The 57,671-nt window shown below is 57.1% G+C and carries 48 protein-coding genes, 2 tRNA genes and 1 pseudogene (2 of these 51 cut by a window edge); 19 read left to right on the top strand and 32 right to left on the bottom strand.

Annotated elements, in window-relative coordinates; genetic code table 11:
- Positions 1 to 566 carry the 5' portion of a PP2C family protein-serine/threonine phosphatase gene (locus GSQ81_RS01670; protein WP_158909007.1) on the bottom strand. The gene continues 556 nt to the left of window position 1, outside the view, so only the first 566 of its 1,122 coding nucleotides appear in the window; it begins with the start codon at positions 564 to 566; its stop codon lies beyond the left edge, outside the window.
- Between the two features lie 328 nt (positions 567 to 894).
- Positions 895 to 972: transfer RNA gene (locus GSQ81_RS01665), tRNA-Glu, on the bottom strand.
- A 278-nt stretch (positions 973 to 1,250) separates the two neighbouring features.
- Here GSQ81_RS01665 and GSQ81_RS01660 point away from each other — a divergent pair.
- The 3 genes from GSQ81_RS01660 (at position 1,251) to GSQ81_RS01650 (ending at position 6,689) form a co-directional block, all read left to right on the top strand.
- On the top strand, positions 1,251 to 2,345 hold the full coding sequence (locus GSQ81_RS01660; RefSeq protein ID WP_158909006.1) for an efflux RND transporter periplasmic adaptor subunit: 1,095 nt from the start codon (positions 1,251 to 1,253) through the stop codon (positions 2,343 to 2,345).
- A 95-nt stretch (positions 2,346 to 2,440) separates the two neighbouring features.
- Entirely contained in the window at positions 2,441 to 5,632 is a 3,192-nt protein-coding gene (locus tag GSQ81_RS01655; protein WP_158909005.1) for an efflux RND transporter permease subunit, read from the top strand.
- Between the two features lie 172 nt (positions 5,633 to 5,804).
- Positions 5,805 to 6,689 (top strand): dimethylarginine dimethylaminohydrolase family protein, encoded by an 885-nt coding sequence (locus GSQ81_RS01650; RefSeq protein ID WP_158909004.1) that lies wholly within the window; start codon positions 5,805 to 5,807, stop codon positions 6,687 to 6,689.
- Here the strand turns inward: GSQ81_RS01650 and ligD are convergent.
- The 4 genes from ligD to GSQ81_RS01630 form a co-directional block, all read right to left on the bottom strand.
- Positions 6,686 to 9,541 (bottom strand): DNA ligase D, encoded by a 2,856-nt coding sequence (ligD, locus tag GSQ81_RS01645; protein ID WP_158909003.1) that lies wholly within the window; start codon positions 9,539 to 9,541, stop codon positions 6,686 to 6,688. The genes GSQ81_RS01650 and ligD overlap by 4 nt on opposite strands.
- A 26-nt stretch (positions 9,542 to 9,567) precedes the next feature.
- Positions 9,568 to 10,509, bottom strand: a complete 942-nt coding sequence (locus tag GSQ81_RS01640; RefSeq protein WP_158909002.1) for a Ku protein — start codon at positions 10,507 to 10,509, stop codon at positions 9,568 to 9,570.
- 85 nt (positions 10,510 to 10,594) lie between these two features.
- Positions 10,595 to 11,350 (bottom strand): 2-keto-4-pentenoate hydratase, encoded by a 756-nt coding sequence (locus GSQ81_RS01635; RefSeq protein WP_254059929.1) that lies wholly within the window; start codon positions 11,348 to 11,350, stop codon positions 10,595 to 10,597.
- Positions 11,351 to 11,437: 87 nt separating this feature from the next.
- A complete protein-coding gene (locus GSQ81_RS01630) occupies positions 11,438 to 14,212 on the bottom strand; it encodes a PIG-L family deacetylase (RefSeq protein ID WP_158909001.1) in 2,775 nt (924 codons plus the stop codon).
- Between the two features lie 143 nt (positions 14,213 to 14,355).
- Here GSQ81_RS01630 and msrP point away from each other — a divergent pair, with 143 nt between their 5' ends.
- Positions 14,356 to 15,345 carry a protein-methionine-sulfoxide reductase catalytic subunit MsrP gene (gene msrP / locus GSQ81_RS01625; RefSeq protein WP_158909000.1) on the top strand — a complete coding sequence of 330 codons (990 nt, stop codon included), beginning with the start codon at positions 14,356 to 14,358 and terminating at the stop codon, positions 15,343 to 15,345.
- Positions 15,346 to 15,543: 198 nt separating this feature from the next.
- Positions 15,544 to 16,263, top strand: coding sequence for a sulfite oxidase heme-binding subunit YedZ (locus GSQ81_RS01620; RefSeq protein WP_158908999.1), 720 nt, complete (start codon positions 15,544 to 15,546; stop codon positions 16,261 to 16,263).
- 26 nt (positions 16,264 to 16,289) lie between these two features.
- Here GSQ81_RS01620 and GSQ81_RS01615 read toward each other — a convergent pair whose 3' ends face one another.
- The 3 genes from GSQ81_RS01615 to GSQ81_RS01605 form a co-directional block, all read right to left on the bottom strand.
- Positions 16,290 to 18,887, bottom strand: coding sequence for a transglycosylase domain-containing protein (locus GSQ81_RS01615; RefSeq protein ID WP_158908998.1), 2,598 nt, complete (start codon positions 18,885 to 18,887; stop codon positions 16,290 to 16,292).
- Between the two features lie 24 nt (positions 18,888 to 18,911).
- Positions 18,912 to 20,795 carry a proline--tRNA ligase gene (locus GSQ81_RS01610; protein ID WP_158909847.1) on the bottom strand — a complete coding sequence of 628 codons (1,884 nt, stop codon included), beginning with the start codon at positions 20,793 to 20,795 and terminating at the stop codon, positions 18,912 to 18,914.
- A gap of 315 nt (positions 20,796 to 21,110) precedes the next feature.
- Positions 21,111 to 22,112, bottom strand: coding sequence for an SIS domain-containing protein (locus tag GSQ81_RS01605; RefSeq protein ID WP_158908997.1), 1,002 nt, complete (start codon positions 22,110 to 22,112; stop codon positions 21,111 to 21,113).
- A gap of 106 nt (positions 22,113 to 22,218) precedes the next feature.
- Here GSQ81_RS01605 and GSQ81_RS01600 point away from each other — a divergent pair, with 106 nt between their 5' ends.
- The 3 genes from GSQ81_RS01600 to alaC all read left to right on the top strand — a co-directional run bounded on the left by GSQ81_RS01600 (position 22,219) and on the right by alaC (position 24,659).
- Entirely contained in the window at positions 22,219 to 22,869 is a 651-nt protein-coding gene (locus GSQ81_RS01600; protein WP_254059928.1) for a TlpA disulfide reductase family protein, read from the top strand.
- Positions 22,870 to 23,370, top strand: a complete 501-nt coding sequence (locus GSQ81_RS01595; RefSeq protein WP_158908996.1) for a protein-disulfide reductase DsbD domain-containing protein — start codon at positions 22,870 to 22,872, stop codon at positions 23,368 to 23,370.
- Positions 23,371 to 23,477: 107 nt separating this feature from the next.
- Entirely contained in the window at positions 23,478 to 24,659 is a 1,182-nt protein-coding gene (gene alaC / locus GSQ81_RS01590) for an alanine transaminase (RefSeq protein ID WP_158908995.1), read from the top strand.
- Positions 24,660 to 24,773: 114 nt separating this feature from the next.
- Here the strand turns inward: alaC and GSQ81_RS01585 are convergent, their stop codons facing one another.
- The 5 genes from GSQ81_RS01585 to GSQ81_RS01565 all read right to left on the bottom strand — a co-directional run bounded on the left by GSQ81_RS01585 (position 24,774) and on the right by GSQ81_RS01565 (position 28,576).
- Positions 24,774 to 25,460 (bottom strand): M48 family peptidase, encoded by a 687-nt coding sequence (locus GSQ81_RS01585; RefSeq protein ID WP_158908994.1) that lies wholly within the window; start codon positions 25,458 to 25,460, stop codon positions 24,774 to 24,776.
- Between the two features lie 77 nt (positions 25,461 to 25,537).
- On the bottom strand, positions 25,538 to 26,074 hold the full coding sequence (locus GSQ81_RS01580; protein WP_158908993.1) for a hypothetical protein: 537 nt from the start codon (positions 26,072 to 26,074) through the stop codon (positions 25,538 to 25,540).
- A gap of 31 nt (positions 26,075 to 26,105) precedes the next feature.
- Positions 26,106 to 26,573: a hypothetical protein gene (locus GSQ81_RS01575; protein ID WP_158908992.1), complete on the bottom strand. Its 468-nt coding sequence runs from the start codon at positions 26,571 to 26,573 to the stop codon at positions 26,106 to 26,108.
- A 32-nt stretch (positions 26,574 to 26,605) separates the two neighbouring features.
- On the bottom strand, positions 26,606 to 27,988 hold the full coding sequence (locus GSQ81_RS01570; RefSeq protein ID WP_158908991.1) for a lipopolysaccharide assembly protein LapB: 1,383 nt from the start codon (positions 27,986 to 27,988) through the stop codon (positions 26,606 to 26,608).
- Between the two features lie 174 nt (positions 27,989 to 28,162).
- Positions 28,163 to 28,576, bottom strand: a complete 414-nt coding sequence (locus tag GSQ81_RS01565) for a metalloregulator ArsR/SmtB family transcription factor (RefSeq protein ID WP_158908990.1) — start codon at positions 28,574 to 28,576, stop codon at positions 28,163 to 28,165.
- 76 nt (positions 28,577 to 28,652) lie between these two features.
- Here GSQ81_RS01565 and arsM point away from each other — a divergent pair, with 76 nt between their 5' ends.
- From arsM to GSQ81_RS01550, 3 genes are read left to right on the top strand one after another with little or no spacing between them, the layout of a single operon-like run.
- Positions 28,653 to 29,537 carry an arsenite methyltransferase gene (gene arsM / locus GSQ81_RS01560; RefSeq protein ID WP_158908989.1) on the top strand — a complete coding sequence of 295 codons (885 nt, stop codon included), beginning with the start codon at positions 28,653 to 28,655 and terminating at the stop codon, positions 29,535 to 29,537.
- Between the two features lie 8 nt (positions 29,538 to 29,545).
- Positions 29,546 to 29,962 carry an arsenate reductase ArsC gene (locus GSQ81_RS01555; RefSeq protein WP_158908988.1) on the top strand — a complete coding sequence of 139 codons (417 nt, stop codon included), beginning with the start codon at positions 29,546 to 29,548 and terminating at the stop codon, positions 29,960 to 29,962.
- A 39-nt stretch (positions 29,963 to 30,001) separates the two neighbouring features.
- On the top strand, positions 30,002 to 31,297 hold the full coding sequence (locus GSQ81_RS01550; RefSeq protein WP_158908987.1) for an MFS transporter: 1,296 nt from the start codon (positions 30,002 to 30,004) through the stop codon (positions 31,295 to 31,297).
- A gap of 209 nt (positions 31,298 to 31,506) precedes the next feature.
- Here GSQ81_RS01550 and uvrA read toward each other — a convergent pair whose 3' ends face one another.
- The 3 genes from uvrA to GSQ81_RS01535 all read right to left on the bottom strand — a co-directional run bounded on the left by uvrA (position 31,507) and on the right by GSQ81_RS01535 (position 36,794).
- Complete coding sequence (gene uvrA, locus GSQ81_RS01545) at positions 31,507 to 34,518, bottom strand: excinuclease ABC subunit UvrA (RefSeq protein ID WP_158908986.1); 3,012 nt, start codon at positions 34,516 to 34,518, stop codon at positions 31,507 to 31,509.
- A gap of 156 nt (positions 34,519 to 34,674) precedes the next feature.
- Complete coding sequence (locus tag GSQ81_RS20210; protein ID WP_256369649.1) at positions 34,675 to 36,063, bottom strand: ATP-binding protein; 1,389 nt, start codon at positions 36,061 to 36,063, stop codon at positions 34,675 to 34,677.
- A gap of 2 nt (positions 36,064 to 36,065) precedes the next feature.
- Positions 36,066 to 36,794, bottom strand: a complete 729-nt coding sequence (locus GSQ81_RS01535; protein WP_158908984.1) for a response regulator transcription factor — start codon at positions 36,792 to 36,794, stop codon at positions 36,066 to 36,068.
- 209 nt (positions 36,795 to 37,003) lie between these two features.
- On the opposite strand from GSQ81_RS01535, the gene GSQ81_RS01530 reads away from it, so the two are divergent.
- From GSQ81_RS01530 to GSQ81_RS01515, 4 genes are all read left to right on the top strand, one after another.
- Positions 37,004 to 39,880 (top strand): TonB-dependent receptor, encoded by a 2,877-nt coding sequence (locus GSQ81_RS01530; RefSeq protein WP_158908983.1) that lies wholly within the window; start codon positions 37,004 to 37,006, stop codon positions 39,878 to 39,880.
- Between the two features lie 256 nt (positions 39,881 to 40,136).
- On the top strand, positions 40,137 to 40,421 hold the full coding sequence (locus tag GSQ81_RS01525; RefSeq protein WP_158908982.1) for a hypothetical protein: 285 nt from the start codon (positions 40,137 to 40,139) through the stop codon (positions 40,419 to 40,421).
- 73 nt (positions 40,422 to 40,494) lie between these two features.
- The gene (locus GSQ81_RS01520) at positions 40,495 to 41,379 is read left to right on the top strand and encodes a DUF692 domain-containing protein (RefSeq protein WP_158908981.1); all 885 of its coding nucleotides are present in this window, start codon (positions 40,495 to 40,497) and stop codon (positions 41,377 to 41,379) included.
- Positions 41,376 to 42,272, top strand: coding sequence for a DNA-binding domain-containing protein (locus GSQ81_RS01515; protein WP_158908980.1), 897 nt, complete (start codon positions 41,376 to 41,378; stop codon positions 42,270 to 42,272). Before GSQ81_RS01520 ends, GSQ81_RS01515 begins: the two co-directional genes overlap by 4 nt.
- Here the strand turns inward: GSQ81_RS01515 and GSQ81_RS01510 are convergent.
- The 5 genes from GSQ81_RS01510 to GSQ81_RS01490 all read right to left on the bottom strand — a co-directional run bounded on the left by GSQ81_RS01510 (position 42,267) and on the right by GSQ81_RS01490 (position 44,901).
- Complete coding sequence (locus GSQ81_RS01510; RefSeq protein ID WP_158908979.1) at positions 42,267 to 42,731, bottom strand: hypothetical protein; 465 nt, start codon at positions 42,729 to 42,731, stop codon at positions 42,267 to 42,269. The two genes, GSQ81_RS01515 and GSQ81_RS01510, sit on opposite strands and share 6 nt — an antisense overlap.
- Positions 42,732 to 42,849: 118 nt before the next feature.
- The gene (locus GSQ81_RS01505) at positions 42,850 to 43,113 is read right to left on the bottom strand and encodes an anti-sigma factor (RefSeq protein WP_158909845.1); all 264 of its coding nucleotides are present in this window, start codon (positions 43,111 to 43,113) and stop codon (positions 42,850 to 42,852) included.
- The gene (locus GSQ81_RS01500) at positions 43,104 to 43,727 is read right to left on the bottom strand and encodes a sigma-70 family RNA polymerase sigma factor (RefSeq protein ID WP_158908978.1); all 624 of its coding nucleotides are present in this window, start codon (positions 43,725 to 43,727) and stop codon (positions 43,104 to 43,106) included. The genes GSQ81_RS01505 and GSQ81_RS01500 overlap by 10 nt, the downstream gene beginning before the upstream one ends.
- The gene (locus GSQ81_RS01495; protein ID WP_158908977.1) at positions 43,724 to 44,197 is read right to left on the bottom strand and encodes a DoxX family protein; all 474 of its coding nucleotides are present in this window, start codon (positions 44,195 to 44,197) and stop codon (positions 43,724 to 43,726) included. The genes GSQ81_RS01500 and GSQ81_RS01495 overlap by 4 nt, the downstream gene beginning before the upstream one ends.
- A 377-nt stretch (positions 44,198 to 44,574) precedes the next feature.
- A complete protein-coding gene (locus GSQ81_RS01490) occupies positions 44,575 to 44,901 on the bottom strand; it encodes a hypothetical protein (RefSeq protein ID WP_158908976.1) in 327 nt (108 codons plus the stop codon).
- Here GSQ81_RS01490 and GSQ81_RS01485 point away from each other — a divergent pair.
- A complete protein-coding gene (locus GSQ81_RS01485) occupies positions 44,900 to 45,163 on the top strand; it encodes a hypothetical protein (RefSeq protein ID WP_158908975.1) in 264 nt (87 codons plus the stop codon). The genes GSQ81_RS01490 and GSQ81_RS01485 overlap by 2 nt on opposite strands.
- A 6-nt stretch (positions 45,164 to 45,169) precedes the next feature.
- Here GSQ81_RS01485 and GSQ81_RS01480 read toward each other — a convergent pair whose 3' ends face one another.
- Both GSQ81_RS01480 and GSQ81_RS01475 read right to left on the bottom strand, forming a co-directional pair.
- A complete protein-coding gene (locus GSQ81_RS01480) occupies positions 45,170 to 46,426 on the bottom strand; it encodes an ABC transporter permease (RefSeq protein WP_158908974.1) in 1,257 nt (418 codons plus the stop codon).
- Between the two features lie 2 nt (positions 46,427 to 46,428).
- The gene (locus tag GSQ81_RS01475) at positions 46,429 to 47,682 is read right to left on the bottom strand and encodes an ABC transporter permease (RefSeq protein ID WP_158908973.1); all 1,254 of its coding nucleotides are present in this window, start codon (positions 47,680 to 47,682) and stop codon (positions 46,429 to 46,431) included.
- Between the two features lie 130 nt (positions 47,683 to 47,812).
- Here GSQ81_RS01475 and GSQ81_RS01470 point away from each other — a divergent pair.
- Positions 47,813 to 47,901 (top strand) — tRNA-Leu (locus tag GSQ81_RS01470).
- Positions 47,902 to 48,223: 322 nt separating this feature from the next.
- On the opposite strand, the pseudogene GSQ81_RS19930 reads toward GSQ81_RS01470, so the two are convergent.
- Both GSQ81_RS19930 and gltX read right to left on the bottom strand, forming a co-directional pair.
- Positions 48,224 to 48,360, bottom strand: a pseudogene (locus GSQ81_RS19930) (IS481 family transposase); the annotation flags it as partial.
- A gap of 64 nt (positions 48,361 to 48,424) precedes the next feature.
- Positions 48,425 to 49,921: a glutamate--tRNA ligase gene (gene gltX, locus GSQ81_RS01465; RefSeq protein ID WP_158908972.1), complete on the bottom strand. Its 1,497-nt coding sequence runs from the start codon at positions 49,919 to 49,921 to the stop codon at positions 48,425 to 48,427.
- An 84-nt stretch (positions 49,922 to 50,005) separates the two neighbouring features.
- Here gltX and GSQ81_RS01460 point away from each other — a divergent pair, with 84 nt between their 5' ends.
- Complete coding sequence (locus GSQ81_RS01460; protein WP_158908971.1) at positions 50,006 to 50,389, top strand: DUF309 domain-containing protein; 384 nt, start codon at positions 50,006 to 50,008, stop codon at positions 50,387 to 50,389.
- Between the two features lie 46 nt (positions 50,390 to 50,435).
- Here the strand turns inward: GSQ81_RS01460 and GSQ81_RS01455 are convergent, their stop codons facing one another.
- The 6 genes from GSQ81_RS01455 to GSQ81_RS01430 are packed head-to-tail and all read right to left on the bottom strand — an operon-like array spanning position 50,436 to position 54,945.
- The gene (locus GSQ81_RS01455; RefSeq protein ID WP_216846352.1) at positions 50,436 to 51,182 is read right to left on the bottom strand and encodes a DUF169 domain-containing protein; all 747 of its coding nucleotides are present in this window, start codon (positions 51,180 to 51,182) and stop codon (positions 50,436 to 50,438) included.
- Positions 51,183 to 51,232: 50 nt separating this feature from the next.
- Complete coding sequence (locus GSQ81_RS01450; protein ID WP_158908969.1) at positions 51,233 to 51,535, bottom strand: heavy-metal-associated domain-containing protein; 303 nt, start codon at positions 51,533 to 51,535, stop codon at positions 51,233 to 51,235.
- A gap of 23 nt (positions 51,536 to 51,558) precedes the next feature.
- Positions 51,559 to 52,617 carry an ABC transporter substrate-binding protein gene (locus tag GSQ81_RS01445; RefSeq protein WP_158908968.1) on the bottom strand — a complete coding sequence of 353 codons (1,059 nt, stop codon included), beginning with the start codon at positions 52,615 to 52,617 and terminating at the stop codon, positions 51,559 to 51,561.
- Entirely contained in the window at positions 52,607 to 53,389 is a 783-nt protein-coding gene (locus tag GSQ81_RS01440) for an ABC transporter permease (protein WP_158908967.1), read from the bottom strand. Before GSQ81_RS01440 ends, GSQ81_RS01445 begins: the two co-directional genes overlap by 11 nt.
- Positions 53,386 to 54,171: an ABC transporter ATP-binding protein gene (locus GSQ81_RS01435; protein ID WP_158908966.1), complete on the bottom strand. Its 786-nt coding sequence runs from the start codon at positions 54,169 to 54,171 to the stop codon at positions 53,386 to 53,388. Before GSQ81_RS01435 ends, GSQ81_RS01440 begins: the two co-directional genes overlap by 4 nt.
- 15 nt (positions 54,172 to 54,186) lie before the next feature.
- On the bottom strand, positions 54,187 to 54,945 hold the full coding sequence (locus GSQ81_RS01430) for an ABC transporter permease (protein WP_158908965.1): 759 nt from the start codon (positions 54,943 to 54,945) through the stop codon (positions 54,187 to 54,189).
- 373 nt (positions 54,946 to 55,318) lie between these two features.
- On the opposite strand from GSQ81_RS01430, the gene GSQ81_RS01425 reads away from it, so the two are divergent.
- A protein-coding gene (locus tag GSQ81_RS01425) for a CRTAC1 family protein (protein WP_158908964.1) crosses the window boundary here: on the top strand, positions 55,319 to 57,671 show its 5' portion. 1,175 nt of this gene lie beyond the right edge of the window; only the first 2,353 of its 3,528 coding nucleotides appear in the window; the start codon lies at positions 55,319 to 55,321; its stop codon lies beyond the right edge, outside the window.

The following is a 57,671-nucleotide window of genomic DNA, read 5'->3' as shown; positions in this document are numbered from 1 at the left end:
ACGACATCGACAATATCGTCGGAGATCTGAAAGAAGTCGTAGTAATCGCCGCCCAGCAGCCTCGCGGCATGCATGGTACCGGCGAGTTCGAGGCACGAAAGGGTGAGCGGCGGGGGTAGCACTTGTTGTTGAACCTGGGCGGCGAGTACAAGATCGCTCTCATATTCATCACGCTGCTGGCGCACTTCGTCGATCAAACGACTGCGTTGACGTGCGATGAGCCAGACCAGATAGCCAGTGATGAGAAAGACGCCGAGCATGATTGCGTCATGGACGGCCCGCAGGGAAAGCGTATCGCTGGGAGGGCCGAAGATGTCCTGTAGAAAGGTACACACACCAGCGAGCGAGACGGTGAGCAACAGGGGATTGACCAGAGCGCTCAGTGCGAGGGAGAGGATGTAGAGATAACCCAGCGAAATATTGGCGACGACGACCCAGTCGGTATAAGCAACAGCGGCAATGGAAAGTAAAACGACAAAGTTAAGCAGCCCGAAGATGCGGGTTTCTTCGACATGCTCATAGCGCTTAAGAGCGTCGCCATCCTTTTTTGATCTGAAAAACGCCATTGCCGATCGTCCTTGTGTCTGACGTAGCCATAGTACAAGCCCTTCGCTTGTCCTACGCTCAAATCTTTGAGGAGAGTGCGCTGGCCGTTCGAACGGTCATTCTTGATTGCGGCGCGATTGGGGATTACTATGCGGGGCACAAAATTTAGAAGCCATTGCCCGGTATCGCCAATTTTGGCTGTATTCTTGTCTGACGCGGGCGATTTGCTGGATAAGGGCGTTCGAAGGCCGAAGCAAAGAAGGCAACGCCCAAAAAGCGGCATCGTTTGGTGCAAAGTTCCGCTGATTCAATCAGGAAATAATCCATTCAGTAAGTATTGAGCTGATTTGGCGTCCCCGACAAGATTCGAACTTGTGTCTTCGCCATGAATGGGCGGTGTCCTGGGCCGGGCTAGACGACAGGGACGCTGAGGAACGACAGCCCGCGCTACAGGCCCTCATCGCTTTCAACGCTATCAATATAGATAGTTTGTGTCAAAAAACAGGTGCGAACCCAGAACTGAGTTGCTGCTCTTCCAAGAATCCTTAAATATTGAGAACCTTCCCAGAGGACGGCATCATCTAAAATTGAAACTCTAGTGCTCTTGCGGAATCAGACACTTACTCTATCTGCGTTCGTTCGGCGCAGGTGTCACCAGGGCAGGCCGTTGCAATTGACGTTTTTGAATCTGAAGGAGAAATACTGTGTCCTTGACTCTGAATCCCCGCCGCATTCTGCCGCTCGCCGTCTGCGCGACCGTGTGCCTCTTCGCAGGTTGCAAGTCTGCTCCGCCGCCGGTTGCTGCGGCACCCCAGGCGATGCCCGTCAAGGTGTCTCCGGTGACCCTTTCGCCGGTTGCTAACGGCGACACTTATGTGGCCACCATCAAGAGCCGCCGCTCGGCCACGATGCAGCCTCAGGTCGATGGCAACCTTACCCGCATCTTTGTGAAGTCGGGCGATGCCGTCAAGGCGGGACAGCTCCTGATGCAGATCGACCCGCTCAAGCAGGTCGCTACCGTGCAGCAGCAGCAGGGAACCGAGGCACAGAAGAAGGCTGTCTACCAGTACAACCAGGCCGACGTGGAGCGCCAGCGCAAGCTCTATGAGGCGGGTGTCACCTCCAAGCAGGCTTACGACCAGGCAGTGCAGGCCTATCAAAACTCCAAGGGAGATTTTGACTCCTCCACGGCGCAGACCGATACGGCGAAGCAGCAGTTGGCTTATTACCAGATTCGCGCACCGTTCGCCGGCATCGTCGGCGATATTCCCGTACATCTTGGCGACTATGTTTCAGCGACCACGATGCTCACCACCGTGGATGAGAACGCAGATCTTGAAGCTTATATCTATATTCCTACTGAGCGGTCATCCCAGGTGAAGCTTGGCCTTCCGGTCGATATCCTCGACAATGACGGAAATACGATCGTAAAGTCCAAAGTTAGTTTCCTCTCGCCGCAGGTTGATAACGGGCTGCAAAGCATCCTCGTTAAGGCTGAGATTCCACGCACAGCGCAGCGTCTCCGCAATCAGCAACTGGTCAAGGCGCGCATCACATGGAATACCACTCCAGCGCCTGTAATTCCGGTTCTCGCGGTCTCTCTGGTCGGCGGTCAGACTTTCGTCTTCATCGCCGAGCCGAAGGGCGATGGCTATATCGCGCATCAGATCCCGGTTACTGTTGGTGAGACCGTAGACAATACCTATCCAGTGATCTCCGGCCTCAAGCCTGGCGACAAAGTGATCCTCTCCGGTCTGCAGTTCTTGCAGGAAGGTGCTCCCGTCAAGCCTTTGGGTTAGGCAGCACCGCGTAGCCACGTCTGCGGAGCTGCACGCCAGCTCCGCACCTTCTTTCGTTTACCGCCAGGGCTAAGCCCGCTGGCTAGAGGTCCACCTTGGTAGATTTTTTCATTCGTCGCCCAATCTTCGCCACGGTCTGCGCGCTGCTCATCGTCCTCGGTGGCGCCGTCTGCATTCCGACTCTGCCGATCTCCCTTTATCCGGAGCTTGCACCGCCTCAGGTCATCGTCAGCGCCAACTACATCGGTGCAAGCTCGAAGGACGTTGAATCAGCGGTCACGACCATCCTCGAGCAGTCCATCAACGGCGTCGAAGGCATGCGTTACATGAGCTCGACGAGCTCCAACGACGGTACCTCTTCTATTACCGTCACCTTCAATACCGGTTACGACCTCAACATTGCTGCCGTCGACGTCCAGAACCGCGTCGCTTCCGTGCAGGGACGTCTGCCTGCCGTCGTCAACAACACCGGCATCACCATCACCAAGGCCAATTCGAACTTCGTCCTTGCCGCAGGTTTCGTCTCTCCTGATCACTCGCTCTCACCGGCCTTCATCTCGAATTACCTCGATGTCTACGTCAGCGACGCGCTCAAGCGCGTTCCCGGAGTGGGCGCGGTCGTCATCTTCGGCGAGCGCAAATACGCCATGCGCATCTGGCTCGACCCGAGCCGTCTCGCCGCGCGTGGGCTCACCGCACTTGACGTTACCAATGCGCTCGCCGAGCAGAACGTAGAGATCCCGGCAGGCCAACTTGGCCAGCAGCCCTCCGATCCGAAGCAGAACTTCCAGATGGCGGTTCGCGTCAGTGGCCGCCTCTCCGATCCAAGGCAGTTTGAAAACATCGTCATTAAAAACAGCTCCACGGGCAGTGGAATTGTCCTGCTTAAGGACGTAGGTCGCGCTGAGATTGGTGCAGAGAACTATGACACCGCCCTCAGGTTTCAGGGTGGTGGAGTCGTCGGCGGAGATGCCGTTGGTATCGGTATTCAGCAACTCTCCAACGCCAACGCTCTTGACGTCGACAAGCGCTGCCGCGCAGTTCTGGCAGAACTTGCAAAGTCCTATCCTCCGGGAATGAAGGGCATTATCGCCGTCGATACGACGACCGTTATCGGCGATTCTATTCGCGAGGTGGTTGAGACCATTGGCGAAGCCGTCATCATCGTCATCATCGTCATCTTTCTCTTCTTGCAGGACTGGCGCGCGACGATTATCCCTTCCGTCACCATCCCTGTCTCGCTGATAGGCACATTCGCCTTCATCAAGATCTTTGGCTTCTCAATTAATTCACTCACACTCTTTGGCATCACCCTCGCTACAGGACTAGTCGTTGACGACGCCATCGTCGTCATCGAAAACGTCCAGCGGCACATTGAGAAAGAACATTGCGACAGCCATAAGGCAACCTCCGAAGCAATGGCCGAGGTCACCAGCGCCGTCATCGCTACCTCGCTGGTGCTTATCTCTGTGTTCGTTCCCGTAAGCTTCTTCCCTGGAACGACCGGCATCCTCTATAAGCAGTTCTCGCTAACGATTGCCTTCTCGATTGCCATCTCAGCATTCAACGCCCTTACGCTCTCACCTGCGCTTGCTGCCATTCTGCTGCGCGGAGAGCAAAAGCATACCGGCATCATGGGCTTGATCCTCAACCCCATTGAAAGCTTCATCCAATGGATGATCCGGGTCTACGCCAAGATGGTCACATTCGTTGTGCGTATGCGCTACGCGATGCTGGTGCTCTTCTTTGCGGGCCTTGGCGCTACCGCTTTTATGTACAACCATGTCCCCACTGCATTCGTTCCTCAGGAGGACCAGTCCTACTTCCTCATCATCGTTCAAACGCCTCCCGGAGCTTCGCTCAGTTACACCAGCGAGTTTGCCGACCGTGTCTCCGCGCTCGTGCGTAAGAACGACGGCGTCTTCGGCACCTTCTCGGTCATGGGTTTCTCACTCGCCGGGGGAAGCTCACCAAACTCGGGACTCATCTTTGCTCCGTTGAAGCCGATCAATGACCGTGCCAAGATGGGCCCGCAGTTCAGCGCGAAGGCCATCGTTCAGGAGGTTGGGCCGAAACTCTTCGGTGTCCCGGGCGGTATCGCCTTTGCCGCAGAACCGCCCGCCATCGCAGGTATTGGTACGGTCGGTGGATTCCAGTTCATCCTTCAGGATGGCGGACGCAACACCTTCGGAGACATCGATCGCGTCGCCCACACCATCGTCGCTCAGTCCCGCGCTCCAGGCTCCGGACTCATCGGTATGAACACCACCTTTACCTCCAACGATCCCCAGCTTCACGTGAGCATCGATCGTGAGAAGGCCAAGACCATGGGTGTTCCTCTCAACCAGATCACTTCCGCGCTGGGCACCTTCATGGGGTCGAGCTATGTCAACGACTTCGACTTCAACAACCGTTCCTACCGTGTCTACGTGCAGGCTGATGAGCAGTTCCGCCGTAATGCTCAGGACATTCGCCAATACTACGTCCGTTCTGACTCCGGTCAGATGATTCCGCTCGACAATCTCATCACGGTAGAGGAGACCTCCGGACCGCAGGTCATCAACCACTACAATCTCTTCCGCTCCGCAGAAATCGACGGATCACCGGCCCCCGGCCTCAGCTCCGGCCAGGGGCTGGAAGCCATGCAGCGCCTCTTCGACAAGAACAAGATTCAGGGCATGACCTCCTCCTGGACAGGACTCGCGCTCGAAGAAGTTGAGTCTGCGGGCAAGGCCATCATCATCTTCGGCCTTGGCCTTCTGGTCGTCTACCTTACCCTCTCCGCGCAGTATGAGAGCTTTGCACTTCCGTTCATCATTCTTCTCGCTGTTCCCATGGCCGTCCTCGGTGCTCTTGGGCTTGTCGCCGCGCGAGGCCTGGTCGATGACGTGTACGTCCAAATAGGACTCGTCATGCTCATCGGGCTCTCTGCGAAAAACTCCATCCTCATTGTGGAGTTTGCCGAGCAGCAGTTGGAGCTGGGTAAGTCGATCATCGATGCCGCGATCATTGCGGCTGAGCTTCGTCTTCGTCCCATCCTCATGACCTCAATTGCCTTCATCCTCGGCGTGATGCCTCTTTACTTCGCCACCGGAGCAGGCGCTTATGGCCGTCACTCTGTCGGTACTGCAATCGTAGGAGGCATGGCCCTCTCCACCGTTCTCAACCTCTTCTTTATCCCGGTTCTCTATGTCATCCTCAAGACACTTCTTGGCATGTTCAAGAAGGATCCAAAGGCCAGAAATCCGTGTGATGACGAGCTGCCTCCGCCGGAGCCGGCTCACTAATTCCATCACTCAAGGTTCCGGTGTGCGCCGCATTAGGGGCGCATACCGGAGCTTCGTTTCAGGGGATGGACAGGCGCTGGCGAAATGCATCTATATTCGCTAAAACCCGCATAAACATTCATGTTGACGAAGGTTGACGAATCCTGCAAAGCTCATCATCAGAGGCCTTTCGATGAGTATAAGCATAACGTCTCCCGGTAACTTCACCACCCCTGTTCCTGTCTCGGGCCTTACTCCGGTCCCGGCTACGTTTTTGATGTGCCCTCCGAAACTCTACGATGTGAACTATGTTATCAACCCATGGATGGCTGGCCACGTCCATGACTCTTCACGAGCCGTTGCCGCAGAGCAGTGGCAGCATCTTTACAACGCAGTGACCGAGATAGCCGAGGTTGTTCTGGTAGAGCCACAACCGGGTTCGCCTGACATGGTTTTCACAGCCAACGCAGGATTAGAGCGCGACGGAATCGTTGTGCTTAGCAGCTTCTTCCACAAAGAAAGACAGGGCGAAGAACAACACTTTCGCCGTTGGCTCGGTGAAGCCGGATACACCGTCCTCAGTGTTCCCCACGAGACCCCATTCGAGGGCGAAGGTGATGCGCTCTTTGCCATCGACGGCTCGCGACTATTGGCAGGCTATGGTCCGCGAACACTTCAATCCAGCCATCGCTACCTGAGCGACGCATGGAAGATTGAAGTAGTTCCTCTTCATCTCATTGATCCGCGTTTCTATCATCTCGACACTTGCTTCGCTCCACTCGAAGACGGCTCGGTGATGTACTACCCACCGGCCTTCGACAAGGCTTCAGTCGAAAGGATCGAAGATTATTACGCCGTAGACAAACGTATTATCGGCACCGAAGCGGACGCTCTGCGCTTCGCCTGCAATGTCATCAATGTAAATCGCACTGTTATTCTCAACAAGGTCAGCGAAGCACTGAGCGGACAACTTCAATCAAAAGGCTTCCATGTAGTTGAGGTCGAGTTGAGCGAATTCCTCAAAGCGGGTGGTGCGGCAAAATGTCTGGTGATGAAACTAAGGGGCGCGACTTGTTAGGCTGACTGCTTCATCTCAACGCTGGCCAACGCCTCGCTTGTGATGCGTTGTTTCATCGTTGTCATCTTCTTCCACGGATCTGTCTTTAGGCGCGCCTTCCATTCGCCGAATGTTGCCACAGAAAATACTGGCCGCTCTGCCAACTTCAAATCCGACCACTTCAGCGGCAATGAAACAGGGCTACCCGCCCGCGCGCGTGGAGAAAATGGAGCTACCGAAGTTGCTCCACGTTCATTCCGCAGATAATCCAAATAGATCTTTCCCTTGCGGGCAGCCTTGGTCATCTTCGTGAGATACAGCGAGGGGTTCGCTTTCTCCATCGCGTTTACAAATCCATGCGCGAACTCTTTGGCCGCTGACCACTCCAGCTTTGGCGCAATGGGCACAACGACGTGCAGCCCTTTGCCTCCCGTGGTCTTCAGAAAGCTCTCCAGCCCAATCGCCTTCAGGCGTCTCCGCACCTCGGCCGCGGCCTCGGTCAGCACCTTCCATCCAAGCGCTTCATCAGGGTCGAGATCGAAGATCAGCCGATCGGGATGTTCGAGGTCCTCGTTTCGCGATCCCCAGGGATGCACCTCGAGCACTCCCATCTGGGCCAATCCTGTTAGCGCCTCTGCGGTCGAAAGCGTAATGTACGGCTCAATCTTTCCGTTCTTATCGGCGACGTCTACGCTGCCAACACCATCAGGGAGCGCGTGGCTTGCGTGCTTTTGATAGAAGCACGGCTTGTCGGCGCCATCAGGACATCGCACCAGGCTCAACGGCCTGTTCGCAATATGCGGCAGCATCTCTTCCGCGACAGCCCAGTAATAATCCGCAAGCATCTGCTTGGTCATTCCCGATTTTTCATCCAGTATCTTTTCCGGATGAGTCAGACGAACTGGGGCATGCTCCATCGTTGCGGTTTCTTTCGCAGCCACACGCCCTTTCACTTTATGCGTAGCTGCCGTCTTCGCCGAAGTCCTCGGTTCGACAGGCTTCCTGCCTGTTCCTTTCGGACGCGGCGCAACACTAGCTTCTTCTCGTACAACCTCTTCTGCGCTCTTGTCCTCGCGCACTCCAAGAAACGCTGCCTGACGCACGAGATTGTCGGCGGTCCATGTAGCAAAGCGCACCTGAACCACAAGCTCCGGCTTGACCCACCTCACTCCTCGCCTGGCCTCAGGCGGCACTTGTTCAAACGGCACCGCAGCTTGAATTGAATCATTCAATCTTCCTCGAATTGCTTTGTGCGTCTTCTGGGTAAAGCCAGTCCCGGTGCGTCCTGCATAGATCAACTTGCCATCGCGATAGTACCCGAGGAGCAATGCTCCGACGCCGTTGATCCCGTTCGACGGCAGCGTAAATCCGCCGACGACAAACTCTTGCTCGTGCAGGCACTTCATCTTCAACCAATCGCCGCCGCGTCCTGAAGAGTATCGGCCGGCAGCTTTCTTTGAAACGATGCCCTCGGCATGAAGTTCACAAGCCTTGCGAAAGATCCCTTCGCCATCTGTTTCCAGATGTTCGCTCACTCGCAACAAGTCTGCATTTGCACTATTGAGAACGCCCCCCAGAATCTCCTTGCGTTGCTTCAGCGGAAGCTCCCGTATATTTCGTCCATCCATATGCAACAGATCGAAGCAGAAATAAGTCAACAGATTCTTCGTTCCGTCCTGAAACGAAGCCTGCAGATCCGCAAAGCTTGTAGTGCCGTCCTCCGCAAGCACTACGACCTCTCCATCCAGCGTTACCGTATCCACCGCCAGCTTGGCTACTTCGTTAGCGACTGCGCGCACGCGGTGTGTCCAGTCCAGTCCCTTGCGTGTCAGCATCTGCACCCCAGAGCCATCCTTGCGCGCCTGCATCCTGTACCCGTCAAGCTTCAACTCATGCAGCCATCCCTCGCCAGACGGTGGAGATATCGCCTGAAGCGCAAGCTGCGGAGCAATGAAGCCCGGCTGATTTTCTTTCGGTAACTTGCTCAAACTTTTTTTGAAGTCGCTAACCGTCATCGTTCGTTTTTTCTCGAAGACGGAACTCTTACGATCTTCGAACGGCAGGGAAGCACCACTCTCATCGCCAGTATTTTCGCCGCGGCCAATCTGCCGATACCACGCTTTCCCTTTGGCGGTGTCCTTTGAATTCCACACATGGTCTTCGTTGTGCGCGATCTGTTTTATGGTGCGTCCCGTCACGACACTGTCGGGTTCTTCCACCGTCACGCATGGATCGTCTTTTCCTCGCTCGAAATCGTCATGCTCCTTGATCAGAATCCAATTCGGCTTACGCTCATTCGCGGCCTTCCCACCCATGCGGATCAGCGCCCACTTGCCTCTGATCTTTGTACCGTGCATCACGAATTTGAGACTGCCATCTCGCAATCCTTTGTCAACGTCTTCGTTACCGGTTTGCGGCTCCCATGTTCCCTGATCCCAAAGCATCACAGTGCCGCCGCCATACTGGCCCGCAGGAATGATGCCTTCGAAGCCTCCGTATTCCATGGGGTGATCTTCGACCTGCACGGCCAATCGTTTGTCGCCAGTGAAATAGCTCGGGCCTTTTGCGACCGCCCAACTCTTCAGCACACCATTCCACCCCAGCCGGAAGTCGTAGTGCAGATGCGATGCCGCGTGTTTCTGAATGCAGAAGGGAAGCCGCTCTGCACGATCTCCGCTCTTACCAGTTCCACTGGGTTCTGCTGTGATATGAAAATCGCGCATCGAGCGGTATCGCGCCAGTTGCTCATCCACAGCATCTGCCGCGCGATTAGGCTTCTTAGCCTTCACTTTTGCTGGCGAGGATCGCGTAGATTTCTTCGCCGCGGCCTTTTTCTCCACGGCTTTCTTTACTGATTTCTTAGCGCTCGCCATCCTGTCCTCCACCCAATCCAGTCAGGCTAAGCCGACTTCCGTTTCCTGCCGCTTGCAGTTGCCGATTTTGCCGAAGACTTAATCAGGGACAGGCCAGCATTGCGACCACTCTTCGTCGCAGGCTTCTTCTTTGTCTCCCAAGATTCTTTAGATTCTCCGCCGCTGACGCTTTTGCGCAAAGCGTCCATCAGGTTGATCACATTGCCGCGCTTCGGAGCAGAGGCTTCGTCCTTGGGTATCGGAGCGTGTTTAACCTTTGCCTCTACCAACTCCTTCAGCGCAGCTTCATATCCATCGATAAACTTCGCTGGATCAAATTTCGCTGCCTTCTTCTTGATGAGCGTCTCCGCCAGCTCGAGCGAGTCTTCATTGACGGCAACTTTTTTGATGTCCCGGAAATACTCCTCCGCATCGCGCAACTCTTCCTGATAGCGCATGGTGTACGCCATCATGCCCGCAAGCTTGTCGTCGTCGGGTGCGGTGATGGCGATCACATGTTCGCGTCCACCAAATGCGATCTTGCCCAGCGCAGCCTTCTTCGTCTTGCGCAGCGCCTTTCGCACGACTGCGAATGCCTCTGCCTGAACATCATCTTCCGGAACCACGAAGTAAGGCTTCTCCAGATACTCCGGCTCAATCTCGTCCATTCCCACAAACTGCGTCACTTCAATCGTGTGCTTCGAGGGCACGCGCAGTTGCTCAATCTCGCTGGGCTCAATGGCGATGTACTCGCCTTTGCGATATTCATACCCTTTGACGATCTCGTCTTTCTCCACCGGGGCGGCGGCCTCATCCGGGGCCTCCTCCAGCGTCGAAGCCAGCACCTTCTGGTGGCGCACCCGCTCACCCGTCTTGCGGCTTATCTGATGAAAACGTATCTCGCCTTTGGCTTCAGTGGCGACAAACAATTTGACGCCAAAAGAGACGAGCGATATCTGAATCTGCCCAGACCAATAAGGACGTGCCACAGGGAACCTCGCAGGACGGAGAACTCCGTCTCAATTTAGGATTCCCAGCTCCCGCTCAAAGATGCCCACCCATCAATCTGATAGCTCAATCCGGCAGCGCAGAACCCTCTGCCCCGAACCTCAGATTCACCTTACCCGCCGTCGAGAACCTCACATCCGCCACCGAGCCGGCCGAACCCAGCGTGCACCCGGTCCAGCTTCCGGTTGTGACCCAGTCGCCGCGCCTCAGGCCGCCCGTACGCTCCGCTCCCTCATTGGCCAGGAAGGGAAGCAGCCGCAACAGGTCTCCCGAGGTGTTCGACCCAGTCCGTTCGACGCGCACAGCTCCATCGACGGTCATGGTCACATGCTCTTGCGAAAAATCGATGCGCTGCCAATCCGGGATAGCCTCCCCATAGACAAAGCCGCCGTGTATCTGCAAATCGGCGATCATCGACAGCTTTGCTACCTGCATCGGATCGATGAATGCCGTCTCCAGAACCTCAATCGCCGGATGACAGCTCGCAACCGCGGCTAAAACTTCCTCGCGCGTGTAGGGAGTCTCTCTCGGAGGCAGATCCTCACCCATCAGAAAGGAGATCTCAGCTTCGAGGCCTCGATACCGGTGTGTTCTGCCGCGCATCTCGCATCCGCTGCATGACATCCACGCCGCAGGCATCGGCGCAAACATGGGAGTGGCATCGGCGGTCGAAGCGCCGATCTTCCATCCGCCAATCGCCTCATAGGCCCACGACAGCTTGTCTTGGATGAAGTAAGCCTCCTCCAGCGTCTGCGGCCGTACATCCACCGGAAGGTCCTCGATGGGCTTGTTGGTCCTGCGTGCGTCGAGCAGGAGGTCCACCGCATTTATCATCTGCCGTTGCTGAGCGCCATTTATCATGCAGAACAGTTTGCACCAATTTGCCTCATTCTGTCTCGCGCAACCAGCCTACTTTACATTTTTTCCAACGCTCAGAAGGTTGGCAAACAAGCGGTAAGCTCCGGGGACGCCCTCCGGCAACTGCCGGTAAAGAGCGTAGGCAACATAGACGTACGCCCCTTTGCCTGTCCGCGCATAGACCAGCCCACCCTTCTGCGGATCCTGGTCGGGGTCATGTGTCTCCAGCAGCGCTTCATAGCGCGGGTCCCAGCTTTCGAGAAACCCATGCCCGCGTTCTTCGACCCATCCATCAAAATCGTGAGTTGTAATCTTGTTCGGCCAGTTAAGCAAAGGACTCGAAGGCACGATCAGCCGCACCGCATCGGTCTCATTGACGACCTTCTCCGCGCTGCCCAGCGACAGCGGATAGGGACCGTCGTCGTCATACTCTGCGGTGTTGTACTGCACAATCACCACGCCGCCATTCTTCGCATAGCTCAAAAGCTGCCCATTCGCAGCCGCAAGGTCGGGATGCGCCGAATAAGCCCGAACCCCCAGTACCACCGCGTCATATCCCGAGAGCCGGCCTTCTGCGATATCGGTCATCGTCAAGGTAGTGGCGTGTACTCCGATATTTTCAAGCGACTTCTGCACATCATCTCCCGTGCCCGGTAGATAACCCACCTTCAGATGCGGCGCTACCTTCACATCCACGCCGCGCGTCCGATAAGTCGCAGGAGAGTACAGGTTCGACAGCGTCAGCCCTGCGTACCCCACCGCGCGGTAGCCCTCCGCGTACGTCCGATTCGTCACCGAAGAGGTTGCCTCCGCCGTCAGGGTGTACGCCTTTTCGCCCAACGTTCCCGGCGTCACAACAAACTCGACTGACTGCTCCTCGCCTGCGGTCCTGGTCGCGAACTTTGCCGAATCCGGCTGCGATCGCCATCCCGCAGGCATCTGCAGCCGCACCGTTCCGCGTGCCCCCAGCGGCTCAGCGCTGCGCACATGAACGGTCAACGGAAAGCTCTGTTCGTTCAAAGGAATGATGCCCGCCGAAGGCTGCATCGACACGCTCAAGCCGGGCTCAAACGTCAGCGGCTGCGACACGACTCCACTTCGCGTCGACTCCGCAGCGAGGGCAACCTGCCCCAGCCGAACATCCACGCCGTCATATTTTGCGGTGACCCACACCGTCTCCGCAGGCAGCGGCAGCGGAGACAACCTCATCGCCGCAGCCTGAACGTCATAGTACGGCTGCTCCAGACTCTTTTGCGTGAAGTAAGGCCGCGTCGCCGCATTACCGTCGGCCTTTTCGCTGACCTTGAACTCGCAATCGGTCGTCGCTCCCGCATTCAAGAGTCCATCACCGGGGACCGCACTCGAACCCTCCGTCCATCGGCTGCCATCCAGCGAGCGGTCATCCCGCACAACGACGCGAACGCTATCCTTGCCGCTGTTCGTCATTTTTACCTTCACATCCACCGAAGACCCCGGCACCACCGCGCTACCCGGCGCAACTCTGGCCTCCACCTGCAAGCCCAGAGACTCCACCAACGCATCGTTAAACTGCGCCTCTTTCACGCGCAGTTCGTGGAGCACATCGTATCTCTCCCGCGCCGTCAGATCCTTTGCCGTCTCCACCTTGGCGATCAAAGCCCGAGTCTCCGCCAACCCCGTCTTAAGCAGGGGAGCAATCTTCTCGGGAGCGTCCGCCGAAAAACGAGTCTGAGCCTCAGCTATTACTTTAGAAATCTGCTGCAAATCACTTCTCAGAAAGCTCTTCTCGTTGGGAGCAAGATCGGCAATTCCCACCAGTGAAACATCCACGCCATCGAAGAAGCTCTTCTCCGACTCCGCCCCTCCAACCCGCGAGCCATACCGCGTATATCCAACATCGAACTTTCCCGCCGGAGCAGAACGCCCCCCCGGTCCCATCTGCGATCGCTGCAGCGACAGGCCGTGCCGCGCAAACTGCACATAATTCATTCCCAGCACGTCGCTGTGATCTCCCTCTGGCACCTCCACATTCGTCACAGGAGATTCGCTCGACCACGTCTTCGTCACATAGTTATAAAACCGCGCCGGAGCATACTTTCCGGTCGCATAGTCATACATGCCCTTCTCCGTCACCCGCGAGAACGGCACCCGTGCATACACCTTCGCCGGAGCCCACGGCTCCAATCCCATCTCAGGAAACACCTTCGGATCGGCGGCAGCAGTAAAGACCTCCTGCGCAATCTCTCCGCTCACCTGATGCTGTCCATGCCCATCCGTCACGCCGCCCACAAACACGCTGGTGACTACCAGTGGCCGATACAAACGCACCGCCCGCACTGCGTCATACAACACCCGCTCGTGCGTCCACTTCGCAAACGACTCTTCCTTCGTCTTCGAAAACCCGAAGTCCACCTCGGTCCCAAACATCTGGTCGATGCCCATGTAGCGATCTGCGGCCAGCAGCTCCTGCGTGCGCAGCAGCGCCAAGGCGCCGTCGAAGTCCCCCGACATCGCATTCTGCCCACCTTCGCCCCGGGTCAGCGTCAGCATGCCCACCCGCGCTCCCTGCCCACGCGACTCGTAGGTCAGCATCCCTCCATCCTCATCGTCGGGATGGGCCACAATCATCAGCAGGCTGGCCCTGGTCGAGAGCTTCTTCAGGTTCTGCTCCAGCGCCGCCGTACCCCGGTTCGCGGGCAATGCATCCGCTACCACCGATGCCTTGACCTGCTCTCCGCCAAGGTTTGCCGGATCATGCGCCGTCTGTCCCCACGCAGCTACGCCCGGCAGCACCAAAGCAATCGTCGCAAAGACTCCAAACCCTGAAAAAGTCCGTCTAATCATCATTTAGCTTTAATCTCTCATATCTGATGCCCGAAAAGGTGCATCCGACCCGCGCTCCGAAACGTAATCTAAATAGCAGCAACACCTTGCCCTGTAACCAAATAGCTTCTCATTTCGTCTCAGAGGCAAGGAAAGGGAACAGCACCATGCTTTTACGCAAGTCCGACAGCCTCGGCCCCCATATCCCGTCCTCCGAGATCACGCCGAAGCAGGTCTTCGAGCAGCCCCGCCCGACCCGTCGCCATTTCCTCTCCGGAGCGGCAGTCCTGGGAGCGGCAGCAGTCGCCGCCACCCGCATTCCCGGCCTCCTCCATCCCGACGAAGAAGTCCATGCCGCAACCCAGCTTCAGACCGTCCCCAGCAAATACACCGTTCCCGACGCACAGACGCCCTTCAACAAGGCGACCAAGTACAACAATTTTTATGAGTTCGGCACCGACAAATCCGACCCGGCCCGCAACGCTCACACCCTCGTCACCCGCCCCTGGACGGTAAAGATCGACGGCCTCGTCAAAAAGCCGCAGACCCTCGACATCGACGGCATCATGAAGTACCGCCCCATCGAGAGCCGCGTCTATCGCCATCGCTGCGTCGAAGCGTGGTCGATGGTCATTCCCTGGGACGGCTACTCTCTCTCCGAACTCATCAAGTTCTGCGACCCGCTGCCCAGCGCCAAATATGTGGAGTTCACCACGCTGCTCGACCACAAGCAGATGCCCGACATCCCCGGCGGCTTCAACTGGCCCTACACCGAAGGCCTGCGCATGGACGAAGCCATGAACCCGCTCGCCCTGCTCACCTTCGGCTGCTACGGGCAACCATTGCCTAACCAGAACGGCGCTCCCATCCGTGTCGTCATGCCGTGGAAGTACGGCTTCAAGAACTGCAAATCCATCGTCAAGATCAGCTTTACCGCAAAGCAGCCGCACACGCTTTGGAACGAGATGGCGCCGAACGAGTATGGCTTCTACTCCAACGTCAATCCGCAGGTCGATCATCCCCGCTGGAGCCAGGCCCACGAGCGCCGCATCGACTCCAGCTTCCTGCCCCGCACCATTCCCACACTGATGTTCAACGGTTACGGCGATCAGGTGGCCAGCCTCTACAGCGGCATGGACCTAAAAAAGAATTTCTGACCTTCAGTAGTTACTGAGACCCTGTATAAGAACTCAGGATGTCATCTCGCACCGCAAAAACGTCATCTCGACCGAAGCCGCGCAGCATCATCGTGCGGCGCAGCGGAGAGACCCCTGTATTTCGCCTTTTCCTCTTTTTCCATAAAATCATCCGCAGCAAGAGAGTCCAACCGCAGCACGCATCGCGATAAGCCATCCATGTCGAAACGATCCATCGTCGCCCTTAAGTTTCTGCTCCATCTCCTGTGCCTTGCTCCCTTCGCTTACCTGCTGCATCTTTATCGCAACGGCACGCTGGAGCTCAACCCCGATCCGGTCAACTACATCACCCACTTCACCGGCAATTGGACGCTCTACATTCTGCTGGCCACGCTGGCCATTACGCCGCTGCGCCGTCTCTCGCCGCGCATCGCTTTTCTCGTCCGCTTCCGCCGCCTGATCGGGCTCTATGCTTTCTTCTACGCGACGCTCCACCTCGCCACGTATGTCTTCCTCTTCTCTGGATACGACATCGCTACAGCCCTCAGCGGCATTCGCTCCGGTCATCCCGGCGAGATCATTACGCAATGGAAGGTCATCTGGCCGGCCATCGTCGACGACCTGCTCAAGCGCCGCTTCATCCAGGTTGGCCTCCTGGCCTGGGTCATCCTGTTTTTGCTCGCGGCCACTTCACCGTCGTTCGTGATGCGGGCCATGGGAGGCAAAAACTGGCAGCGCCTGCATCGGCTGGTCTATCTCGCCGCCATTGCCGGAGTCATTCATTTCTGGTGGCTAGTCAAAACAGGTGTCCGCACCCCATGGAAAGACACCGCCGTTTTGACGATGCTGCTCCTCGCTCGCATTGCCTACACCGTTTGGAAGCGCACGAAGAAACGCAAGTCAGCGGCCAGAACCGCCACGCAAGCCATAATGCAATAAGGGGCAACCCGTTCGTAGCAGCCAACCTATTGCGGTGGGTCGGTGGACTCGGATTGCTTGTCCTTATCGCCACCGCCGCCAAAGAGCTTCTGGAAGAAGTTCTTCTTCTTCGGCTTGGCCTCCTGCGTTTCCGAAGCGTTTTGCGCAGGCGGAGCATTTGGCGCGGCTGCAGGAGCAGGTGCGTACGGGTGTGCTGCCTGCGGCGTCGTCGGGTGCGGTGCTGCCGCAGGGGGAGCGGGCTTGTTGCCGCCGATGCCAAAGATCCTCTGGATAAAATTCTGTGGATTTTCGCCCATCTGGCTGCAGTAGTTTTGCGGTGCGGTGCCATCGAGGAAGGCCGCGCTATAGTCGCTGGGGCAACTGCCGTCGGCAAGCAGGTTGCTCGTCTTGTCGAGGCTTACTACGGTGACCCCCGAGGGCGGCGAGAACGACTTCACGTCGGAGTACTGCGGCAGCTTGATGGCCCGGTTCATGAACTCCGCCCAGATCGGCGCGGCCGCATCTGCTCCTTGGAGCTTGATGTCGGTGTAGTCGTCGTTGCCGACCCAGACAATGCACAGCAGGTTTGAAGTGTAGCCGGCAAACCATGCGTCATGCTCGGTGCCGGTCTTACCCGCGGCAGGAGCAGTAAAGCCATGTGCACGCGCCACGATGCCAGTGCCATGGTTCATTACGTCCTCCAGCAATGAATGCGTGAGGTAGGCGACGCGGGGGTCGAGAATCTGACGTGCCTGGGGTGCGAAGTCGGCGACGATATCTCCACTGGAGTTGCGGACCGAGGCGAGTAGCCAGGGGTCGAGGTGGACGCCGTTGTTGGCAAAGACCGTATACGCTCCCGCCATCTCCAGAGGCGTGGCGTTGTAGGTGCCGATAGCGACCGAGGGTGTGCCGCGAGCGTTGACGATGCCTGCCGACCGGGCCAGTGCAGCGACGTTGCCGTAGCCCGCCTGTTGCGCCAGCGCGATGGTGGCGATATTCAGCGAGTGCTCGAGAGCCGTAATCGCTGTCACCATCCCAGGGTATTCGCCATGCACCATATTGCCCGGCGTATACGACTTGCCATCGGTGCCGAAGTCCTGCGGATCGTCATTGAGCTGCGTGATCGAGGTGAAAACGCCGCCGGAGTCTCCGAGCTGCGTGCCGTTGAGGCTGGTGTTAAAAGCAGTGGCATAGACGAACGGCTTGAAGATGGATCCGGTGGGACGCTCGGCCAGCGCGTGGTCCAACTGGGAGACGCTGTAGTTGCGTCCGCCGACGAGCGCGAGCACCTGGCCCGTGTGCGGGTTTAGCGCGATCAGCGCGACCTGCGGATAGGTGATGTCTCCGACGATCTCGCCCTTGCGGTTGCGGTGCTTGCGACGCACCAACTCATCGACGTTCTTCATCCCGACCTGGACTGCCTCGGATGCGGCGTTCTGAAGGTCAGGATCAAGTGAGGTATAGATGCGCAGGTTCTGGTGGCTCAGGTCCTGGTCGCCGATCTTGCGCACGAGCTGGTCGTGCACCAGATCGACAAAATAAGGAGCTTCGCTGGCATCGATATTAGAAGGAGCCAGGCGGATGGGCTCGGCTTTGAACTGGCTGGCTTCACTCGCAGTCAGTGCGCCGGTCTCGACCATCGAATTGAGGACGACGTTGCGGCGCGTCATCGCGCGTTCCGGGTGCCGGTATGGATTCAGGCGGCTGGGGCTTTGGATCAAGCCTGCCAGCAGAGCGCACTGTGCCGTATCGAGCTGGCGCAGCGGTTTGCCGAAGTATGTCTGCGCTGCCTCGCCGAAGCCGTTAATGGCATAGCTGCCGCGCTGGCCAAGAGGGATCTCATTGGCATACATCTCAAAGATCTGCTGCTTGTTGAAACGGGCCTCAAGCTGAAAGGTAATCATGACCTCTTTGAGCTTGCGAACAATGTGCTTTTGCGGAGTGAGAAAGAACCCGCGAGCGAGTTGCTGGGTAAGGGTCGAGCCTCCGCAGCTCATTCGCCAGGAAATGACATCCTGAACGGCACATTTGGCAATGCGGACATAATCGACGCCGGAGTGTTCAAAAAAACGGCGGTCTTCAATGGCAGTGACCGCCTGTACCAATTGCGGCGGAATATTGTCGTAGGTGATGAGTCGCCGTTTTGTACGGCCACTATCTTCCGAGAGCGCCGTGATCAATTGCGGCTCAAGGTCGTAGGCCGCAAGCGCGACACCGTTCTCGGCGGTAATCTTTTGCACCACGCCGCCGGTCGTATCGATGGTGGCCCCATCGGTGCTGTGATAGCTCTCCGGGCCGGGCTTGATGAAGATCGTGTCGCCGTTGAGGTTGAACGTGCCGAGCTGAGGATTGCCGTTGTAGTTCACGCGGCGCAGATCGGCGGCGATTGACGCGGCCGTTAGCTTCTGGCCGGGACGCACCTCGCGCGGTGCGGCATAGATCTGCGACTCGCTGGCGAAGATCGGCCCGGCGGCCAGACGGTCATCGACGACATGCTGATAGTGAAAATAGGCGATGCCGAAGATCGCAACGCCAATGGCGAGGCACGCGAGCACCGCAATCAGAAGTCCGCGCACAAGACTGGAGCTGAAGAAGCCTCGCGCCGAGCCAGTTCGATTCTTACCGTATTTGAGTTTAAGAGGCAAAGGTACTCTTTCGTTGGACGGTAGTTAGATGGCTGCGGGAAGCACCGCGTGCAGCGTAGAGGTTATCTCGGTGGTTACCCTGCTGGCTATCTCGTTCAGCGGGATGTCCTCGTTTTTGCGTTGCAGGCGGTCGACGAACTCGACCTTGCCATCCGCCACTCCCCGCCCGATGTTGATGCGATAGGGGATACCCACCAGATCCGCATCTTTGAACTTCACCCCGGCGCGCTCATCGCGGTCGTCGAGCAGAACATCCAAGCCAGCCGCCTCCAGCTCCGCAGCCACTCTTTCGCCCGCAGCCAGAAGCGGCGCATCGCCGACATTGGTGATCGTCACCACCACCTGAAACGGCGCAATCGACGGATGCAGAGCGTAAGCCTCGCCGCCATTTGCCGCAGCAGAGGTCTCGATAGCCGCAGTAAGAATGCGCTCGACTCCAATGCCATAACTCCCCATAATCGGAGTTACTTCTTTGCCGTCACGATTCAGCACGCTGGCTCCCATCGACTTGGTGTACTTGTACCCCAGCTTGAAGATGTGGCCAATCTCCACCGCCTTGCCCAGCCGCAGCGGTTCGCCGCCGATAGGATCGAGCTCTCCTTCATTGACCGTGCGGATGTCAGCGGTAAGCGTCGGGGTAAAGTCGCGACCGGGAGTGATGTTGCGGAGATGGTAATCGAGCTTGTTGGAGCCGCCGACAAGATTCGCCCGCCCTTCGAGCCCAAGGTCCATGACGACGATAGTCTTCAGCCCTTCGCTGGCAACGTCGCGGAAGATGCCCTTGATTTTGCTCAGCTCTTTGCCGGAGTTCAGTCCGTTGAGCGAGCCATTGGTCATCACCTCAGCGATACCGACAGGCCCAAGAAACCCGGCAGGCCCACCGATGTGGATCTCAAGCTCTTCAGCCGTCATCGGGCGCAACTCAATAGTGCCTGCGACAGCGTTCAGCTTGGTCTCATTAACCTGATGATCGCCGCGAAGAAAGGCGACAACAGGATGAAGGGGCTGCGCCTCTGTCGCTCCTGCTTTAGATTTCGGCAAGCTGGGCGTGCCCATAAAGGCGACGCACTTTATATCCTGCGAAGCTGTAATGCCGAGGAAGGCAGTGATGTCGGCGATGGAACCCATGCCGGGGGTGTGGACAAGTTCAGGCTGGCCGTCGCCGGTCGGCGCAAGATCTTCGACAGGAGTAAGGCGGCTGGTGGCCTTCTCCAGATTCGCGGCATAGCCTGAGGCACTGCTGGCGATCAGATCTTCGCCGGCCTCGGTATAGACCATAAACTCCTGCGAAGCCGAACCGCCCATCGATCCCGAATCCGCATCGACTGAGACGAATTGCAGACCGCACCGCGTAAAGATGCGCCGGTAAGCGGCATCGTGCTTGCTATAGCTCACGTCCAGCCCGGCCTCATCGATATCGAACGAATACGCGTCCTTCATGATGAACTGCCGCACCCGCAGCAGACCCGACTTCGGCCGCGGCTCATCGCGAAACTTGGTCTGAATCTGGTACCAGATCTGGGGAAGCTGTTTATAGCTGCGCAGCTCCTTGCGCGCAATGTCGGTCATCACCTCTTCGTGGGTCATGGCCAGGCAAAGCTCCGCGCCTTTGCGGTCCTTCAGACGGAACATATTGTCGCCCATCACATCCCAGCGGCCGCTGGCCTCCCATACCTCGCGAGGGTTCAGCGCAGGCAGCAGAAACTCCTGCCCAATCCGGTCCATTTCTTCGCGGATGATCGCCACGATCTTATTAATGGAGCGGTTCCCCAGAAAAAGGTAGCTATAGATACCTGCGCCAAGCTGGCGAACGTAACCGGCGCGAAGGAGGAGCTTATGGCTGGCGACTTCGGCGTCCGCCGGTGCCTCACGAAGAGTGGGAATAAAAAGTTGAGACCAGCGATGCATCGGCAAAAGAGCACTTTCCTGTCCGCTACATCAAGATGTACGGACTTTTAGAGATGAATGTTCATTCTAAATGGTGCAGGGTCTTTCGCTGAACGAGCACAAATTGAGTTGGATTGGAGAAGCAGGGTTGACTTTGCTGCTTCACTCCTATCCCTCTACCCCAAAGCTCACGTCATCTCGACCGGAGCGCAGCGGAGTGGAGAGACCCCTGTATTTTCACAGTTGCTAGTTTTTAACCCATCTCGATTAAATATTTTAAGGACAACTATCCTGGAATGAATATTTTGCACGGAAAGTATCAGGCGGAAGGGGACTTCAAGCCGGGGTGATTGTCCACAGATCATGCAGATGAAGGACACCATCAACCTGCCCCTGTTCGCCGGTGACGATCAGCGAGGTAATCTTCCTCTCCTCCATCAGCGCAAGGGCCGTCGAGGCGAAGGCATCTGCCGCAATCGTCAAAGGCTGCTGGTTCATAATGTCACCAGCCGACCGCTCCAGCGCATGGGAGCCATCCCGCTCCAGCAACCGGCGCAGATCGCCGTCCGAGATCATGCCCAGCAGAGAGCTGCCGTCAAGAACGGTGGTCATCCCTAGCTTCTTGTGCGACATCTCGTGAATCACCTGCGGCATCGGTGTATCGACTGACACATGGGGTAGCGCCTCTCCCCCATGCATCAGGTCGCGCACCCGCGACAGCCGTCGGCCCAGCCTTCCGCCGGGATGCAGGTCGGCAAAGTCCTCCGCCTTCCAGCCGCTGCGGCGGCTCACCTCCAGCGCGAGCGCATCGCCCAGCGCCAGCATCACGGTGGTCGAGGCAGTCGGCGCAAGGTTCAGTGGGCAAGCCTCGGCAGAGACGCTGGCATCAAGAAAAATATCGCTGGCCTCTGCCAGTGTTGACGTCGCGCAGCTACAAAAGGTGATGAGCCGCGCGCCGAGCCGCTTCAGCGTGGGCAAAAGCCGCAGCAGCTCCTCGGTTTCTCCGCTCGAAGAGAGCGCCAGAACAGTATCACCGTGCCCAATCATGCCAAGGTCGCCATGCAAAGCCTCGGACGGCTGAAGAAAGTGCGCAGACGTTCCGGTGGAGCGCAGCGTAGCCGCAATCTTGCGGGCGATAATGCCGCTCTTGCCGATGCCGGTGACGACGATGCTCTGCCGCTTGTTGGCCGCACCGATCAATAGATCGACGGCTTCGGTAAACGGCGCAAGCATCGCGCCATCGAGCCGGTCAGCGAGATCGCTAAGCGCTGCGGCCTCGATACGCACGAAACTTGAAGGCTGGCTGGTGTCGGACGATTTGTGGGCTTCGTTTGCCATGGTATGGAACCATGTCGATGCTAGCAGAGCGGCGTCCGAGGCCGCATTGCGTCTAAACTGGATACAGGCTCGGCGCGGAGCGCTTGCCGGAAGGATATCCAATCAAGTGAAGCGAAATACCTTGGTTCTTGGCGTAATGATCGTTGGAATCGCGCTGCTGTTGTGGTCCGGATGGCATAACCTGCGGCAACGGCGCATCGCAATGCAGCTGGCCGAGGCCAACCATGTGGTGCTCACTCCTGCGCAGCCCAGTCAGTCCGCACAAGGCGACGACTCCGAGGACGTAGATCCGGGCGCAAAGCTGCGCGGAAAGACCGCTCCGGCATTCACGCTGTCGACGCTCGACGGCAAGAAAGTTTCGCTGGCCGACTATAAGGGCCGTCCGGTACTGCTGAACTTCTGGGCGACGTGGTGCGCTCCCTGCAAGATCGAGATGCCGTGGTTCGAAGAGCTGCGCAAGCAGTATGCAGGACAGGGCTTTGAGATTCTCGGACTCACCGCCGACGTCGATGCAGGCAAGGACGTAATCGGCAAGACCGCGAAGCAGGTCGGAGTAACGTATCCGATCCTGTTGACGACCGACAAGGTACAGGACGCGTACGGTGGAATCGAATATCTGCCCATGTCGTTCTATGTGGACCGCGACGGCAAAGTGATCGAGGCGACCGCAGGGCTGAGCTCGAAGAACGAGATCGAGGCGAACATCAAGAAGACGATTGCCTCTGGAGCGACGACGGCTATGAAGGGTGGAGAGTAAATGCGGCTGAGCGTGGTGGCAGGGTTGTTGCTTGGTGCGGGAACCCTGCTCAATGCAGGAGTCCTGACGGCGCAGATGGGGAACATGAACGGCAATGCCGAGAAGGCAAAGTCCTATGTGATCTACGATGCCGAACCGCAGGCAATTCCGGCAGGAAAGCGAAGCGTCGTCGAGATGCGCTTCCGCGTTGTCGACGGATTTCACGTCAACTCGCACACCCCGAAGTCGGAGCTGCTGATTCCCACCAAGGTCGATCTGCAGCCGGCAGCGGGCGTGAAGGCTGAGACCGCAGAGTATCCCGCGGGCACAGCCTATAGCTTCAGCTTCAGCCCCAACGACAAGCTGGATGTCTACGCAGGCGACTTCACGGTGAAGCTTCCGGTCGTCGCCAGGGCAGGGCAACACGAGATCGATGGCACGCTGCGCTATCAGGCATGCGACCACGCAGCCTGCTATCCGCCGCGAAGCCTTCCCATTCAGGTCGTTTTCACCGCAAAGTAGTGGCATGACGGGTTCCGGCCCGAGGTAAGCGCAAAGTGAATTCTGCTTTGGTTCTTCCGTCGTGGCATCATCGATTAAGAAAGAAATCTTGGAGCGAGCAGGGCGCAATGGACGAGTTTAGAAGGCTGACACGGTTGCCGGCGTATGTGTTCAACATCACGGGCGAGTTGAAGGCCGCGGCACGCAAGCGCGGCGAAGACATCATCGACTTCGGGATGGGCAATCCCGATGGAGCGACGCCCAAGGCAATCGTCGACAAGCTGATCGAAGCAGCACAAAAGACTGCAACCCATCGCTACTCGCTCTCGCGCGGCATTCCGCGTCTGCGCAAGGCCATCTGCAACTGGTACAAGACCCGCTACGACGTCGATCTCAATCCCGAGACCGAAGCGATCGTCACCATTGGCTCGAAGGAGGGTATCGCCCACCTTTGCCTTGCCGTGCTCGACGACGAAGATACAGTAGCTGTGCCGAACCCGAGCTATCCGATCCATATCTTCGGACCGGTCATTGCCGGATCGAAGGTGCAGAGCATTCCCGCAGCCGATGCAGACGCCGACACGCTGCTGGCGCGGCTCGAATACGAGCTGCCGAGAATGCAGCCGCGTCCAAAGCTGCTGATCCTGAACTTTCCGTCGAACCCAACTGCGCAGTGCGTCGAGCTTTCGTTCTTCGAGCGGATCGTCGCGCTGTGCAAGGAACTCGGAATCTACATCGTTCATGATCTGGCCTATGCGGACATCGTCTTCGACGGCTATCGTGCTCCCAGCGTGCTCGAAGTTCCCGGCGCAAAAGACATCGCGGTCGAGTTCTTCACGCTCTCGAAGAGCTACAACATGCCGGGTTGGCGCGTGGGCTTCATGGTCGGAAACCCGAAGCTGGTTGCGGCGCTCGGTCGCATCAAGAGCTACTTCGACTACGGCACATTCACGCCGATCCAGGTAGCTTCCATCGCCGCGCTCGAAGGTCCGCAGGATTGCGTCGCCAAGATTCGCGACAACTACAAGGCTCGCCGCGATGTCTTGGTGCCGGGCTTGAACAAGCTCGGCTGGGCCGTCGATATGCCTAAGGCAACCATGTTCGTCTGGGCAAAGATTCCGGAGCAGTACCGCGCGCTCGGGTCAGTGGAGTTCTCAAAGAAGCTGCTGGCAGAGGCGAAGACCGCGGTCAGCCCAGGTATCGGCTTCGGTGAGCATGGCGACGGTCATGTGCGTTTCTCGCTGATCGAAAACGAAGAACGCACGCGTCAGGCGCTGCGCGGGATGAAGCAGATGTTCAAAGCAGGATAAGCCATCCGCATCTATAGCTATTTCCTCTCAGGTGTAGATTCCTTTGTTTGTCATTCCCGAAGGGAATCTGCGTTTTGCTCGAATTGCCAAAACTACATCTGGAGGAGAACCGCTCTAAATGCGTTTCAGGTAAGCCTTCGCCTCTTCCAACTCAGGGAAGAGGCGTTCTTCTGCCTGAAACTCCCGCGAGTGGACGCAACGTCGTCCAGCCTTGACGCGGACCGGATGCTTCAAGTGAAGCATCTCGTGATACAGCAGATATTCGATAGCGCAGCGCGGTGTATCGGGCCGGTCGAAGACGCGGCTGACCATAATCGTATTGTGCGCGGCATCATAGTGGCCCAACATGCGACGCGCATGGTGAGCGCTCCACGTAAGCGTGGGTCGTCCGAGCAGGCCATAAAAAAATCGCGTGTTGAGCGACTCGAAGACCTCATCAAGATCGTAGTGATGACCGACAGGGGTAAGGATGCGCTTGCGTCCGCGCGTCTGCCGAATATGCTCGGCCTGACGCGAGACCGCCTCCGACGACACATGGCGCCGGTAGCGGTCGGCATGAATGGGAGCAATCGGCTTCTTGTAAAGCTTGGCCAGCAGGATATGCGCGATGGCGCGATGAACGGATTCCGGTGCCGCCTCCAGCAGATCGGAGAGCCGAACATGAAGCTGGCCTTCGCGCAGTCGAATCGTGGTGTTGAGCGAGGTGAAGCGGCGAAAGCGGATATCAAGTGGAGGAATCGGAGCCCGCGGGCGCAGATCTCGATACTGCTCTTGAAAGATAGGGATGAGTGCGGACGACATACGCTTACTAAAAGGTTAACACGGCTGCCAAGCGGGCTTGCCCCGATTTGCACCGACGAAACCGGTTGAGAACCCTCTTAGCGTGGAATATCGATGGGGCCCTTCTTCTCTTCTTTAGCTGGCGGATGAGCCGCAAACCAGCTCTTCTGGCTAGCAATCATCTCGGTAGTATCTTCCCGAAGATCGCGAATCGCCTCGAGAGCCAGCTTGCGCGAGACGTTGTAGGCCTCGTCGTCTGGTGGAGACTTAAGGTTGGAAGACCAACGATCCGTAGCCTCCAGCAGCTTTGGCAGCGATTTGCGGACATCGCTATGGCGCGTGCTGTAGTCGTCTAGATTATCTTCGAGTTCGTCGGCAATCGAGGTGAACTGCTCCAGAAGATCGTGCGCATCCTGTTCCCGGCCAGGACGGCGAGGATGGGCAAAGAGGCTCTGAAGAGCGGCGGAACGGTCGTCGAGGAACTTGACGAAGACGAGCACACGATCACTGGGGAAGTAAGCGGACTCACGCACCTGCTCGACTTCCGCTTCGGATAGAGCATTATCGTTGGCCTGCGCGTGCAGTGGAGGGTGGAGAACGAGGAGGATGAGGGCGAAGCATATTCGTCGCAGCATTCTGTATAAGGTTTGAAAATCTGATCCTGTATTAATGGTTGAAGACCTGGTCAAGGATTTGGTCCTGAATCAGGTCGAGTTGCTTGAGTGTCGCTTGTACCGTGGTGCGATCGTCTTCAGAGGCGAGGTGCAGGGCCTGCGCCAGCCGCAGCGTCGTGTGATGCATCAGCATCTCGGCATTCTTCAACCGCTTGGTGTTCTGTTCCAGATTGACCTGGATGAGATGAGCGTAATGGTTGATCTGCTTGAGCGTTGCGCTGGCCTGGTCGTCATCGCCATCAGCCATCTCTTTTACCGCCAGCTCTGTCATGGTGTGGACAAGCTGGGTGTAAAGGTAGCACTGATCGCGAGGGTTGGCCTGTTCGGCGCGCAGTTCGAGCTGATTAAGCGTTTGGGCGTCAGGAAGGGTTTCGTCGATGGCAGCATGGACCGGAGGAGTGAGCAGGAGAAACAATGCTGAGGCGAGGAGAAGGGCGGAGTACCTTGCTATGGATTTCATAACGCACCTCGAAGGGAGCGCTTATCTACGATTTACCGCGAGTGATCGAGTGTGACAAGGCGGTGGCGGGCCTGCCACTCCTCGTTGGGAAACTTACCGTTTGCCACGGAGAGAAACTGTTTGTACAGATCGCGAGCCTCCTTGACCTGGTGGAGCTTGTCGTGCGCGGTCGCCGCCAGGAACAAAGACGACGGTGACTGTGGCAGCACTTTATCACGAATCGCTAATGCTTGCAAGCTGGTGGTGGGATCATCGTTCGCCGAAGCGGCAAAGGCAAGGTGGCTGGCCGCGAGGCCAAGGTCGTCCTTGGTGGCGAAGGCGGAGGGATTGCTGGTGGTGCGCTTCAGCATCGATTCTGCCTCGGCGAACTGGCGCAGGTGAATCAGGGCGTCGGCGCGGTCGGTGACCAGGGTGGGGTCGTTGGGGAAGTCGTTGGTCAGCGTGGCGTAGAGTGGTGCGGCCTGCTCGAACTGGCTGTTGCTGCTGTACAGATGTGCGAGCAGGCGGGTGATTCCGGCGTCGCTGGGATTGGCGGCGTGCAGTTTTTCGATGAGGGGAATCGCCTTGTCCGGCTGGTTCTGAGAGTCGTAGAGGCTGGCCAGCTGAGCATTAAGCGTAGGATCGTCAGGACTTTTGCCAAGCGACGCGGTCAGCAGCGCTTCGGCCTGATCGGTTTTCTTCTCGCGCTCCAGCAGATGGACGAGGGCAGCGGTAGCGGCAGCATTCTGCGGATCGGCACTGATCAGGCGGCGGTACGCGGCTTCCGCTGCGGGTAGGTCGTTGGAGGCTTCGGCAAGCTCACCGGAGAGGATGATGTCGTCCGGCGTCTCCGGAGAGGTCTTCATCGCCTCCAGCAGCTCGTTACTGGCATCGGCGGGGCGGGTGGTCTGATCGAGCCGGGCGAGGGCGCGCCAGGCTCGGGCCTTGAGCGCGGGATCGGTGGAGGGAGTCAGCGTGGTGGCTGTCAGGAGTTCCGCGCGGGCCTGATCGTGCTGGCCGGTGCGCGCAAGCAGAAGGCCGAGCGAGAGGTGCGGCTCGAAGTACTTGGGGTCGACAGCAGCGGCGCGGCGATAGGTGTCGGCAGCGTTCGAGGTCTGGTCGAGTGACTCCTGCGTAAAGCCAAGGTCGTACAGCAGGTGGGCGTCGTTAGGATACTTAGCGGCAAGGTTGGTCAGCAGCTTGAGAGCAGCAGGGAAGTCATGCTGGTCGAGCGCGGCGTTGGCCTGGGCGCGAAGAGGGTCCAGGTCCGATTGGTTCTGCGGCTGGGAGGCGGTCGTGTCGGTGGTTCCGGCGGGGAGCTGTGCGCGGAGCGAGTTGGTGCTGAGGAGCCCAAAAAATATTACGGATGCCATGACGCCGAGATGGTAGGGGCGCAGTACGGCAGGGGCGGTTCTGTGGTGTGTCGGCTTCGGCATCGTGGTACTCCCCTCCTAGACTAAAGTACGCAAAGTCTTCGAAGATAAGGTGTTAGGTCTGGACTTCGGTCTAGGGTTAAGTGCGGAAGCCCGGCCTGGAGTGGCCGGGCTTCGACAGCTTTCCCTGATTTAAGAATAACAGGCCAGTCAAGAGTTTGGTGTGGAAAGCTGCCTTTAGCAGGTCTCGCCGGATGCCTGATGAATCGTTGCGGGCAAAGGAGCGCCTTCGAGGAGGGCATACTTAGCCGGGGAGCAACAAGCCTTTGCGAGCCGTGCCCTGTCTGCCTGCATTCCCTTGTCTTCTTTAAGCCAGCCCAGTGTTTGCCGAAGAATCTGAGATGCACCGATATGCGGCGGTATGACGATGCGATAGTGCATCCATCGTCCTTCGCGTCGCGAGGAGATGATTCCAGCGCTTCGCAGGTACGCGAGATGGCGGGAGATCTTTGGCTGGGGGGCGCCGAGGATCTCGACGAAATAGCACACACAAATTTCCTGATCGCCCATGAGGTTAAGGAGCCGGAGGCGGGTATTGTCTCCGAGCGCCTGAAAGAACCGCTCGATATTAAATGCCTTCTTCGTCGCCATGGGATTTAATATATACGCATTGACGTATTTATTGACAGCCGATATAGTCGCCTAAGCGAATGTTTTTGGAGGCGGTATGTCAGAGCAGCTATTGAATTCGGTGAAGTCGAAGTACGGCGCGGTTGCGGAGAGCACGTTATCGAACGATCATGCAGGCGTGAAGGCGGTCGCGGAGGCCTTTGGCTATAGTGCCGAAGAACTGACTTCGATTCCTGCCGGGGCCAATATGGGACTCTCCTGCGGCAACCCCACGGCAACGGCCCACTTGAAGCCGGGCGAAGTTGTGGTCGATCTCGGCTCGGGCGGCGGCCTCGACGTTTTTCTTGCCTCTCGGATGGTTGGCCCCGAAGGTCGCGCTATCGGCATTGATATGACGACAGCGATGATTGAGCGGGCACGTGAGAATGCGCAGAAGGGCGGTTATACCAATGTGGAGTTCTATCAATCCACCATTGACCAGATCCCGCTCGCGGATGCCTCTGTCGATTGCATCATCTCGAATTGCGTCGTCAATCTTGCGCCGGACAAGCCAGCCGTCTTCCGAGAGATTGCGCGTGTTCTCAAGCCGGGCGGTCGCGTCGCATTAAGTGATATTGCGTTGAAACACGATCTGCCCGAAGCTGTCGCCCAGAGTATGGCAGCGTACGTCGGCTGCATCGCCGGAGCTATTTTGATTGACGACTATCGCGCCGGGCTGCTCGCAGCCGGATTTGAGCATGTAGAAATCGTAGACAGCGGAGCCGACTTGAATGCATACGCCAAGGTCGAAAACCAGGCAGGCTGTTGCTCGCCCGGCATGGAAGCAGGCAGTCCCTTTCAGGTCATCGAAGAAGCCTGCTGCTCGCCCGCAACGAACGAGCCGTCGCTGCATGAGGAGCTGACGACGCTTCTCTCGCAGTATGACGTGAACGAAGCGGCAGCCACCGTGAAGGTCTACGCCATCAAACCTAAGACGGTATAGGAGACGCAATGTACAGGGTAATCTTTGCGTGCATCCACAATGCAGGCCGCTCACAGATGGCAGCAGCTTTCTTCAATCATCTCGCCGACCCTCAAAAAGCGGAAGCCGTATCTGCGGGAACTGAACCCGGCCTGCGGGTGCATCCTGAGGTTCTGGCTGTCATGCACGAGGTGGGCATCGACCTGAGCGAAGCGAAGCCGCAAAAGCTGACAGAGGCACTGGCGGGGGACGCGCAATTGCTCATTACGATGGGGTGCGGTGAGCAATGCCCCTATATTCCGGGGTTGCGCCGCGATGATTGGCCGCTGCCCGATCCTAAAGGCAGGCCCCTCGATGAAGTACGCACTGTGCGAGACGACATTCGAAGCCGGGTTTCAGAGCTGCTGAATGCCAAAGGTTTCGCCATGGCTCAAGGCGCGAAGTAGGTAATGCATTCGCCGTTCGACTAGAATGCAAGCTTCAGCATGATTACAAAAACGCAACCAAAGCGTATCAATACGCCGCGCCAGGTTCTCTTTGCCAGCATGGTTGGCACGACCGTCGAATTTTTCGACTTCTACATCTATGCCACGGCTGCGGTGCTGGTCTTTCCCCGGCTCTTTTTTCCGTCCTCTGATCCGGCTACTTCCACGCTGGAGTCACTGGCCACCTTCGGCATCGCGTTTCTTGCGCGGCCGATCGGTTCGGCGCTCTTCGGCCACTTCGGTGACCGCATCGGCCGCAAGAGAACGCTGGTGATCGCTTTGTCTACGATGGGCCTTTCGACCTTTGCGATTGGAATTCTGCCCTCGTATCGCCTCATTGGGTTGGCCGCTCCTTTGCTGCTTGCGCTCTGCCGGTTTGGGCAGGGCATCGGGCTGGGCGGCGAATGGGGCGGCGCGGTGTTGCTTGCGGTGGAGAATGCTCCGCCGAACAAGCGCGCTCTTTACGGCATGTTTCCGCAGCTCGGCGCTCCGCTTGGCTTTTTGCTCTCGGGCGGAACTTTCCTGCTGCTTTCGCGCTGGCTTACGGACAGTCAGTTCTTCGCCTTCGGCTGGCGGCTGCCGTTTATTGCCAGCTCGGTGCTGGTGCTGCTTGGTCTCTATGTTCGCCTGACGATTACAGAGACGCCGGTCTTTCAGGCCTCGATGCAGAACGCCGAACCTGTGGGCATTCCGATTTTTACTGTCCTGCGTCGTCATACGCGTGCGCTGGTGGCTGGGATTCTGGTCTGCCTGGCGACGTTCGTTCTGTTTTATCTGATGACGGTCTTTGCGCTGTCGTGGGGGACTACCGCTCTGCACTACAGTCGTGGGAGTTTTCTGTTCATTCAGCTCTTCGGCATTCTCTTCTTCGCGATCATGATCCCTATCTCTGCGCTGATCGCCGAACGAGGACGGAAGCCCGTGATGATGGGAGCTACGGTGTTGATTGGACTGTTTGGGTTTGTGCTGGCGCCGCTCTTCACTGCGGGCACGGTGGGAGCGACGGTGATGATGGCGCTGGGGCTCGCGCTGATGGGCATGACCTACGGCCCGCTGGGTACAGTAGTGTCCGAATTGTTTCCGACCCCGGTTCGCTATACCGGCAGCTCGCTTGCGTTCAGCATGGCTGGAATTCTGGGAGCTTCGCTCGCGCCTTATGCGGCGACCTGGCTGGCCAAGAGCTATGGGCTGCAGTATGTGGGCTACTATCTCACGGCCTCGGCCGTACTGACGTTTTTCGGGTTGTTGTTGATTCGGGAGACGAAGGACGACGACCTTACCGTTTCGGCTCTTTGAGGCTGCGCGGTCTTCGCGAGCCTTTCAGAGCGTACTCAAAAGTCAGTTGTGGCGATTAAAGAGAACAGCCCGGGGCTAAAGCCCCTCGTATTCGATGATTTATTCGCAGGGCTAAAGCCCTGCGCTAATCCCCAAAAAGACCACAACTTAAACTTTTTCAGCAGCTTCTTCAACGGTTGCGTTTGTTTGGATGCGGCGGCTTATTGCGGCTATGGCGTTGTCAGAAGCTCTGATTCGGTGAGTGGCGGAGTGAGGTGGAGGACGGGCGCGAGCCAGTGGCCAGTATGCGAGGCGGGATTGGCGGCGATCTCTTCCGGAGTGCCGGTGGCGACGATCTGGCCGCCGCCGCTGCCGCCTTCGGGGCCCATGTCGATGACCCAGTCGGCGGATTTGATGACGTCGAGATTGTGCTCGATGACGAGGAGCGAGCCTCCGCCTTCGATGAGTTTGTGGAAGGCGGCGAGAAGTTTCGCTACGTCGTCGAAGTGGAGACCGGTGGTGGGCTCGTCTAGGATGTAGAGGGTGCGGCTGCGCGCTTTGGCTGCGGCTTCGTTGCCCGAGCGGCCAGTGATGCTGCGTGCGGTGGCGAGGTGCGAGGCCAGCTTGACGCGCTGGGCTTCGCCGCCCGAGAGCGTAGTAGCGGATTGGCCGAGGCGGACGTAGCCGAGGCCGACTTCGTCGAGCACATAGAGCTTGTCGACGATTTTGGGATGGCCGGCGAAGTAGACAAGGGCTTCTTTGACGGTCATGCTTAGGACATCGTAAATATTTTTATTTTTGTATTTGATCTCGAGGGTGGCGGATTTGTAACGGGTACCGTTGCATTCTTCGCAGGGGAGCTCGATGTCGGCGAGGAACTGCATCTCGACCGTCACGGTGCCGTCGCCTTCGCAGACATCGCAGCGTCCGCCGGGGACATTAAAGGAGAAGTGGCCGGGGCCGAAACCCTTTCGCTTGGCGTCGGGCTGCGCGGCGAAGAGGGCGCGGATATCGTCGAAGGCCTTGATATAGGTGACGGGGTTGGAGCGCGGGGTTCGGCCGATGGGGGACTGATCGACGAGGATGACGTCATTGAGGTGTTGCGTGCCCGAGAGTTCGCGGTAGAGATGCGCGGGATCGCCGCCTTCGGTTTGGCCGAGGGACTGCATGAGTGCTCGGTAGAGGACCTGATGGACGATGGTGGATTTGCCGCTGCCACTGACGCCGGTGACGACGCAGAGAAGGTTGAGCGGAATATCGAGATCGACGCCGCGCAGGTTGTGGATGCGGGCTCCGGTGAGTTTGAGGTGCTCGCGTCCGGGCTCGCGGCGGCCATGGGGAATGGGGATAGTGGCTCGGCCGGAGAGGTATCGGCCAGTGATGGAGTTGGGATTGGCGGTGACCTCGGCTACGGTTCCCGAGGCGAGGAGATGTCCGCCGAGCTCGCCTGCGCCGGGGCCGAGGTCAAGGAGATGATCGGCGGCGCGGATGACGTCGGGGTCGTGCTCGACGACGAGGATGGTGTTGCCGAGGTCGCGCAAATCTTTCATGATGCGGATGAGCTTGGCAGTGTCGCGAGTGTGAAGCCCGATGCTGGGCTCGTCCAGCACATACAGCGCGCCTACGAGGCGCGAGCCAAGCGATGTGGCCAGTTGGATGCGTTGTGATTCGCCGCCGGAGAGCGTGGAGCTGAGGCGGTCGAGGGTGAGGTAGTCGAGACCGACCTGATGCAGGAAGTGGATGCGTTGACGGACTTCTTCGAGGATCTTTCCGGCGATCTCGGCCTGTGCAGGTGATAGCTGCAGATTGTCGAAGAACTCCTGCGCGCCTGTGATGGTGAGCGCGGAGGTCTCGCAGATGTTGCGGTCGTTGATGAGGACGGCGCGGGCTTCGGCGCGGAGACGCTGGCCACGGCAGTCGGGGCAGAGAGCGTAGCCGCGATATTTCGAGAGGAAGACGCGGACGTGCAGCTTATATTTTTTGCGTTCGAGCGCGGCGAAGAAGCCGCGGATGCCGGGGAAGCTGCCGCTGCCGTCTTCGATGAAGCGCTGCTGGTCGGAGGTGAGATCGTACCAGGGAGTGTCGAGAGGAATCTTTGCAGCCTTGGCGGCGCGGACCATCTCGCCGTGGTGGGGGCGGTACTTGGTGGTGGTCCAAGGAGCGATGGCGCCTTGGTTGAGCGTCTTCGACTTGTCGGGGATGATGAGGTTGGGGTCGAAGTCGATGGTGTTGCCGAAGCCCTGACAGCGCGGGCAGGCGCCGTAGGGATTGTTGAAGGAGAAGAGGCGAGGCTCTGGCTCGCGGTAGGCGCGGTGGCAGGTGCTGCACTCGAAGGCTGCGCTGAAACGGAGGTGCTGCGACTCTTCTTCGTCTTCACGCGCAACGGTATGGAACTGGATCTCGCCGGACTCGCGGTAGCCGGTCTCGATGGCGTCTACGATGCGGGCGCGGGAGTCGGGGCTGATAGCGAGACGGTCTGCGAGAACGAAGATGGGCTTTGTGAAGTCGAGTTCGAGGAGAGACTCTGGAGTAGAGAATTCGACGATCTTGCCCGTTTGATAGAGGCGGTTGTAGCCTCGGCGGCGAAGTTCGGTAAGCCGCTCTTTGAGAGAGTCGGTGATGTCGATGGCTTTGGGAGCGGTTGTGACTTTGGCGGATTTTTTTGAGGCGGCCTTTTTGGGCTTGGGGGCTTCTGCTTCTACTGCTTCCTGTGTGGGCACCTGCATGGGCTCGAGTTTGATCTCGGCGCGGAGGATGGGGAAGAGGGCGTAGGTGCGTGTGCCTTCGGGCAGGGCGAGGAGGGTGGAGACGATCTCGTCCACGGTGTCGTGGCGGACGATGCCGCCGCAGTGCAGGCAGGTCACGGTGCCGCAGCGCGCGTAGAGGAGGCGGAGATAGTCGTAGATCTCGGTCGCGGTCGCAACCGTGGAGCGAGGATTGCGAGTCTGGTTCTTCTGCTTAATGGCGATGGCCGGGGCGAGACCATCCATAAAATCTACGTCAGGCTTTTCGATGCGTTCGAGAAACTGGCGCGCGTAGGCGGAGAGCGATTCGACATAGCGTCGCTGTCCCTCGGCGTAGACGGTGTCGAAGGCGAGCGAGGATTTTCCCGAGCCCGAGACGCCGCTGACGACGGTGAGGGCGTTGTGTGGGATGTCGACGTCGATGCCCTTAAGGTTGTGGGTGCGGGCTCCGCGGATTGTAATCTGATCGGGTTTTTGCTCGGACTTTAGGTCGCTCATGGCCAAACTTCTATTTTCAGGCATTACGGGCTTGAGCGCGAATTAATGGAATAGAGAGGTAACGTCCAGAGGCCAGATAGGCCACGGCGGGAGGCAATTTCCGCTTACCATAAGCCGATTTCCAGCGAAGCTCTGATTCAGGGTTGAAAAGGCCTCTCAGGAGGAGAATTCATGGCAGGGGAGTGTGACAACCATGGTGATGCCGCCGCCGACACGATTGATCGCGTATAGCTGGCCATGATGTATTCGGATGGCGCGGTCTGCAATGGCAAGGCCGATACCGAAGCCGCCGGTATCACGCTGCCTGGCGTTGTCGACCCGGTAAAAGGGTCTAAAGATATTTTGTAGCTCGCTCTCAGGCAAGCCTGGGCCGCGGTCACTGATGTTGAGTACGCAGATCCGGTGCCCCTCCCGCATCTCGCAGCCCAGGCTCATGTCCACTGACGATACTTCTTTTGTGTATCGGATAGCATTGCGCGCGATATTCTCGATCGCGCGATAAATTAATTCGGAATTGCCGTGCACGATGCAATCGCATGTTGCCTCCAGCTTGATCGAGCAGGACCGTTGTAGCGCCTCGAATTCGATATCGGGAAGGAGTTCCTCAAGAAGGTGTTTGAGACTGAACTCTTCACTATCGATGGTCGCATTGGCTGACTCCAAAGACGAGAGACGGAGGAGTTGCCCGATCAATGCATTCAGCCGGCCTGCTTCCCGTTCGATTCTCTCCAGATTCTCCGACATGGCCGCTGGCGCGTCTTCTCGGGCCAACTCCAGAGCGACGCTCAGTCGCGCCAGCGGAGAGCGCAACTCGTGAGACACGTCGCGAAGCAGCAGCTTTTGGGCGGCGACAAGCGATTCAAGCTGCTCGGCCATGTGGTTGAAGTCATGTTCGAGCCCTTGAATTTCATCTCCACCGAAGATTCGTGCTTCGCCATGTTGGCTGGGAATCCGCGTGTCGAGTTGACCGCGCGCAAGATCTCTTGCGGCAGCACGCAACCTTGCTATCGGTCTCGTCAACAGGAGCACCAGGATGAATGTGGTTAGCCCAAAGACCACGATAGCCACTGGCAACTGTGGAAAGGCAAAGTGCCAGAGATCGTGGCCCCAATGCCGCTTCTCGGCGTGATAGGGGATGGCCAGAAGAAATTGGTATTGCTTTCCAGAGGAAGAGACAACATTAGTTACCCAAAGATATTGAGTGCCTGCCTGGACCGAGAATACGGAAGAATTTCTTTCGGCTGTTAGTAACGCCTTGTTATATTCGGGAGCATTCGCCGCATCGCATGGAAAATTACCGGGAGGAGTGGCGAGATAGATCCTTTGGCGCAGAGAACTTGCATATTGATGGAAAGCGCTGCACCCTCCCTGCTCGTAGGCCTGCGCTGCTGCCGCACCTTCACTTTTTAAAGTGATGCCCAGTGCGTCAAATATCTGATCGGGACGCGTGAACCGGTGCTGCAGGATCAGCGTCGTCGAGATAATAAAGGTGAGGCTTTGAGCGACCCAGAAGAAAAAGAAGATCTTTGCGAAGAGTCCCCGCATACTTATTGCCCCCCTCGATTTCTGTGCGTCGCGGGAATTGCAAGCTGATAACCGACACCTCGAATAGTCTTGACTCTTTCACCCAGGCTGCAAGTCTCTTCCAGCTTTCGGCGTAAGCGGCTGATGTGCATATCCAGACTGCGATCAAAAGGATGTAACTTTCTTCCCAGAACCGCTTCAGCCAATCGTTCCCGTTCAACAACTTCGCCTACAGATCGCATGAGTGTCTGCAGCAACGAAAACTCTACATCGGTAAGCGCGACCGGCCTTCCATCGCAACTGACCGTGCGGGCCGATGCATCAAGCTCGAGTCCGAGTGCTGAAACAGAATCCGATGCCTGATTCGGGTTGAGCGCTGGCGATTCGGCCCGTGTGCCCCTGCGTAAAATTGCCCGGATTCGCGCCAGTAGCTCGCGAGGATTGAACGGCTTGGGTAGATAGTCATCAGCGCCAATTTCGAGACCTACAATACGATCTACATCTTCGCCTCGTGCGGTAAGCAGAAGCACGCTCATCGAGGAAGAGAAACGCAGTCTGCGCAAAACTTCAAAGCCATCCAGGCCGGGAAGCATGACATCGAGCAGGGCCATGGCATAGCTGCCTGTGAGCGCGAGTTTCAGTCCGGCTTCTCCGTTATGCACGGAAACAATGCGGAACCCGTGACGCCCCAGATAGTCGGTGAGCATCGTGCATAGGTCTACATCATCGTCAATGAGAAGAATCGTTTCCATGAAAGTTTGACTCTGTCCTCTCCGAGAGTACGCCTATTTTGACGGAATCACTGTGCTGGAAATGTAACAAAGTGTCACGTTGGAAGTGACACTTTGTTACGCGGCATTACCCATTGTGACCGCGTACGGAGGCTATTTGAAGTCTTCTGAGTATGCCTCTTGTTTGAGAGTGCGGATGCGTCCTCGGGCGCGGCTCAGGAGATTGAAAAATGTTTTCATTCAAAACTACAAAATCGGCAATCGTCGCTCTCTTCTTGATAAGCGCTTTGATCGGGATTCTAAGCACTGCAGTGTTTGCCCAGTCTCCGACCGGAACGCTGCACGGAACTGTTAGCGATCCGTCCGGAGCTGTGATCCCCAATGCCAAAATTACAGTGACCGGTTTGGATGGTGCTGCGTCCACAGCGCAATCGGGTTCGGATGGCAACTACCGCTTTTCGAAACTGGTGCCTGGAACTTATACGATTACCGTGGATGCAGAGAGTTTTAATCTCCCTGAACCGCTGACTGTGAAGGTGGGAGCGGAGAAGCCCAATCTGAAGAACATATCCCTTAGCATCGCTGTCGATCAGCAACAAGTCACGGTAAGCAGCCAGAGCACAGGGGTCGATGTTGCTCCGGACAATAATGCAGGCGCTATCGTCATCAAAGGCAAAGACCTCGATGCATTGTCGGACGATCCTGACCAGTTGCAGGATGAACTGAACGCTCTGGCTGGGCCAGCGGCTGGTCCGAGCGGTGGGCAAATTTATATTGACGGGTTTACCGGTGGTCAGTTGCCACCAAAGTCATCCATTCGCGAGATTCGCATTAATCAGAATCCCTTCTCTGCGCAGTACGACAAGCTGGGCTATGGCCGCATTGAGATTCTTACCAAACCCGGTACAGACAAGCTTCATGGATCGTTCATGGTGAATGGGAATGACTCGGCGTTCAACTCGCTTAATACTTTCGTGCCCAGCGAGCCGCCTTATTATTCAACATTTTTGATGGGAAATATCAGCGGATCGCTGAACAGTAAGTCTTCGTGGTTTATGAGCGCCTTTCAGCGTAATACGCAGGCCAACTCCATTGTGAATGCAGAGCTCCTTGATGCTTCCGGTCAGAGCTATAACTTTTCGCAGGCAGTTTCAAATCCGCAATCTCGATTGGATATAAGTCCGCGCCTCGATCTCCAGGTCACACCCAGCAACACATTAACTATTCGCTACATGTACGACCGAGTTAAGAACACGAACGATGGGGTTTCCCAGTTTGCTCTGCCGGCGCAAGGCTACAACACGCAAGATGAAGAGCAGACACTGCAGATGAGCGATACCCAGGTGCTAGGCGCACGCTGGATTAATGAGACGAGATTCCAATATATTCGGGACCGTGACAATCAGGTGCCGGAGAACACAACGCCGACAGTTACCGTGCAGGGCGCTTTCACCGACGGCGGTAACAATACCGGCACGTCGCGCGACAGCCAGGACCACTACGAACTACAAAACTATACGACCGCTGCACTCGGAAAGCACTCCATCAACTTTGGGGCGAGGTTGCGGCTGTTGCGCGATTCGAACTATTCGACGTCCGGATTCAACGGCAACTACACGTACTCTTCTCTCAGCGCTTATGCCGCGCATCAGCCTTCGCAATACGAGGTGACGGCTGGAACTCCTTCCGCCCAGGTGAAGCTCTTTGATTCAGGCCTCTTCTTTCAAGACGATTGGCGAGCTCGTTCCAACCTCACCTTGAGCTACGGGCTGCGCTACGAAGGCCAGAACCAGATCAGCGACCATGCAGATTTTGGCCCACGGTTCTCTTTCGCGTGGGCACCGGCGGGCTCGGGCAAAAAGGCCCCCCCCACCGTTATTCGAGGAGGCTACGGGTGGTTTTTCGATCGGTTCCAATACAGCAATGTCCTGCAGGCGGTTCGGCAGAATGGCATTAATCAGAAGCAGTATATTGTGAAGAATCCTGACTTCTATGAAAATGCGCCGTCGGTCGAATCGCTGAACAACGATCAGGCCGCTCCGACGACCTATCAGATTTCGCCTCATCTAAAAGCGCCGGTTAATATGCAAGCTGCAATTGGAGTCGAGCACCAGTTTGGGAAAGTAGCCACTCTTTCTGTGACCTATATCAATTCTCGCGGTGTCCACCAGTTGTACAGCGACAATATTAATGCATTCCTGCCGGGAACTTATGATTCTGACACCGGTACAGGCGTGCGGCCCAATGGCATCAATGAGAACCTCTATCAATATCAATCGGGCGGAGTCTACAACCAGAATCAGATCATCACGAACTTCAATATTCGTGCCAAGAAGCTGACGCTCTTCGGTTTCTATCTATTCAACAATGCGAAGGCAGATACCTCTGGCGTAGATTATTTCCCATCGAACCAGTTTGACCCCAAGGCAGACTATGGCCGCTCCACCTTCGATGTTCACAACCGCTTCCTGCTGGGGGGTAATTATCAGGCCCCCTTTGGAGTATCGCTAAGCCCATTTCTCGTCATGGACTCTGGTACGCCCTTCAACATCACGCTTGGCCAGGATCTAAATGGCGACAACCAGTTCAACGATCGGCCTTCCTTTGCCACAGCGTCAAGCATCGACACGATGCAGACCAAGTATGGAAATTTTGATTTGAATCCTGCCGCAGATGCGACGCGTATTCCGTACAACCTCGGAAATGGACCGAGCCAACTGAGCTTGAATCTGCGCTTGAGCAAATCCATTGGAATTGGTCCCAGAGTAGAAAGATCGAATGGCGGAAATAATGGCGGCGGCCCTCCTCCGGGTGGAGGCGGACACGGCGGCGGTCCTGGCGGTGGTGGTCCCGGCGGCGGCCTTGGCCCCGGAGGGTTGAGCAGCAGCGGTGGACGTCCTCCTTCTATGGGGCAGGGAGTTCCCAGAAAGTATTCGCTGTCCTTTACTGCCATGGGCAGAAATGTATTCAATAACGTCAATCTTGCAGCGCCGGTGGGAGTGTTAAGTTCAACTCTCTTCGGCAAGTCCAATGCTTTGGCCGGAGGCTTTTTCTCCTCTCCCTCTTCAAACCGCAGCGTCGATCTGCAGATGATGTTCAACTTCTAAACCAGCAATGGAGTTGTAATAGAAGACCAGACAAGCTTTATTGTTTCTTTACGGAAGTATCGAGAAAGTGCTGTAACCTTTTGGCTACCGGGGGGATCATATCTGCGGCAGATGGAAGGGCAGGCGAACGATTGGCTTGCTCCTTCCCTGGCTCAGATGCTATCTCACTGGCGGCCCCTCATTCTGAGGGTCCATATCCATTAATGTTAGCCGGGCGTTTTATCTCGGCTCAACCGCGAAGGAAGGTATCCTCTCTATGAAGAACTCCGCACACTCACTCGCTCTGGCAGCCGCATTTGCAGGTCTACTCGGCGGCACGACCGTTCGCCTTCATGCACAATCCGTTTCACCTACCGCTACGGCGGCGACCGCTCAATCGGCGCAGGCTGGCACGCTTCTCGCAAGCACTCCCTTGCCAAAGCACGCCTGTAAAGGCCAGAACGACTGTAAGGGACAGGGCGGCGGTAAGCATCCCGGCAAGAACTCCTGCAAGGGCCAGGGCGGCTGCGCAACTGACGGTTCCAAGCCCACCAAGGCTTAGTAAACCTGATCTGGAGGTCTGAGACGTTCAGACCTCCAGATTGATACGAAGCTCTCTTGGTAAAGGTGATGCAATGCCAGCAAATCGTTTCAACGGATTCACCAATTACGGTGTAGGTATAGGCCTGCGGGTGCCGCACTATAACCATATCTTCGAGCAGAAACCTGTCGTCGACTGGTTCGAGATCATCTCCGAAAACTACATGGTTGACGGAGGCCGTGCCCTTCAGGTTCTTGACGAAATACTTGAACGATATCGCGTCGTCCAGCACGGAGTGTCGATGTATTTCGGCTCGGCGCAGCCGTTGAATCGAGAGCACCTTAAGCGCCTGAAAGAGCTGACGCGCAGGACTAAGACTCCGTGGCTATCCGATCACCTCTGCTGGGGCAGCGTCGATGGCCGCTATACCCACGACCTTCTTCCCATCCCTTACACCTTCGAGGCCGTCAAGACGACGGCAGAACGCATTCGTCAGGTTCAGGACTTTATTGAGATCCCAGTGGCCGTCGAGAATGTAAGCAGCTATGCCGAGTTTCATCAATCCCAGATGACCGAGTGGGAGTTTCTCAACGAAGTCGTCGAGGCGGCAGACTGTGGAATCCTGCTCGACGTTAACAATATCTATGTCTCGTCGCAGAACCATGGGTTCAATCCGTCAGAGTATGTTGACAGTATTCCCGCGGAACGCGTCGCCCAGATCCATATTGCCGGGCACTCAAAGTTTGAGAAGTACACCTTGGACACGCATGACCATCCAGTGCTCGATCCGGTCTGGTCGTTATATGCGCGTGCCATCGAGCGCATCGGCGAAACCGCAACCCTGCTTGAATGGGACGACAATATACCGAGCTTCGACGAGGTACATGCCGAAGCTCTCAAAGCGAAGCGTTACCTCAGCACTTCAGCTACTCCAATGCCTTTCGAGGAAGCGGCGAACCATGAGGGGATGCACTCGTGAATCTCTTAGAGCTGCAAAGGCGTATGGCCGAGGATGTGATGCGGCCTCTCACGCCCGATTTCAGAATGCAGAGTTCGACCAGTGATGGATTCTCAACCAATACGCTGGCTGAGAGCTACATCAAGCCGAACGATCTTCTCTCTTCCTTCGATCGTCTCGAAATCTACAACCGTCAATACTGGTTTCGCGTCATCGGAGCCGTTGCAGAAGATTTTCCCGGATTGCTGGCGGTGCTCGGCGAAGAAAAATTCGACAAGCTGGTGCTGGCCTATCTCAAAGAGAACCCATCAACCTCGTTCACGCTTCGAAATCTTGGCTCGAAGCTACCGCATTGGCTAGAGAATCATCCCGAGTTCGCTCCCAGACGTCACGATCTGCTTGTCGATGTGGCAAAGCTCGAATGGGCGTACATCGAATCATTCGACGGAGCCAGCTTCACTCCCTTATCTGAGATTGATATCAGCGTTCTGACGGCTGAGTCTCATCTATCTTTACAGCCACATCTACAGTTGCTGGATCTTCGTTACCCCGTGGATGAGCTCATTCTAGCCGTCCACCGTGAGACTCCCGCTGCTGGAGTTGCCAGCAATGCAGCCTCCGAGCATAAGCACAAAAGCCTGAAGCGACTTCCGGTCATGCGGCGTTCAGCGATCCATCTGGTCATTCATCGCTTTCAAAACGAGGTTTATTACAGACGGATCGACCGCGAAGCCTTTCTTCTGCTCTCGGCGGTTCAGGCAGGAGCTACGATTGGTGCCGCCATCGAGGCAGCCTTCAACGACAGCGTCTTGTCCGCAACAAAGCAGGCAGAGAAGATTCAGGAATATTTTTCGCACGCAGCTGGGTTAGGCTGGTTTTTCCTGCCGCCAACTAGTTTGCCGTTGAAGCTATAGCGAATGATGAAAGCCAAAGTGCAGATATTCTTCAATCCCAATCAGCACCAGGGTCGCGAGAGACAGAAGAAGCTGCACGCGCTCCATCCTCAATTTTCTGGGGCTCAAAGGCTTCTGACGCCACTGCGAGGCTGGCCGATTGCGAAGATGACGAACATGCAGAAAGATCGCGAGATTCATTAACGAACCCACAAGCGCGATTGCAATCATTGGCCGCCGAATCCAGGCTGCGTGAAAGCGGACTACCTCTGCTCCGGCACCGGTCGTTAGTGCGAGCGCACCGATCCCAATTGCGAGACGCAGTCCATTAATCGCGACAACGGCCCCGCAGATGTTTTGAAGAAGAGCAAAGATAAAACTGGACCACGCGATCATGCGTCGAGTATTGTTCGCTTCGCCTTCCATGAGGCGGGTAGAGAGATCGTTCGATTGCGAAGACTGGACAGAATTGATCGGCATGGGCGCTCGTTTTCAGAGGGAAGGGAATCGTAAGTTTCCCTCGTATATCAGGATTTTATACGAGCGATAGAGCGATGTGCGTGCAAGGCGGCTTATGGAATATCGCGTGTCATGCTCCTCAATCGCTTTTCGACGGCGTAGGTTCAATCCCTCCCATCTCTTCGCTCAGGCGTGCGTGCAGGCGCTCGCTGAAGCCCAGCGGCAATTCGAACGTGCGTTCATCTGCTGTCAGGATCAGGATATTCCTCGTCGAATCTAGGATCGCCGAGCAGATCTCGCAGTGCTCTAAATGCTCCTGCACCAACTCCTTTACCTCCGAGGAAAGTGTGTCGTCCAGATAGCCGGAGATGTAATCCCAGACGTGCTTGCAATCTATAACCACGGCAACCACCTCCGTTTTGGATTCATCTGCTTCAATTGAGGCGCTAATCGTTTTTGCAACATAATGCGTGCCCGGTGCAGCCGCACTTTTACCGATGCGACGCTGATGCCCAGCGTCTCGGCAGTTTCATTGATGCTCAGTTCTTCGATATCCCTCAGCACAAAAGTCTCTCGGTAGATCAGCGGAATATCCGCCACGGCTTGCTGCAAGAGCTGCCGCACCTCCAGCCGCTCCACTGCCTCTGAAGGAATCTCTCGCCAATCGATGAGCACCGCCGGAGAAACATGCCCCTGTTCACCCGGAGGTTCGTCCAATGATTCCATCGGCACCGCGCTTTTGCGACGAAGTCGACTACGCGCCTCATTCAACGTAATGCTGATGAGCCATGTGCTGAACTTTGACTCGGCGCGAAAATTCTTGAGATTACGAAATGCCTTTAGAAAGGCCTCCTGTGCGACATCCTCCGCATCGGCTTCATTTTTAAGAAGCGCAAGCGCCATCACATAGACGGTTCGCTCGTAGGGGCGAATCAGGGCATGAAACTCATGCGAGTTGCCCTCCAGGATTGAAGCGATCAGTTGCTCCTCTTCCCGGATTGTGCTTCTTTCGATCATGTTGTCTCAGTCCATACCCGATAGTGCCTCGCCAACATTGCGTCCGCCGAGATCAAACCCGCGCCGAACACCAGAACCATGGCAGACGCGAAGAGGAACGTATAAGGATCGGCCGCATAAAACTTACCCGGATCGGAGAAGACCGAAAGGAGTGCTTCGCGGTCAGCAGTCCAGTACGCGGCCACCATATTCAAAGTTAACACCAGGCCGATCAATCTTGATCCAAGCCCCAGAATCAGCAGAATTCCACCAAAGAATTCCAACCCAGCTACAAAATGTGCGGTAGGCCCAGGGAAGGGAAGGTTGAGGCTCGCGAAGAAGTCGGTGACTTTGTCGAGATGGTGCAGCTTCCCCCAGCCCGACTGCACGAGCTGCCATCCCCAATAAAGCCGAACCAGCAGCAGAAAGGGCGACTGGAGATAGGAAGCAAGTTTCGAAAAGTGGGTGCCTAGTTCGATCAGTCTCTTCATCGCGCCTCTTCATCTGCTGTGTGCATCATTAGAGCGATCAGTGGCCAGGAAGTTACAGACAATGCTTTTTTGCCAGGATCGCTTGAGCCAAAAACACCGTTCCACTTCGGAACGTAGATGCAACGAAAGTTGTACGGATGAGATGGCCAATAGGAGATAGAGTTGCACCGTATCCCTTGACCTTCATTTACTTGCGACGTTGCCGGACAGAGCACGCGCAGTGCTTATTTTATCTGCGGTTCCTCTTCTCCAGGCCTTTGCAAGAAACACGGTGACCTTCAGGTCAGACCCGTATGTGCCTCTTTAGGAGTGTGTCTTTTGAAACGATTTGGATTCGCGCGACTGATTCTCTGTCTCGGTGTATTTGTTTGCAGCTTTCACGAAGCCTCTGCCCTTGATGTGTAACGCTGAGCGGCGATGCCAGCGTGAACTATGGCGCGCTCTCGAATCTGTACGTCGGGAATGGGAATACCACTTTTCTCCAGTTTGATCTGACTGCGCTGCCTGCCGGAACGACTTCGGCACAGTAGTGGAGAGGCGCTGTATTTTTCTCTCCAGCAGGCGAATGAAGACACAGAGAAAAAGCGCTTCTCAGAAAGAATCAAGCCGGATTCTTCTTTAACAAAATGCGCGATTGACAAGTCATCAAAATCGGATATTCTTTGCACCAGAAGTGGTGCAAAACAACCGTAGAGGGCGAGCATGACAGCGGAGCTAAACCTACTGGATGTTTGGATTCCCGAGCAGATGGAGCCGGGTACGTTATTCATGTTGGAGCGTGCTGGCGAACTGGGAAAGGCGGAGAACCCCTTCTGGGCGGTTCTGGCCTGTCCCTCCTGCGGTTCGCTCGGACTCATCACCCGACAGCAGTGCATGGGCAACGAGCCGATGATCTGCGGTTCGGACAAGTGTTCTGCAGAGTATTTTCTCGAAGATGGACGGATTCGTTATCGTCCTGCGAACTGAGGCTCCTCATTCGTGCCGCAGTGCCACAACAGGATCCATGTGCGATGCGCGAACGGCGGGCAACAGGCCGGAGACGATGCCGACCACGGCCAGAATGACGAATGAGATCAGCATCACTTCAGGCGAAGCACGCAGAATGATGTCGCCCTCGTGGTTGGCCGTTTTATAGATGTCGGAATAAAGCGGCATGGGCGGAATCATGTACGCTACCGCGATGGCAATGACCATCCCGATGACACCCGCGATGAAGGTAAGCGTAAGGCTCTCCAGTAGAAATTGAGAGAGAATGTCCCGCCGTCGAGCGCCCAGCGCTTTGAGCAGACCAATCTCTCGCGTCCGCTCGGTGACGGAGACCAGCATGATGTTCATGACGCCGACGCCGCCAACGCCCAGCGTCATCGCTCCGATGATGCCCAGCAGAAGCTCCAGCGCCGTGCTGAACTGCATGAGCTCGGCTGAATCCGCCACGGTGTCCCACGCGCCAATGGCCTTGTCGTCCTTGGGATCGAAGTGATGACGTTGTGCCAGTACCGCCCGAACTGCCTGAATGGCCTTGATGTGCATATCGCCCGAGATCGGTTGGAAGACGATGCTGTTGGGGTCTCGCTGGTTTCTTAGCAGCCGCATCATGTCGAATGGAATGAAGGCATTTTCGTTATCAGGCCCATTGTTCGACGAGTCCTGGATCTTATTCCGCAGAATGCCGATCACCTGAAAGGAATGGCCTTCGATATTCACCGACTCTCCAACCGGCGGGAATCCGTTAAAGAGCTTCTGTGCGGCGTGCGCACCGAAGATGACGACCTGACGATGATCGGTAAAATCCGCCGGCTCAAAGTATCGGCCATCTTCAACTTTGAGCCGGCGCATCTCTCCATACGGATATTCGATAGCCTTGCTCTGAATATTCACCACCTTGGCCCCATATTTGAAGCTGAAGGCATCGTCGGTCTCGGAGCTGACCGCGCGCAGGAAGGGAACTGTATCGCGAACGGCTTCGGTATCACCATCACGAAACTTCACGGGCTGGCCAGCGCGTTCGCCACCAGCCTGCATGCTCGTCTGGCCGCCCCAGACCATGATGACGTTATCGCCGAGACCCAGAAATCCGTTCATGACCTCCTGCCCGAGGCTCTTGCCATAGCTGAGCAGAAGCACCACTGTGACCAGTCCCCACGCAATGCCCAGCATCGTTAGACCCGAGCGCAGGCGATTGCGCAGCAGGGAATCGATACTTTGACGGATGATTTCACCAAGGTTCATCGCTACTCCGTTCGCAGGCATTCCATCGGGCTAAGGTTTGCCGCACGCAGCGCGGGATACGTTCCGGCAAAGAGCGTAATGACCGTAAGCGTGGCAAGCGAGGTAATAATCGCGACCGGAGAGATGACAGGATGGGGAACGAAGTCGGGTAGAGGCACCAATCGCATCAGCAGACACACGCCAACACCCACCGTCAGGCCAGTCACACCACTGACGATGGTAATGATTGCCGATTCGACCAGAAACTGTCGCCGGATATCGACGGCAGTTGCACCGAGCGCTTTGCGGATACCGATCTCCCGTGTTCGTTCGGTCACAGCGACCAGCATGATGTTCATCACGCCGATTCCGCCCAACGCCAGTGTCAGTAGGGCAACCGCGCCAAAGAAGAACGTCATCACCGAAAAGATGCGTTCCGTAAATTTAGAACCATCGAGCGTGTCCCAGATCCACAAAGCTTCCTTGTCGTCCGGGTCGTAGTGGTGACGCTCGGCGATGATGCGCTTCACCTCATCCAGGGCCTTCTCGTGCAGATCGGGTGAGACCGGCTCGACGACGATGTTGTTGACATAGCCGCGCTCGATGCCCGGATCGGTCGGCGGAAAATCGCGAGCCATGGACGAGTACGGTGCAAAGAGCTGCGTATTGTCCGGTCCGCTTCCATAGCTGCCGTTCTGCTTCTTATTCGCAAGTACGCCGATAACGGTGTACTCGTATCCGGCTACCAGCATCTTCTGTCCGATGACAGCCTTGCCAGGAAAGAGCTGCCGGTTCGCCTCGGCTCCGAGGAGAATGACGCGTCTGCCGTTGGCTTCGTCCTCGTCTGACATCAACCGTCCCTGATCGACCGTCAGCGAGCGAAATCGTTGGTATTCAGGCCATACACCTCGCACCGGACGCGAAGCGGCATTCCACTGGCTGACCTCCGAGACACTGCGCCGAATCTCAGGGCTAACGGTTTTTACCAGGTAAGCCCGTTGTTGAATCGCGATGGCGTCGTCGATGGTGAGGTTGATGTCCCGCCCCGCCGCATAGCCTCCGGCCTGCATTCCCGTCTTGCCGCCGAAGATGATGGCGATATCGGTGCCGATGCTGCGCAGATGTTGCTTCTGGTCCACATTAAAGCCGATGCCCAAGCCCACCAACAAAATGACCGACGTGATGCCCCACACAATTCCGAACATGGTGAGGAAGCTGCGCAGCTTGCTCTCCCATAGTGCGGATAGAGTTTGCCTGAATATTTCGCGTATCGGCATAGGCAATAGTATCCGCCTCGAAGAAATAAGAGCGGCCCTAATGAGAGATACGCAGGTGAACCGGGAAAGTTCCTCCGTCTGTGAAAGGGAGCTGATGCGTTACGATGGGAAGGCAGCCTATCTGCGTTCCGCCCGGATGGTGAAATCGGCAGACACAGCGGACTTAAAATCCGCAGACCATAAACGGTCGTGGGGGTTCAAGTCCCCCTCCGGGCACCAACTATTTTTTATCAACAATAAGATCAAACAGATAGATGCTCTCTAAAGAGCCGCATACTATTTCCCCAATATCATAACCTTCGAGGGGAACGTCTAATGGCAAACAGAAAAGTGGCGGTTTACAAGCAAATCAGGCTCAATGGCGCTTCTAAGCGCTGCCCGCCGTGGGTCATCCATAGGTTCGCGATGCAATCTGAAGGCTGATCATGTAGGACTAAGTTAATGCCTATATCTATATATCGTAGGACTAATTTGGCCCAAGTCTATCGTCGCCGCAAAAAAGGCTTTTCCAGACGACTTCGATGAACGCCTTGGTATCGAATTTCCTGAGAGGCTGATCGCCTTCGACTTCGGGCAGACCGCTTATGCCATGGCGCTTCATGCGCTGGTGGAGTGAAGAAGGGGTGAGGCGAGGATCGTGTACTGAAGCGCAAGAAGACAGTAGTCGAGCAGCAATAGCGCTCGCGAGCCAGCTTTGTAGAAGACGATAAAATTCCCTGCCGAGTTGACTCGGCAGGAAGAATCACTTCTTTTGGCTGGCGAGTTTCTTCTGCGCTTCGAGGAAGCGGCGGACGCGGTCGAGAGAACGGGCCTTGCCGAAGACGACCAGGCTTTCGAGCAGCGGGGGAGACATGGTGCTGCCGGTGATGATGGCTCGCAGCAGCATGAAGTTCTCTTTGACCGACCAGCCTTTTTCTTCGCCTAGTTTTTTTAGGGCTGGCTCCATGGCTTCGTGATTCCAGTCCGTGGCTTCGAGGACGATGAGTTGTTCGACAACGAAGGCAACGGTCTCTTCGAGCGAGCGCTTCTTGGGCAGGAAGACCTCTTGCGTGGGGAGAACGTCGTCGCGGAAGAAGAAGCTGGTGAGGTCGCCGAACTGGCCGAGCGTCTCGACGCGCTGCTGTATGAGCGGGGCAATCTCGCGGAGATAGTCGTCGGAGAGGACGGTGCTGCGCAGGGCGGTGTAGAAGGCTTCGGGCGTGAGGGCGCGGATGTACTCGCTATTGAGCCAACGCAGCTTGGTGAGGTCGAAGACGGGGCCGCCAAGGCGGATGTTGGGAACCTCGAAGCGCTTGATCATATCGTCGAGGGAAAAGATTTCGCTTTCTTTGGCGCCGTTGACGATCTCGATGGGGGTGGGCGAGGGCATGCCGCCGCCCATGAGGCCGAGGAAGTTGATCAGGGCTTCGGGGAGGAAGCCGGCCTGGCGGTAGTAGATCAACGAGACGGGATTTTTGCGCTTGGAGATCTTTGACTTGTCGATGTTGCGTAAGAGCGGCATGTGCCAGAAGCGCGGGAGCTGCCAGCCGAAGGCCTTGTAGAGCAGGACGTGTTTGGGCGTGGAGGAGATCCACTCCTCGGCGCGGATGACGTCGGTGATCTGCATGAGGTGGTCGTCGACGACGTTGGCGAGGTGATAGGTGGGGAAGCCGTCGGACTTCATCAGCACCTGATCGTCGATTGTGGAGTGCTCGAAGGTGATGTCGCCACGCAGTTCGTCGCGAAAGGTGGTTGCGCCTTCGGTAGGGACGGCCATGCGAATGACAAAAGGCTTGTTGGCGGCGAGGTTTGCTTCGATCTGCTCTGTAGGCAGATGGCGGCAGGTGCCGGGGTAGCGGGGCGGGAGCTTTGCCGCGATCTGCTGTTTGCGGGCGGTGTCGAGCTCTTCAGCGGTGCAGAAGCAGCGGTAGGCTGCTCCGTTGGCGAGCAGGAGGTCGGCGTGCTGACGGTAGATTTCGGTGCGCTCCGATTGGCGATAGGGGCCGTAGGGGCCGCCGACATCGGGGCCTTCGTCCCAGCCGAGGCCGAGCCAGCGGAGGGTGTCGAAGATCATCTGCTCGGAGGTGGGGACGAAGCGGGTGCGGTCAGTGTCTTCGATGCGGAGGACGAATGTGCCGCCGCGCTGGCGAGCGTAGATGAAGTTCAACAGGCCGATGTAGGCGGTCCCGACGTGGGGGTCGCCGGTGGGGCTGGGAGCGATGCGGACGCGGATAGTGGCTTCGGTGCTGGTCGTGGTCATGATATGGGCTAGACTTCGATGCTAGCAGAGCGAGGGGTGTGAGTGGGAACGCTGCTGCCTGCGCGGAATAGAGATAATGGCTGGATGACGAGATTCGACTGGAGCGGCGGGGCGTTGGCCGAGGGGTTGCGATGCTATCGCGCTGAGGAGTTCTTTCTCGCCCACGAGCACTGGGAGGGCGTGTGGCTGGAGGCGAAAGAGCCGGAGAAGACCTTTTTGCAGGCGCTGATTCAGACGACCGCTGCGTTTCATCATTTACAGCGGGGGAATCGCAGAGGTGCGGCGTCGTTGCTACGAGCAGCGCTGCGGCGGTTGGAGCCGTATGAGATTTCTTTTGGTGGCGTGAGGGTTGGGGTACTTCGCGAGGAGATCCATGCGTGTCTGCCAGCGTTGGAGGATGATGATGCTCCGCTGCGGCTTGCATCTCCGAAGATATTGCTGGAGACAGTATCCGGTGAGTCTGACTAAGGGAGGAAGAATTGATCCTGCCTCCCTTCATCAGGCGATTTCAGAGCTATGCTCCTAAAGCTATGAGCGATTCTTTGATGGTGGGAGTCCGTCCGGCTTCAATATCGTACCGGCGGATCTGATGAAACTTTGAAAGCACTGTGTTGGCTTTAGCGAGTGCCTCGATGCGTTCGGTATACTGCTCCAGCTTTGCGCCGGGAATCGCGAAGAGAGCGACATCGCTGGTCAGAACATCCAGATAGGCGCGGGCTCCGCAGCATCCCAGGCTAAGTGCAGCGCGGCCGGTGTTCATCACCTGTGGCACAACGGCGCACGCGGGGCGTCCCATTGCTGGGGCATTCTGGTTCTCCACCTGCTGGGTTGCCTCGGTCAGAACAAGCGACTGGTTGGCATCGACAAAGAGCAGCACAACGTCGGGTGGCAACGGTGTTTCGGTGAGCGGCGTGTAAACGACAAATTTGGATTGCGACTTAAGGACGGGGATCGAGGCTAGATCTTCTTCGCGCACGTAGCCAAGCTCGCCCAGGACTTTGAGCGTGTCCCCGAGATCGATCTGCTGCCGCTGTGATGGTTGCAGATTGTGCGTGTACACCCCGATGGAGCACATCTCATGATCGGCAGCGGAGGTTGCAAAGGATGCGGCAGCGGCGTCTTCCCAGAAGCGGCAGCCTGCGGAGACTCGTCCTGCATGCCCGCCGAGGCCGTCGGGAACGGTGTCTGTGAAGCTGATGGCTACCGGTGGCTGGCGGAGGTTCAAAGATTCGGACAGGGTCGCAGCAAGCTTTGCGTACATATTATTTTCCATGAGTTCCTTATTCAATCGATACGATCGGTAATGTGTCTTCAGGCTTTCGGTTCTGGTTCGGCTTTGAAACCCATGCTGGCGATGTAGGTTTTGAGCGTATCTTCTGCGACCTCTTTGGGATCGAACTTGATGATTACGTTTTCATCCGGATAGCTGGCCTTTGCCCATGCCACGCCCTTTTCCTGACGGAGAAGCGTCTCCAGTCCTACGGCGCAGGTGATGCAGGTGTATCCGCTGACGTGATAGGTGACGGTCTGTTTCTCTCCTGTTTTAATAGCCGCAATCGTTGCGAGGCTTCCGGTGCCGAGAGTGATGAGTTCAATAAATCGCCGACGGATCATTCTATTTTCTCCTTGTTCAGTGGCTAGTGTGCCACTCCGCTGCCTGCCTGATACTTCCATGCTGTCTCGATGCTTGCGTGGTCAGAAAAGCGCGTGTCTGTGTACTGGTTGAAGTCGAGTTTCTTTTTCAGGATTCCGGTCTCCATCATGAGATCGCGAACCATGTCGAAGTCGGCCTTGCGCGGCGCGAGCGGACTGTAGGTGACTCGGTCCATCGGCTTGGTGAGCGCCCAGCGCAGCAGCGCGGGCTTCTGGTTGTAGTAGAAGCGGCCTACAAAATCGGCAGCATCGTCGCGCTCCGGCTTTCCCTTGTCGAGCCAGAGGCCCGATCTTGCAATGCCATCGACGAGGGTTTGAACAGCATCCGGGCGACTGTCGATCAGGTCTTGCCTCACGACGAGAATGCATGACATATAGTCGGGCCAGTAGTCGCGCGCCTGAAAGAGTACGCGGCCATAGCCTGCCATCTCTGCCTGTGAGGGGAAAGGCTCGCCCATCGAAAATGCGTCGATCGCACCTGCGGCGAGCGCTCCGGAGACGTCGGGCGGGGCCATCTCAACCATCTTGATGTCGCCGGGCTTCATGCCGTTGACCTTCATTGCGCGAAAAAGAATAAGACGCTCGTCGGAGAAGCGGCTGGGAATCGCGACGGTCTTTCCTTTTAGATCGGCAACGCTGTGGATGGGACCATCTTTTTTGACGACGACGGCGCTGCCGTAGCGGTGTCCGAGGTAAACGACTTTGATGGGGACTCCCTGGGCGACGAGCGCGATGGCCATGGGAGCGACGATGAATGCCGCCTGTACCTTATTCGAAATGAGAGCTTCTTTCATCTCGGGGAAGCCCTGAAACATGCGCGGCAGAAAGATCTCCCCGTTCTCTGAATACTTTGAGATGTAGTCCGTCACCGGGCAGGTGAGCTGGCAGGTCACGGGGAGGTAGGCAACGGTGATTTTTCTCTGCGATTCTGGGCGGTAGTCATTAAGGACGGCGGCCCAATTTACGTTGAGATAAGCGTGAAGCGCGGAGATGAGAACGAGCCATCCGATAGAGCATAGGAGGATTTTGGTTTTAAGCTTCATTGCGGAATCCCCAGCGAACTGATTTTATTTTTTCAAGCCGACGGAAGCCTAAGTCCAAGGCCAGTCCAATGACACCGATCAGAAGCATGGCCGCGACGACCAGATCGTAGCGCTTGCCGGAGTTGCGGGAGTCGATGACGAGATAGCCCAGGCCGGAGTCGACGGCGATCATCTCGGCAGCGACCACGACCAGCCATGCGATGCCGAGCGCGATGCGCAGGCCGACGATGATCTGCGGAAGCGCAGCAGGGAAGACCACCTGCCTAAGCAACTGCTGCGGGGAGAGGCCGAAGTTGCGGCCCGCGCGCCGGTATACCGACGGCACATTGGACACTCCATCGATGCAGGCGACGACGATGGGGAAGAAGGCACCGAGGAAGATAAGGAAGATCGCAGCGTCATCGCCAACCCCGAAGAAGATGATGGCCACGGGAATCCATGCAATGGGGCTGATGGGGCGCAGAATCTGCATGACCGGATTGACCACATAGTCGGCTGACGGATACCAGCCGAGGACCAGGCCGAGCGGGATTCCGAGTGCAGTGGCAGCACCGAAGCCGATGGCTACGCGGCGGAGGGAGTCGGAGATATCGCCCCAGAGGACGTGCTCCCGGAGCAGCTCGGCCATGCCCCGTTCCACTTCGAGAGGAGATGGGAAGATATCTGTTGCCGTCCAGATGATGCAATAGTGCCATGCTGCCAGAAGCAGCGCGGAGACCAGCAGCGGCCAGAAAAACTTCTCCCATCTTCTCGGCTCCGCCAGTGTGTTCATACCTTGTGCGCCAGTCCGATCTGCTTGAAGATTCCGTCGCGGAGCTCGAGATAGCGAGGCGAGCTGATATCGCGAGGGTGGGGAATATCGATGGTAACAATCTGCTGAATGGTGGCGGGGCGGGCGCTCATGACGACGACGCGATCTGCGAGTTGGACTGCCTCATCGATGTCGTGGGTCACGAAGATGATGGTCTTGCGCTCGGCCTCCCAGATGCGGAGCAACTCGCCGCGCATGATGAGGCGCGTGATCGAATCGAGAGCGCCGAAGGGTTCGTCCAGAAAGAGCATGTCGGGATTGACGGCAAGGGCGCGAGCTACTTCCAGGCGTTGCTTCATGCCGCCGGAGAGCTCCGGGGGATAGGTCTTCTCGAAGCCTTCCAATCCGACCATCTTGATGTAGTACGCGATGCGCTGTTCGCGTTCCTGACGAGATAGCTTAAATAAACCGAAGCCTATGTTGCCTTCGACGGTGAGCCACGGAAAGACGCCGCGTTCCTGAAACACAAAGATACGGCGGGGATCGGGACCGCGCACTGCTTCACCATCGACTGTGATCTCTCCGCTGGTAGGGGAGAGAAACCCGGCCATGGTATTCAGCAGGGTGGATTTGCCGCAGCCGGAAGGCCCGAGCAGGCATACAAATTCTCCGTCGCCTACATCGAGGTTGATGTCTTCCAGAACGCGCGTGGTCTTGCCGTCGCGCTTGAAGACCATATTGACGTGCTCTGCGCGCAGCTTCGTCTGTGTCTGGGAGGCTGGGTTGATCGCGACTGTTTCCATTGACGCCACTATTAATTAATCCTCCGAATAGCTCCAGCGAGACGATTTAATATTTTCAAGCGACCGTATCCCCATATCGAGGAGCAGGCCAATGATGCCGATCAGAACCATTCCAGCGACCACGAGGTCGTAGCGGTTGCCTGCGTTGCGGGCATCGACGATGAGAAAGCCCAGGCCGGAATTTACAGCGATCATCTCGGCGGCAACCACAACCAGCCAGGCGATGCCCAGTGTGATCCGCAGGCCTACGATCAACTGAGGGGTGACGGCGGGGTATAAGACGCGGTAGATGAGGTCGAAGGAGCTGAGGCCAAAGTTTCGGCCTGCGTTGATGTACACGGTAGGGACGCTCTGCACAGCATTGATGGCTGTCAGCAGCAACGGAAGAAAGCAGCCAAGAAAGATAAGAAAGATGGCTGCAGCATCGCCGACGCCAAACCAGAGAATTGCGATCGGGATCCAGGCCAGGGGAGAGATTGGGCGGAGGAGTTGAATAATCGGGTTGAACGCCATCTCGGCGCGGCGATACCAGCCGATTGCAAGGCCAAGCGGGACAGCCACAACGACCGCCAGGACGAAGCCCCAGGTCACGCGAAACAGCGATGCGACGATGTATTTGAAAAGCACACCATGCCGCACCAGATCGGCGATGCCGCCGACAACGCCCCATGGGCCCGGCAAAAGATGGACGGAGCTTCGACTGATGGCGATCTGCCACGCCGCAAGCAGAACGATGATAAATAGAATCGGACGAAGCCGGACGCGCAGGTTCACAGGTTATGGCCTTTGCAGGTTTCGACGCTGTCGAACGTGAGCATTGCAAAATCTCCAATGAAGTCTTGCTTCGTAGCCCTGTTTAGCGGACAGGGCGTCCATCGCCAGATGCGCTGTCATGAAGAGAGCATCTGAGCTGTCAACCACTTTATACAATCTGGCGTATCAACCTACTAAATAGTAGACCCTGAAGTTGTCTTCTTCTATCAATCTTAAGATTGAGTTTGTCTCAAATCTTAAGGCTAGGACTTTGCTGGAGAGTCTGCCATGATTGAGTGGCGAAGGGAAGTAGAATTTAGACTTGAGTCCAGTGATGGATGATTTAGGGCTCGAATGCTATAGGTACGGTGCAGCCTCCAAAATTGAAGATCCCATGCGAACCCTTGTAACTGACGATGCCGTGGTGAATGACCGGCACGCACGAACTCATCGATACCGCCGATTTGTGGCCGCCGTTCTGGCCGTCGGCGTGCTTTTCCCCGTCGGATGTCATCGTGGCGGAAGCCTGCCCAGCGAGTCCTCGCAGACCTATGCTGATTTTGTCTCCAGCTTCTACGTTGGGCTGGCTGCTTTGCAGGTAGGGGACGATGTGCGCGCCGATAGCAGTCTCGGGCAGGCCACCAAACTGGTTCCTGGGGAGCCTGCTGCGTGGGCCAATTGGGGCATACTGGCGCTGCGCCAGAGGAGTTTTGATGCCGCAGCGCAGAGGCTTGACCGCGCACGCACGCTCGCCCCAAAAGATGATCGCATCTATTATCTCCTCGGCCTGCTGGATAGCAATCGCGGCGATTCGGCCAAGGCGATTGCAGATTTGCGTACGGCCATCAAGCTGAACCCTGCGAATCTGCGTGCAACCTATCAACTGGCCTCCGAAGTGGAGAGGCAGGGTGACCCGACGAGCGAGCAGGATTTTGAAGGCCTGATCAAGCAGATACTCGTTGCCGATCCCAACAATCTCGCCGCGCTGGTTGATCTGAGTCGCATCTCCGCGAAGCGCGGCGATGCCGTTACTCTGCACATGGCTATCGATAAAATGGCCGCGCAATCAGCTTCATGGCCGGCAGACGTGCGACAGCAACTGGTTGCCTTGCAAGCCGCCGCCTCTGGCCCTGATCCAAGGGCTGCAGCGACACGCTCAATCTTTTTGAGAAACGTGTTGATGCAGGTTCCGGAGTTCCGCCAGAGCTTGTCTGCGATCAAGCCACAGCCGGGTGAAGAGGCCGAACCATTCGCACACTTTCTGCGGCTTCCATCGCCGACGTTTAAGCCTGCCGTTCCGGACGAGGGAATGACATTTGTCGCTCAACCGCTGACGAAGATCCCACAGGGTGATTGGAGTTGGATTGGAGCGGTCTCTCTGGATGGCACCGGCACTCCCGCAGTTGCGGTAGCTAACGCTCATGAGGTACGTCTTTCAACGGGTGCGTCCTTTGTATTTCCCGGAGGCAAGGCTGAGGTGAAGCCTGGTCCCGAAGGAGTTTTGCCTGTCGATTTCAACTATGACTTCAAGACCGATCTTGTCTTGGCAGGTGCGGGTGGCCTGCGCTTTATGCGGCAGGATAATCCGCAGGCCTTCACAGATGTTACCCCCCAGACGAAGCTGCCTCGCTCGATAACGGAGGGAAATTTCACCGGCGCGTGGGCTGTAGACATTGAAGCCGATGGAGATCTTGACATTGTTGTGGGTGCGACGTCTGGATTGCCGCTGGTACTTCGCAACAATGGTGATGGGACATTTCTTGCAATACATCCCTTTGTCGGCATCTCGGGCGTTCGACAATTTGTATGGGCTGACCTCAATGGCGACGGCAACCCCGATGCCGCGTTGTTGGATGGAACAGGGCAACTGCATGTCTTCCTCAACGAGCGTCTGGGCAAGTTCCGCGAAGTACCGGTACCGAGCGGATTTTCGGCTGTAAGTGCGATTGCGGTTGCCGATGTGAATCGTGAGGGCGCACTGGGCCTGATCGCGGTCCGCAAGAGCGGCACGATTGCCAGTCTTGCCCTGGAGAACGATAGCCATGGCTGGGCGACTTCTGAGTTTGCATCTATCCCGGATGCAGCCAACTACCTTGCTGGAGATGTTCGGCTGCGTGTTGCCGATCTGGACAATAATGGCGCCTTCGATCTTTTGCTTGCGCCGGTCGCATCCGCGCACAGCCCTTTGATCTGGCTGCAAGTAGCAGATGGAAAATTTCAGCTCATGAGCAAGCCGCCTGCGGCAGCGCTGGTCTTCGGTGCTGCTGACCTGAGAGGAAATGGAAGGCTGGACCTGCTCGAGCTTTCGCCGGACGGGCATGCCGTTGAGGCGGTCAATCAAGGAACGAAGCAATATCATTGGCAGACGATTCGGCCTCGTGCGCATCAGGCTACGGGTGACCAGCGCATCAACTCGTTCGGCATTGGTGGCGAGATCGAGATTCGATCCGGACTGATGGTTCAGAGGCAGGAGATTGCTGGCCCCGAGCTTCACTTCGGATTGGGTGAACAGAAAGGTGTCGATGTCGCTCGAATCGTTTGGCCTAACGGTTCGGTACGCGCCGAGTTCGCTCTCAAGGCCGATCAGGAGTTTGTCGCCGAGCAACGGTTGAAGGGCTCCTGCCCGTTCCTCTTCGCCTACAACGGCAAGGACATGGAGTTTGTGAAGGACTCCGTACCATGGGGCTCGGCGATTGGGCTTCGCATTAATTCACTGGGATCGGCACGCATCGAGGCAACGCAGGAGT

The organism is Granulicella sp. L56 (assembly GCF_009765835.1).
Taxonomy (GTDB): domain Bacteria; phylum Acidobacteriota; class Terriglobia; order Terriglobales; family Acidobacteriaceae; genus Edaphobacter.
The sequence above is the reverse complement of the archived record's forward strand: the minus strand, read 5'-3'. Positions and strand labels throughout refer to the sequence as shown.

Bases quoted from the DNA above. Each gene is read 5' to 3' on its own strand.
- GSQ81_RS01485 (WP_158908975.1), top strand. From the start codon at position 44,900: ATGACAGCGGAGCTAAACCTACTGGATGTTTGGATTCCCGAGCAGATG.
- GSQ81_RS01520 (WP_158908981.1), top strand. From the start codon at position 40,495: ATGCCAGCAAATCGTTTCAACGGATTCACCAATTACGGTGTAGGTATA.
- arsM (WP_158908989.1), top strand. From the start codon at position 28,653: ATGTCAGAGCAGCTATTGAATTCGGTGAAGTCGAAGTACGGCGCGGTT.
- GSQ81_RS01500 (WP_158908978.1), bottom strand. From the start codon at position 43,727: ATGATCGAAAGAAGCACAATCCGGGAAGAGGAGCAACTGATCGCTTCA.
- GSQ81_RS01575 (WP_158908992.1), bottom strand. From the start codon at position 26,573: ATGAAATCCATAGCAAGGTACTCCGCCCTTCTCCTCGCCTCAGCATTG.
- GSQ81_RS01565 (WP_158908990.1), bottom strand. From the start codon at position 28,576: ATGGCGACGAAGAAGGCATTTAATATCGAGCGGTTCTTTCAGGCGCTC.
- ligD (WP_158909003.1), bottom strand. From the start codon at position 9,541: ATGGCGAGCGCTAAGAAATCAGTAAAGAAAGCCGTGGAGAAAAAGGCC.
- GSQ81_RS01435 (WP_158908966.1), bottom strand. From the start codon at position 54,171: ATGGAAACAGTCGCGATCAACCCAGCCTCCCAGACACAGACGAAGCTG.
- GSQ81_RS01460 (WP_158908971.1), top strand. From the start codon at position 50,006: ATGACGAGATTCGACTGGAGCGGCGGGGCGTTGGCCGAGGGGTTGCGA.
- GSQ81_RS01580 (WP_158908993.1), bottom strand. From the start codon at position 26,074: ATGCTGCGACGAATATGCTTCGCCCTCATCCTCCTCGTTCTCCACCCT.
- GSQ81_RS20210 (WP_256369649.1), bottom strand. From the start codon at position 36,063: ATGCGGGGACTCTTCGCAAAGATCTTCTTTTTCTTCTGGGTCGCTCAA.
- gltX (WP_158908972.1), bottom strand. From the start codon at position 49,921: ATGACCACGACCAGCACCGAAGCCACTATCCGCGTCCGCATCGCTCCC.
- GSQ81_RS01550 (WP_158908987.1), top strand. From the start codon at position 30,002: ATGATTACAAAAACGCAACCAAAGCGTATCAATACGCCGCGCCAGGTT.
- GSQ81_RS01650 (WP_158909004.1), top strand. From the start codon at position 5,805: ATGAGTATAAGCATAACGTCTCCCGGTAACTTCACCACCCCTGTTCCT.
- alaC (WP_158908995.1), top strand. From the start codon at position 23,478: ATGGACGAGTTTAGAAGGCTGACACGGTTGCCGGCGTATGTGTTCAAC.
- GSQ81_RS01490 (WP_158908976.1), bottom strand. From the start codon at position 44,901: ATGCTCGCCCTCTACGGTTGTTTTGCACCACTTCTGGTGCAAAGAATA.
- GSQ81_RS01630 (WP_158909001.1), bottom strand. From the start codon at position 14,212: ATGATGATTAGACGGACTTTTTCAGGGTTTGGAGTCTTTGCGACGATT.
- GSQ81_RS01595 (WP_158908996.1), top strand. From the start codon at position 22,870: ATGCGGCTGAGCGTGGTGGCAGGGTTGTTGCTTGGTGCGGGAACCCTG.
- msrP (WP_158909000.1), top strand. From the start codon at position 14,356: ATGCTTTTACGCAAGTCCGACAGCCTCGGCCCCCATATCCCGTCCTCC.
- GSQ81_RS01535 (WP_158908984.1), bottom strand. From the start codon at position 36,794: ATGGAAACGATTCTTCTCATTGACGATGATGTAGACCTATGCACGATG.
- GSQ81_RS01530 (WP_158908983.1), top strand. From the start codon at position 37,004: ATGTTTTCATTCAAAACTACAAAATCGGCAATCGTCGCTCTCTTCTTG.
- GSQ81_RS01440 (WP_158908967.1), bottom strand. From the start codon at position 53,389: ATGAACACACTGGCGGAGCCGAGAAGATGGGAGAAGTTTTTCTGGCCG.
- GSQ81_RS01605 (WP_158908997.1), bottom strand. From the start codon at position 22,112: ATGGCAAACGAAGCCCACAAATCGTCCGACACCAGCCAGCCTTCAAGT.
- GSQ81_RS01510 (WP_158908979.1), bottom strand. From the start codon at position 42,731: ATGCCGATCAATTCTGTCCAGTCTTCGCAATCGAACGATCTCTCTACC.
- GSQ81_RS01525 (WP_158908982.1), top strand. From the start codon at position 40,137: ATGAAGAACTCCGCACACTCACTCGCTCTGGCAGCCGCATTTGCAGGT.
- GSQ81_RS01455 (WP_216846352.1), bottom strand. From the start codon at position 51,182: ATGTACGCAAAGCTTGCTGCGACCCTGTCCGAATCTTTGAACCTCCGC.
- uvrA (WP_158908986.1), bottom strand. From the start codon at position 34,518: ATGAGCGACCTAAAGTCCGAGCAAAAACCCGATCAGATTACAATCCGC.
- GSQ81_RS01475 (WP_158908973.1), bottom strand. From the start codon at position 47,682: ATGCCGATACGCGAAATATTCAGGCAAACTCTATCCGCACTATGGGAG.
- GSQ81_RS01495 (WP_158908977.1), bottom strand. From the start codon at position 44,197: ATGAAGAGACTGATCGAACTAGGCACCCACTTTTCGAAACTTGCTTCC.
- GSQ81_RS01610 (WP_158909847.1), bottom strand. From the start codon at position 20,795: ATGCATCGCTGGTCTCAACTTTTTATTCCCACTCTTCGTGAGGCACCG.
- GSQ81_RS01585 (WP_158908994.1), bottom strand. From the start codon at position 25,460: ATGTCGTCCGCACTCATCCCTATCTTTCAAGAGCAGTATCGAGATCTG.
- GSQ81_RS01570 (WP_158908991.1), bottom strand. From the start codon at position 27,988: ATGCCGAAGCCGACACACCACAGAACCGCCCCTGCCGTACTGCGCCCC.
- GSQ81_RS01555 (WP_158908988.1), top strand. From the start codon at position 29,546: ATGTACAGGGTAATCTTTGCGTGCATCCACAATGCAGGCCGCTCACAG.
- GSQ81_RS01480 (WP_158908974.1), bottom strand. From the start codon at position 46,426: ATGAACCTTGGTGAAATCATCCGTCAAAGTATCGATTCCCTGCTGCGC.
- GSQ81_RS01450 (WP_158908969.1), bottom strand. From the start codon at position 51,535: ATGATCCGTCGGCGATTTATTGAACTCATCACTCTCGGCACCGGAAGC.
- GSQ81_RS01445 (WP_158908968.1), bottom strand. From the start codon at position 52,617: ATGAAGCTTAAAACCAAAATCCTCCTATGCTCTATCGGATGGCTCGTT.
- GSQ81_RS01620 (WP_158908999.1), top strand. From the start codon at position 15,544: ATGTCGAAACGATCCATCGTCGCCCTTAAGTTTCTGCTCCATCTCCTG.